Origin of the sequence: Magnetovibrio sp. PR-2 (genome assembly GCF_036689815.1) — a bacterium.
Lineage (GTDB): Bacteria > Pseudomonadota > Alphaproteobacteria > Rhodospirillales > Magnetovibrionaceae > Magnetovibrio.
This window is the reverse complement of sequence record NZ_JBAHUR010000003.1, coordinates 342,392-388,568: the sequence shown is the minus strand read 5'-3', so window position 1 is coordinate 388,568 and position 46,177 is coordinate 342,392. Positions and strand designations below refer to the sequence as shown.

Here is a 46,177-nt window from a genome sequence, read left to right as displayed (position 1 = left end):
AGCTGTCCATCGGCGTGCTCCTCATCGTCACCGGCATCGCCATATTCACAGGTTCCTTAGCCGAAGTCTCAAACTGGATCTTGGAAACATTCCCCGCTTTTGGTGAAGTGGGATGATTCGTACTACTTAAGGGTTACGAGGTTTGGATTAATTACTTCTTTTGAACCGTTCAATATACCTTTGCCCGAGAGCTAATTTGTGACGTTTGGGTTACAGTTAAAGAGTAGCCAAGATATTTCGCCCCCTAACGAGTCTTGGCTGCACGTTCCACCCTTGGAACGCAAACACTAAGCTCAAGGTGTATAAAAACAAAAAGACCATCTCGGACGCTTTCTCCGCCCCCTAATGGATAAGCGTCACAAGAATTGAAGCGGAGTTCCCTTTGCCCCCCACTTGGAACTCCGCTTTTTTCTGTTTTAGGGCTTACATCAAATGCTTGTTGAAAAACGCCGTGGTGCGCTCCCACGCGAGCTTCGCGTCGGCTTCGTCATAGCGTGACCCGGTGGGGTTCGCGAACGCGTGATTGGCGTCGTACCAGTGCACGGTGAGGTCCGTTTTGCCGGCATCGGCCATGGCTTTTTCAAAGCCGCCGACCATTTCAGCGTTGATGCTTTTGTCCAGTGTGCCGAAATGCCCCAAAACAGGAGAAGTAAGCGTTTTCAGATCACTAGCCGACTTGTTGCAGCGACCATAGTAGATAATCGTCGCGTCTACAGGTGTCGCGATGGAGGTATTGAGGGACCAACCGCCACCGAAACACCAACCGATGGTGCCGACTTTGCCGGTGCTGTCTTTGTGGGTCTTCAACCAATCCACCCAGCTCACCAATTGTTCGGTTCCGTCCACCGGGTCCATGGCTTTCATGAGCTTCATGGCACTTTGGCGATCTGATCCGTATTCACCCCGGTACATATCGACGGCCACGGCGATGTAGCCCATATGGGCCAACTCAGCCGCGACGGATTTGATCTGGTCGTTCAGCCCCCACCATTCGTGGATCAAGACGACGGTCGGCGCCGGAAGCTTTTTCGGCATGGCGATATGACCCATGGCCTTTTTGCCATTGGGCATGTCGATGGAAATGGGCTTGGTGGCATTGTGACCTGCGGCCTTGGCAAGGTCTGGGTAGGCCAAGACGGTCGCCAGCGGCAACGCGGCAAGGCCTTTTAAAAAGGCGCGACGCTGATCGTCGCTGACTTCAGGTAGCGGTTTGTCGGATGGTGTATATCCACAGCTAATCTCGTCACACATATTTAGCTCTCCTAGTGTGATGATGGTCTGTTAGTGTTAAAGGTCTTTAGGAAGATCTTTGGGTAGATCGTCAGCGTACAATTCGTAGTGCACCCCCTTCTCTTCCAGCTTTTCGGCGATACCGCCCAACCAACGTTGGAAGCTGGGCTCTTCAGCGTATCCGCCGGTTTTGGCGTAGTGCAGCAAGAAGTAGAAATGAAATGGCTTGAAGTAGCCTGGGATGCGCACGACTTCGGCGTCAACGCCTGCTTTTCCGCCAATTTCTGAGGCTTTGGCCGGGAAGAATTGCATGGTGGGTGTGAACATCACCCGCCATTTGTTGGCGAGCTCTTTTTCCTTGAGCACTTCACCGTCAAAATCCGTGACTTCGCGGTCGCCCCACAAATTCAGCTGTAGGACCATGAAGTCCTGTTCCAGGCTTTCCACAACACGCGGAATGCGCAGGTTCACTTCGTGCATACGTTTACAGTACGGGCAGCCGCGCTGCTCCCACACGATCATCAGACGTTTGCCGTCCGCTTCGGCTTCGGCCAAATCTTCGTTTAAATCCAAGAAGCTGTCGTGAATCCACGGTTGGACATACAGTCCGTCTTCGCCCAGTTCGGCCATGGGCAACAGATGCCCGTCTGCCTGGGCTGAAGTGCCGAAAAACAGAAGAAAACAAGCGCTGACTGCGCCCATGACTTTAGATTTTAAGCTCATGTACGGTCTCCCCGAAAGCTTCTCGTTTCCCCTGTATGTCGGGGTGTGCTGTCTGGAATTCAAGGGTTTAGGGCTTTAAATCGACCCAGCCCTGCAAGCGGCGTTCGATTACCTCTTGCAGGCCTGCACGCGCCCAGCCGACCCCGTCAATGGTGTCTTCGCGGGTTTTGTGAATCCCATCGAGCGTGTTGCCGCAGGCGACGAATTCGACTTCGTAAATCATCATGCTTTCAATGCGTTTGCGCACCGGCGAATCCTTCAACACCGACCAAATCCCAGGACCATAAGCAACCAACACAAGCTGGACGTTATCCGGGCCATAAGCCTTTTGGATGTTCATGACGTTGTTCAAGACCGTATTGACCCGCTTTTCATCCTTTTCGTTTAAAGAAATGAGCACTTTGCGGGGGTTGTCAAAGTCGGGTTCGGGCTCCGCCATTACCGTTTGAGCCTGAACACTGAACGTGTGGGCAAAAAAGACCAAGGCAAACGCGAGAAGATATCGGGGCATTGAGGGTCCTCGTTTAATGGATTAATCCGAGCTTAGCCTGTAACGCGTTAAACTTTAAGCACCTTTCAAACTGAGCGGTATAAATTCAATGTTGCGGCGCAGCATCATCATTTGATTTCCCCCAGTTTGATCCTTGACATTTTACTAATATAAGATGTATCTAATTGAGTTAATAAGAATATGAGGATGACCCCGTCGTGGAAATGAAACTCGAAAAAATGGAAGGCAATGCTCAAGCGGCCAGCGAACTGCTGAAGGCTATGAGCAACCAAACACGCCTGATGATCCTGTGCCAGTTGCTGCACGGTGAGAAAACAGCCGGTGAATTGGACGCCTTGACCAACTTGAGCCAATCGGCCTTGTCCCAACACTTGGCCGTTCTGCGTGACCACGGCCTGGTCGTCACACGCCGCGAATCGCAAAACATCTTCTATTCCATTGACGGTGATAAGCCCAAAGCGATCATTGAAGTGTTGTATCAGCTGTTCAACAACGGCGACCAACCCAGCTGCGCTTAAGACGACTTTTCAACAGATCCGAACGACAAAGGCCCGGAGCTATGCTCCAGGCCTTTATTGCTTGCGGGATAAAGTTTGATCTAACGCACGATCATGACGGAGTTGTGGGCCCCTTGGATCACTTTCTGCGCAACAGAGCCGACGAAGAAGCGCTCTAACCCTGATTTCCCACCGTCTGCGACCACAAGAAGCGAATATTCCGGTCCGGCTTCGATGATTTCGTCGATGGGGTCGCCAATCCGCACGAGCCTGTCTTTCACATGCACATGATATTGATCCAAGTGATCAACGGCTTCGGCCAGGACCTTTTCCCCCTTAGCCTTGCTTTCCACGTCGGAAACCACGGTGATCAAGCTCACCGGGCATTCGCACAGCGACGCAATGTAGGCTTCTTTGGTGAGCAACTCTGTTGAAAGCTCTGAGCCATCGGTGCAGACCAAATGCCCGTGTCCGATTTCCAGATCACGTGCGAGCAAGACAGAACATGGCGCATGCGTGGCGATTTTTTCAGCAACTGCAGGGTCGAAGAAGCCGCGAATGGCACGCCCGGCACTTCTTTTGTCCCACCGCGCAGAAGCCCCCATGATGATCAGGTCGTAATGGCCCAGTTCCCACTGTTCCAATATGCCATTGACGATGTCGTTGGCAACTTTGAGCTTCAAGACGACTTTTTTGCCGGAGCGTCCGGTGTATTCGATCTTGTTGTCGCCCAGAGACGTTCCGGCGACGTCGGTGTGGAAGGATTGCTCTTCCCAGTGATCTTTCAGATTGCCCAGTTCCATGAGCAATTTACGGCCTTTTTTGAGGTACTTGATACCCGGAAGCTCCAGCCCCCAGTCTAAGATATTGCCCCGTGCAACATCCATTTGCAGACCACCCGTACGCAGGCCTTGGTCTACGGGGCGCACATAGCACATGACGATATCGACGTCGTGTCCTGTGGCGATTTTGGCGGCGTAGCGCAAGCCCCGATAGGATTCGTCCGACCCATCAATACAGACAAGAATGCGAAAGCGTCCATGATGCGGTCGTTCCGGATCGTTGAAGTCTTGGTCTTCAACATCATCAGTCATACGCTCTTTCCCCTGACCGTTTACGAAATCCTCATGCAATACGTTAGACTCCTAAGAACGGCCAGTAAAGATATGCTGCAACCAACATGAGGATGGTCGACATCACGGCCATCTTCCAACCAACCGTCAGGAAGTCCGTTGTTTTGAGATATCCAGAGGCATAAACGATGGTACACGCAGGCGTGCCGACCACTGTCAGGTAGGCAAACGCAGACGAAACCGCCGTTATAAAGCCAAGAATAATGGGGCTTTCCTGGGCAGCAACGGCCAATTTCAACACAATCGGCCCAAGCACAGCCACGGCCGCACCATTGGACATGGTGTTGGTCACGGCCGTTGTCAGCACAGACACGGCCGCCCAAAGTCCAATGCCTTCATCCATGCCAAATGGCGCCAAAATATCGAGAAAGCTGTTGGCGACCCAGGCGGCTGCACCCGTGTCTTTCATCTGCACACCCAGCGAGATGGCCGCAGCGTAGAGCAACACCACCCCCCAGTTCACGCCAGAGTTCACGTCCGGCCAAGCCACCAGTCCCGCCACCAAGAACGCTGCCGCGCCCAAAATGGCAATGGTGCCCATGCCGTATTCGGCAGAGCCAAAGATCCAGCCCAAAAGAACCAAGAAAAAGATGATAATGGCAATGAAATCGGAAGGCTTCATCGGGCCCTGTTTTTCGACCTTGGTCCGCAATTTAACAACGGCGCGCGACAGGTCTTTGTATTCCGGCTTGAACGTCCACAACAAGATGGCCGTGACAAAGGGCAATTGCAGCAAGAACATGGGATACGCAAAGACCATCCACTTCACGTAGTCGATGAGAAACTTAAACGTTTCGGGATTGGTCGGGTCGTAAAAAAATTCCTTCCAATAGCCGATCATAATGGCGTTACGCGCCCCGCCCGACGGTGTGCCGATGCCCGCCACCGAACAGCCGTAGGAAATCGAAAACAGCAATACGGCTGCAAGATTGCGGACCTTTTTGGGATCGTCAGATGTCAGTTGGATCAAAGTAATGCCCACCGGGAGCATCATCGCGGCCACCGTATGTTCACCCACAAATGACGCTAAAACGCCAGAGACAACGGCGATGCCAAAAGCAATGCGAGACGTCTTGGTTCCCGTCATCTTCACCAAAAGCCAGGCAATGCGGGTGTCGAGCTTTTGTTTGACCACGGCGACGGCCAACATCAGCGAGCCCATAATAAATAGCACGCTATCGCTCATCAAGGATTTGGCGACAACCTTCGAATCGATGCCCATCAACATGACTTGGCCGATGACGATCAGCAACGCCACGGTGGGCAACGGAACGGGTTCAGTGACGAATAAGATGGTGGCGACCACGCTCATGGTCAGAATGATCATGCCCGATTGGGTCAGACCTTCAGGAATCGGCATATAGAGCAGGCCTGCACCGACGGCCATGGCGATGAAAAACCATCGCTTTTCCCAAAAATAAAGATAATTGCTGCGCTTTCGCAAGCCGACAATCGGCTTGACGAGCTTGAGCGCTCGGCGGGCACGGAATCCTTTTCTGGGCTGATTGGCGGCCCCTGCTTCTCCATCTGACATGACAGCTTGCCTGCTTTCGGTGAATCCGACGGCAAATGAAGTCCTAAGATGAAATCGTTCCCCGATAGATTCTGGAATGAATCGCTTTTATATATTCTTTCGTTTATAAGCGAAAACCCACGTAAAAACAATAAAATAGAGGCTTTGCTGGATATATTGTTGTGTGAACAATTGAAAACCATGTTTATTATATGGTAATTCCCTAATATGAGATGTAATTTGTGCATCCCTATTGAACGATCAAAAAATTAGACCTCCCCTCAGACCGTTATTTTTGCTGCGTCTCGCTGCGGCCACATACACTGTTGAACAAGGTAGATTGAGTAATGTCGTATTTTGGCAATTTGTCTTTGAAGAAAATCATAGCCGCCGCTGTGTTTCTCGCGTTTGGCCTTTACATTTCCACCGTTGTGCCGACTGTTTCCATTGCCTGGGTGAGCGGCATCTTGCTGTTGACCATCTATCTGTTCGCCTTTGAAATCGTCGATGTCGACGTCGCCGCGATCAGCATCATGGTGCTGTTGGGATTGTCGTCGATCCTCGCACCTCACATGGGGCTGGATCAGGGCTTGGTCTCGACGGATGCGTTGTTTAACGGTTTTGCGTCCAACGCTGTGATGTCGATTATTGCTGTGATGATCATTGGTGCGGGCTTGGACAAAACCGGGATTATGACCAAGGTTGCGGCCTTTATTCTCAAAGTCGGCGGCACCACCGAAGGCCGGATTATTCCGATTATCTCCAGTACCGTGGGGGTGATTTCTTCGTTCATGCAAAACGTCGGGGCTGCGGCTTTGTTTTTACCGGTTGTGTCGCGCATTTCGGCGCGCACGGGGTTGCCGTTGTCCCGCTTGCTCATGCCCATGGGCTTTTGCGCCATTTTGGGTGGTACCATGACCATGGTGGGCTCTAGCCCTCTCATTTTGCTCAACGATTTGATTTTGACGTCCAACAAAGTTTTGCCAGCCGAACAACAGATGGAAACGTGGTCGTTGTTTTCTGTGACACCTGTCGGCTTGGCTTTGGTCAGCACAGGGATTTTGTATTTTGTGATTGCCGGGCGCTTTGTTCTGCCGGCGACGAAGGGGGAAGAGACCGACACCGTGGATGAGCACGAGTACCTCGATAGCACCTACGGCATCGACTACAACCTCTATGAAATCAACGTCACGGCGGACAGCCGATTGGTCGGCAAAAACATGGATCAAGTTGAAGCCGATCACCCTTTCCGCGTTGTTGCGGTGCGTGGTGACGACGGGTTTCGCATTGGCGCGCTTGGCGTCGACCGTGACGTGGTGGTTAAAGAAGGCGACGTTCTGGCCGCCGTCATTGGCACGGACGTGTTTGATTTTGTCCGCACAGCGGCGCGTGCGAAAATCCACTCCTCGCTCAGAATTTTCAGCGAACGCATGGCCTCGACCAAGGCTGGCATTGCCGAAATCGTCATTCCGCCGGGCTCCAACCTGATCGGCAAGTCCGCACGCGATATCTGGATGCGCAAAACCACGGGGTTGTCCCTGCTGGCCATCAACCGTGGCGGCGAGACCATTGCACGAGAAGGCGGCGGCGTGCGTGACGTTCCGTTTATGTCTGGCGATGCCTTGGTGGTTCACACCTTGTGGGCGGATTTGGCGCACTTGCAGCGCAATCCCAACTTCTTGATCATGACCACGGAATTCCCGCATGAAGAAGAACGCCCGAACAAAGTGGGCCCTGCCCTCGTGTTTTTCTTGATTGCCCTGTCCATGATCCTGTTCACCGACCTGCGTCTGTCGGTCGCCTTGATGACGGGTGCCATGGGCATGGTCTTGTCGCGGGTTTTGAGCATCGACGAAGCCTACCGGGCTGTCAGTTGGAAAACCGTGTTTTTGTTGGCGAGCCTCATTCCGTTGGGCCTCGCCGTGGAAACCAGTGGCACAGCCGCTTACATCGCAGATCAGACCCTGAATTTGTTGGGTGGCATGCCCACCTGGGGCTTGCAAGCTGCCGTGGCCATCTTGGCAACCTTCTTTACCCTGGTGATGTCCAACGTGGGCGCCACGGTTCTGTTGGTCCCTCTCGCGGTCAACATCGCGCTTGGGGCTGGGGCTGATCCCGCACTGTTTGCGCTGACGGTGGCGATTGCGACGTCCAACTCGTTCTTAATCCCGACACACCAAGTCAACGCCTTGATCATGGGCCCCGGCGGCTACCGCGTGCCTGACTTCATGCGTGCTGGTGGAATTATGACGGTGTTGTTCTTGGTGGTGTCGTTGTCGGTGTTGAATTTGGTTTTCTAAGCACCCTGACGCTCCAAAAGGCGCATGACCTTTTGCAGACTGGGCCGTATGAGAAGTGCTAAGCGATATCCGCCTTCCAGCATGATGGTGATCGGCCAAATGCGCAGTATGCAGCCGAACAAGCGGAGCTTTGGTAACGTTGTCCAAAGCATAGAGAACGCATCACCACCGGAGTGAACCTGCCCGTCCGGCGCTTTTACGGTGAAGCGTTTGAGCGCCTCTTCACGGTCTAAACCCGCCAGAACCTCCCCGGGTGGCATCTCGCGCAAATCTTTCCAATGAATAGCGTCCCCTCCTCGCATGAACTTGTACATGGCAATTTCGCGCGAACACAGGGGGCATGCGCCGTCGTAATAAACAGTCAGTTTGTGCTGAGATCGCGTATTGGTCATGGTATCACTACGATTGACTGTAGCGATTGGATCAACAAAAAAGCCGCTGGGTTCGTTCCCAACGGCTTTTATATGTTTGAATGTTTTGCGCGTGTTACCCGCCATACGAATCCTTAATCGCTTTAATGGTCGCCACGTAGTCGTCGCCCTTAAACACCGCAGAACCGGCCACCAGACACGTTGCACCGGCGTCCACAACGGACTTCGCTGTGTCTTTGTTGACGCCGCCGTCCACTTGGATGTCGATGTCCATGTCGCCGATCATGTCTTTGACGGCGCGGATTTTGTTCAGGGCTGCCGGGATAAAGCTTTGGCCGCCGAAGCCCGGGTTGACGCTCATAATCAAGACCATGTCCAGCTGATCGATGACGTTTTCCAACACATTGACGGGCGTGTGCGGGTTCAGCGAAACGCCTGCTTTTTTGCCCAAGCCTTTGATGACTTGAATGGAGCGATCCAGGTGCTTGTCGGCCTCGGCGTGCACAACGATTTGGTCGGCGCCGGCTTTGGCGTAGTCTTCCAAGAACGGCTGGGCCGGGTCGATCATCAGGTGCACGTCGAAGAACTTTTCCGTCCACGGGCGGATGCATTGAATGACCGGCGGGCCGAAGGTCAGGTTGGGCACAAAGTGGCCGTCCATCACGTCAATGTGAATCCAATCCGCCCCGGCCTCATCAACGGCTTTGACTTCTTCGCCCAAACGAGCGAAATCTGCGGAAAGAATGCTGGGAGCGATTTTGACGTTTGCGGTCATGTGTATGCCTCCGGTATGCCCTGTGCTGTTCTGCCCTATGAATGGGCCTTAAAATTAGAAAGCCCCCGTCAATGACAAAAGTCAATGTCGGGGGCCTTCCGGGTGGTTCCAGGATAGGTGCGAGCGGACCTCCCCAGGTTTACTCGTCGCCCAGAACCTCCGCGACTGAATTTCTAACGCAAAATCGAGGTCATTTTTGTGACGTTTAAGCGCCCTACCCAGTTGGATAATGTGCTCCGATTTGCTTGTATATTAGTATTCTCTTTATCCCCGAAAGTCAATTTCTAAAACGCAAAAAATCCAAGTTTTTAAGGGGTTTCGGCGGTTTTTCCAACCCATTGGGGTAGCCACCCACTGCCCATTTAAATGGTCTTTACTTGGTTAGGGCCATGAACAGTTGCGGCAGTTTTTCCGGAAGCCTGGAAACATTGTCGATGACGGTGTACTGATTCCCAAAAATATCGCGTACATACTCGTCGGCTTTTCTGTCCAAGTTGATACAATAGGTGTAAACCCCGTTCTGATCGAGCTCTTGAACCGCCTTGTGCGCGTCTTCGTGCAGATGGCGATCATCGTCGACATCGATGTCCGCAGGCTCGCCGTCGGTCAGCACCAACAACAGCTTTTTGTCGGATTTTCGGTGCGCCAAGGTATCGCCCGCGTGGCGCAAAGCGGCGCCCATGCGGGTGGAATATCCGGCTTCGATGGCGCCCAAACGGCCTTTGACTTCATCGTCCCAGGATTCGGTATAGCCTTTGATGTGTTGGTAGCGCACTTCATGGCGGGTGTTGGACGAAAACCCGGCAATCGCCAGCTCGTCGCCTAAGCGGTCTACCGCCCAGCCCAACAGGGACACGGCTTCTTGGCTCAACTCCAAAATTGTTTGGCTGCAACCGTCCGGAATTTCGTTCACGGATTGGGACAGATCCAACAACATCATCACCGACACATCGCGGCCGTCGTGTTTGTGGCTCATGTTGATGCGCGGATCCGGCTGGGCCCCTGCCCTGAAATCGATCAAGGAACGGATTGCCACATCCAAATCCAGTTCGGAGCCTTCTTCTTGATAGCGGATGCGCACGTATTGTTGCGGTTTCAACAGATCCAACACCTGTTTCAAGCGCTTCGCTAACATGGCGTTTTTGTCCAGCAACGCATTGATTTTTGCTGCGCCGCCGCCCGGGTGCAGGTTTTCGTATAAGCTCACCCAGTCCGGACGATAGCTATTGGCCAAGTAATCCCATTCCGGATAGTGGCGCGGCGGAAGCTTGCCGTCTTCTTCGTCCTCTTCCGTTTTGGTTTTCTTGACGTCTTCGAACATTTCTTCGTCGTCACTTTGTTCGTGGTAGAGCCACATGTGACGGTTGTCGTCGCGGTAGTCGACTTCGGTGTCGGCGAAATAGACTTTGGCGGACTGGTCTTCTTGACGTCGGGTGCGCGCAATGAAGCTGGACGCCAACATGGAAACCTCTTGGGTCGTGCTTTGTTTACCGTCCGCCATCAGGTCGTGGAATTTGTCGACAAACTCCAGCAATATCTCGTTCGTGTAGGGATGGTCCGGATCCAACACGGCGTAGGAAAACATCGCCAAGCGATGACGGATGCACGATTCCACTAACGGGTCACAATCGTCTTCGCCAGGTTTGGGGTGCAAGGCTTGGAACAACAAGCGCAGGCCCGGGTATTCGCGCATGGCCAGACATTCCACACGGGAATCTTCGAAGATTTCCGTTGCTACCCGCTGAAACGGGCTGAAGTTGTCCGCAAAAATCGGCGTGGTCCAGCGCCTGTGCGCTGCCATATGTGCCAACAAAGCGCGGTAGCGGTCGGTGGCTTTGACGCGAATGCCGATGCTTTCGTGTTCGTATTCGTCATAGACGTCGGGAACGCGCAGGCCGATGTGATCGTAGTACGGAATAGGCTTGCGCAGCTCGTCATAGCCCAGCGAAAACGGCACAAACTGGGCGTCGTGTTCTTGCCACAAGCCTTTTAAGTACATGGACATCTTGCGTTCCACGTCTGCGAACAAAGTTCCGTGGCGTTCGCGCTGCAAGATTGCTTTGGAATCTGCCGTTTGCAGGCTGAAGTAATCTTTCTGGCGTTCGGGGTGGGTTTGGTAGTGCTTGGCCCCGTAGTCCATCCAATTGCGAATGCCTTCCAGCGGCAATTGATGCATCAAATACGGCATTTGGGTCAGCATGTCCGGCAGGCCCGCACTGGGAATGGTTTGGTGAAACCCGTGGGTGGAACGCGTGGTTTTTTCCATCATCTCAAAGATCAAGGCGATGTACCCCGTGAACAGCTCGCTTGACCGCAGCCGCCGCGCGGCCTCACCCAAGGTTTGCAAAAATCCTGGGATCGCTTTGCCATTGGGGGTGCGCGACATTTCCCAGACGGCGTCTTTGACTTCCGTCAAAGTGTGCTCACCTAAACGTTCTGCGATTTCCGGCATTTCTTCCAGATAGATGTGCACGGGTTCGTAGCCGCGCCCCAATTTACAGATCAAGGCCCCACCGTCGAGCAGATCCTTAACGCCCTTCTGCGACAAGCGACGCAGAGCGTCTTCCATGATCGCTTCGAACGCGGTGTCCAATTGCTCGAACCCGCACGACAGCATGTCGCGGAAAATTTTCAGGTCTTCTTCAGAGAGAGACATGACGGTGACCCCGTTCCCAATCCCTCACACTTAACCGAAAACAGCGTCGATGGAATGCTTCAGCGTCGCCGAAATGTCGGTGTCGTCGGTCAGTGGTGCAACCAAAGCCATACGACAGGCTTGGTTGGGGTTGATGCCTTGTTTGATCAATCGGGCGGCGTAGACCAGCAAACGGGTGGAAATCCCCTCGTCCAGGCCATGGCCCTTGAGGTTACGTGCCGTTTCGCCGATTTTCACCAAGCTGGTTGCTATGTCTTCCTCGCAGCCGGTTTCTTTGGCGACGATGCCCGCTTCGACCTTTGCCGCGGCGTAGTCGAAGTTAAGCCCTGTAAAGCGTTGTTTGGTGGACTGTTTTAAGTCCTTCATCAGGCTTTGATAGCCCGGGTTGTAGCTGATCACCAATTGGAAATCGGCGTGGGCGTTGACCAGCTCACCTTTTTTGTCGAGCGGCAGCGTGCGGCGGTGATCGGTCAGCGGGTGTATGACGACGGTGGTGTCTTGGCGGGCCTCGACGACTTCGTCCAAATAACAAATCGCGCCAATACGCGCAGCCACGGTCAAAGGACCGTCCAGCCAACGGGTGCCGTCGGCGTCCAATAGATAGCGTCCTATCAAGTCCGACGCGGTCATGTCTTCATTGCACGCCACCGTAATCAAGGGCTTTTTCAGCTTCCACGCCATGTATTCAATGAACCGCGATTTACCGCACCCCGTGGGGCCTTTGACCATGACGGGCAAACGCTCGGCATAGGCGGCTTCGTAGAGTTCCACTTCGTTGGCGACAGATTGATAAAACGGTTCTTCAGCGACCAAATATTGCTGCGTGTCGGACATAACGTTAATCCTTCAAAAAATAGTGCCAAGAGACAAAAATAGCCGGGAGCAGTATAAACCACTCCCGGCCATCTTGTTTAGGCGTAGCCGGGGTGCTTATTTGTGCACGCCCAATTTTTCGCGCCAGCCCGGGAACAATGCGTCTGCGTCGTGCTCGAAGCTTTCGAAGGCACGGGCGAACTCTTTGTGTTCTTTCGCCCATTCGATGGGATCGGCGCCAGCTTGCCAGCATTCGTAGGCTTGGCGCAGAGAAATTGCACCAGCTGCCGGGCTGTCGATGTGACCGTAAGAACCACCACCAGAGGTGTTGATGATGTTGCCGTGGCCCAAGTTTTCGAAGAAGCCCGGCAAACGCAGAGCGTTCATGCCGCCCGAGATGATCGGGGTGGTCGGCTTCATGCCCAACCATTCTTGGTGGTAGAACGGACCGTCGGCGCTGTCGCGTTCGATCATGTACGCGATGTTTTTGTCTTTCGCGTCGCCTTCCATTTTGCCGTAGCCCATGGTGCCCACGTGGATACCGGAAGCACCTTGCAGACGGGACATTTTCGCCAGAACGAACGCGGTGTAACCCCGTTTCGCGGACGGAGACGTCACAGCGCCGTGACCGGCACGGTGATAGTGCAGATATTGGTTCGGGAAGTAACGACGTGCCGTCGTCACCATGCCCGGGCCACCCACGTAACCGTCAACCAAGAAAGCCACTTTGTCGGCATCCGCGCCGAAAGCTTCCAAGATGAACTCACCGCGAGCGATCATTTCAGCGTGGTCGTCAGCCGTAATGTTGGCGGAGAAGATTTTGGCTTGGCCGGTTTCGTCCATGGCGCGTTTCATGGCGTCATAAACCAACGGGTACACGTCTTTCGCCGGGCAGAACACTTGGTTGCCTTGCGGTTCGTCGTTTTTGATGAAGTCGCCACCCAGCCAGAACTGGTATGCAGCGTTTGCGAACGGTTCCGGACGCAGGCCCAATTTCGGCTTGATGATGGTACCGGCAATGTAACCGCCATCGACGACCGGACGGTCCAAGATGCGCCACAAGTCGGAAATGTCTTTGGACGGACCGTCGAACAGACGCAAGTATGCAGGCGGGACGTAGAAGTCATGCATTTTTGCATGCGCAACGTCACCCATGCCTTGGTTGTTACCAATGGCCAGCGTCAGGAAGGAAACCAGCATCGCGCGGCCGTCGATCATGTTGCGATCGAACAGTTCCAGCGGATATGCGATTTTCATGATTTCGTTTGCTTCATCGACTTCGTACACCAGAGCGTCAACGCCCTTGGTGAATTCGTCGGTCGTGCAAACTTCAACGTTCGTACCTGTGGAGCTCTCAGCGGCGAAGTGGCCGGCAACTTCCAGGTAGCCGTAGCCTTCGGCCGGCTTCATGGTGTAAGCGACAAGAACGTGCTTGCCGTCTTTGATGAGCTGATCTTCTTCGAGGTCCAGCGCAACGTAACGGCTGGTTTGGTCCAACAATGCCATTTTGAATACTCCCTGTATCTCTTAATTGGCGTTGCGATTATGGGCGAGGGTCTGAAGGCCCTCGGTCCTAATCGTTTGATTTTTCATTTGGAAATAAGCCCCAACCACAGGTCCCTTTCCGTTGAGAAAACCCTACTGTTTTTGCAGGTATAAAAAAACTCATTTATTTTGATGATGAACATAAGCTATATTTATGCATGCCTTATAGCCCCTTGAAAGCATGATTATATCAGCATTTTGTGAAGGTTTCTCGCCATGCATGTGACGATCCGACAGTTGGAAGCCTTCACGGCCGTTGCGCGTAACCTCAGTTTCACCCGCGCAGCCGAAGAACTCAACCTCACCCAACCTGCCGTTTCCATGCAGATTAAGCAGTTGGAAAGCCAGGTTGGCCAATCCCTGTTCGAACATATGGGCAAGAAGATCTTTTTGACCGAAGCAGGTCGCGAGGTGCGCCAGTACGCGCGCAAGATCCTCCAGCAAGTCGACGACATGGAAGCGGGTCTCGACAGCCTCAAGGGGCTCGAGCGGGGCACGCTGAGCATCTCTGTGGCGACCACGGCGCACTATTTTGCGCCGAAGCTACTGTCGATCTTTTGTGAGCGTTATTCCGGTGTGGATGTGAAATTGGATGTGACGAATCGCGAATCTCTCGTTTCCCAGCTGGAAAACAACACCGTCGACTTGGTCATCATGGGCCGCCCTCCCGAAACCGTGGATGTGGAAGCCGGGACGTTCATGGAGAACCCCTTGGTGCTCATCGCGCCTGCGGACCACCCCTTCACCCGTGAACGTTCCATTCAATTAAAACGTTTGGAAGACGAAGTCTTCTTGGTCCGCGAAAAGGGTTCGGGCACGCGCAAAGCCATGGAAATGTTCTTCGACCAACATGGCATTACAATGACCACGGGCATGGAAGTCAGTTCCGACGAAGCCATCAAACGAAGCGTGCAAGCGGGCCTGGGCCTGGGCATTATGAGCCGTGACGCGGTTCAGAACGAACTTCAACTAAACCATCTAAGTGTACCGGATGTATTGCATTTTCCCATTATGCGTCATTGGTTCGTGATGTATCGCAAAGGCAAACGCTTGTCGCCCATAGCAGAAGCGTTCCACACCTTTTTGTTGGATGAAGCCGCTTTGATTCTGAACAAAGACAGCGGAAAGCGTGATCCTGTGCCGGCCCCGACGAGCACAGTTCAAGCTGTCATAAAAGACCCGACAGATCAGCAATCTGTTGATGGGACAGACTTCTCCCCTTCAAAACCGAAGACGGTCCTCATGGGCGCAGACGGCAAGCCTATACCTCCAGCACCTCGCAAACAGAGCTAACCACTTGTCCTTAACGGGACAGATACGAAAGGTTTATTGCGTGGTTCAGAGTGCTGATCCATAGTTATAAATTATAAAAATCATTGAGGCACCCCGAAGTCCTCAATTATAAGTGGATTGCGGCCCCATGAATACACAAACGATGACGTCTCCCGTTCTGATCCTGCCTGGATTGGGCGGATCAAGCCAATCGCACTGGCAAAGTCATTGGTGTTCCAAACGTTCACAATGTCGTCTTGTTGAGCAAGACAACTGGAACATCCCCGAACCCAGCTCTTGGATCAACGCGTTGCAGTCAGCTGTGGTCAGCTGTGCGGCCCCTCCTTTGCTGGTCGCACACAGTTTGTCTTGCGCGCTGGTTGCCCATTGGGCACAACGACATCACGACACCCCAATACGAGGCGCACTTTTGGTTGCCCCGTCTGATGTAGAATCTGAAGATCACACGCCAATGGAGGTGCGTTGTTTTGCGCCGATCCCCATGGCGCAACTCCCCTTCCCGTCCACGGTTATCGCCAGCTCCAACGACCCTTATGTCGATATAATCCGTGCTCAGTTGTTTGCGACGGCTTGGGGCTCTTCATTCGTCAATATTGGGGAATGCGGCCATATCAACGCCGATTCCCATCTTGGAGAATGGCATGAGGGTTGGGGCCTTTTGCAAGATCTTGAAGAAGCTCAGGGACTGAGCTGCCGCGCATAACTCAGGTCCAAACCGTTCGGTATTCATTTGAATTCTCTTAATTTTCGGGGTGTTTTATGAAAACAAGTACCATATTGGCCGTTGGCGCTCTCGCCTTCGTGACGGCCGGTATTGTCGGTTTGTTTGCGTTCGATCAATTTGTGCGCATTAAATTTGACACCACAATCGCAAATCTTGAATCCAGCACACCGACAATCGCTTCGATCTCTTATGAGGACCTGGAGCTGGATTACGTCGGTGATGCACTCACGGTTCACAATTCAACCATTACCTATGAAATTGATCAGGCCTTGAGCGATCAAGATCGCCAAGACGGCAAAACCCTTTCGGGAACGGGCTCTTTAAAGCAAGATGTCATCACAGTACACGGTTTGTGGGGCTTGATTTTTGGGAATAAGGCCATTCCTCTCCTGCGTGTTGATGCAGGCGAGGTGAACTTTGACATGACAACCTCGACTCCCAAAACGGTCGAAGTCGACGGGGTATCCCAGGTCATGACGTTTAACGAACACATGCAGCTTTCGTTGACGTTTGGCGATACGCGGGTCGAAGACTTAAGCTGGGCTGAAACGTTTAAGGACCCGAGCGTCAATCCGCTTGGCATGAAAGCCAAATATTTGGAAGCCAAGGATTACGCCCTTCAAACGAACATAACGACCAAAGGGGTTGGCCCGGCGGCCCAAGATCTCATGGATGAGGTCTCTGTCGGCTTAGACGTCAAATTAGCACGCGTTGTCGGTCACAATTTTGAACCCGAACAGGTCAAAATGTTGCGCTATGAAGGCCTGGATATAACCGTGTCTCCTGCGGGAGCGGACGCCAAGCCACTTCAGGTTTCTATCGATGCTATGGGCTTTTCCGACCTGGTGTTTGATGGCGAACTGCCTGTAAAAATGAGCTCTTACGTTGATGGGTTTTTGCTAGACCCCAACATTGTGACCGATCCCAAGGCCATACAGTTCATGGAAATGTTCGGCATTGATGAGCTCAAATTTAATGTCCAAGTGGCCTATGAGTTTGATGAAGAAACGCAGTCATTGTCCGTCGCCCCCTTCTCTTTCGGGGCCCGAAAAGTTGGGCAGGTCGAGCTTGGATTTAACCTCCACAGCCTACCTTGGCGCGCGTATTTGGATGATGTGAAAAAACTCGGCACCATGAAAAACGACCCGACCCTCGATCCTGTGGTGGTTCAGGAACATGCCGAAGCGGTGCTTGAAAAGCACTTCAATGACATTGCCATCTCGTCACTTTCGCTGGGATACGCCGATGACGGACTGTTGAAAAAGTATTTGGCGATGCAGGCAAGCGAAACCAATGCAGATCCTGCAAAAATGGCGCGCGGCTTGTCTACCCAAGCCTACATGCTTGTATCGCAATCCCACGGTCCGCAAAGCGCCCAAGTTGCACAAAATGAACTGGGGCGCTTTTTGCTTGATCCGACCTCCATCACTGTCCAGCTCAGTTCCGACCAACCCCTCAAAGTTAAGGAATTGGTTGAAGGCTTCGCTGTCCGCGGTCCGCAAGTGCTCAACCAATTTGAGCTCTCCGTCCAAGCGGGTGGTGACTTGTAGGTTTTCCGACTGATTGGCTCCATGCCACTTAAAATAATGGCTCAACTTGACGGTTGGGCCTTTTTTTAATTGCAAGACACTCCTAATAAGAGAGTATTGTTATTCATACATGTAATAATTGAACATAAGCTAAATTGCCGTCATCCTGAGGAGGTCTAAATGTCTGAACTGATATCTAAATTTGATAACGCCAAGCAATTGTTGGCCGGTGTCCCCGAAGCCAAAGACAATATCCAAACCGTGCTTGAATATCTCAAAGCGTGTGAAACCGAACTGATCAATACGTTCAATCATTTGGAAGCCAACGATGGCAGTCCCGAAGGCTTGCAATTGGGCGATGAAATTGAGCTGGAGTTCGGCGCTTTTTTGTATCACTTGTTCAATCCTGCGGCGGAGCACAAAGCCCTATTGGCGGGTGAGCACGTGTTTGGCGTGGTTTCAGACGCCGTGTTGTCCGTCGCCGAAGACTTGGGCATCGCGCCTGCGTTGACACAAGATTTGCTCGACAAAATGATGGCCAGCAAATGGCTTGTGTTGCCGGGCGGCGAAATCTTGTCCATCACTAAATACAATCAGTTGGATCCCATGTGGACGATCACGGGGATCTATTACGTTATCAACACCATTGATCCGAAACTCTATTACGGGCCCTACCCCGAACCGCAAGACGCTTACGTGGGCACGGTGGATGCGTCCCAAGAAACCCTCAACATGGCCGTGATCGGCGATTGGGGCACGGGTGTGTATGGGGACTTTTACGACAACCAAGGCCCCGCTGTAGCCGTCATGAACGCTGTGCGTGACCTAGGCCCCGATATGGCGGTGCACTTGGGCGATGTCTATTATGCGGGCACAGATGACCGCCTGCCGCTCCATGAAGAAAAACGCTTCTTGCTCGATCAATGGAAAACCGGACTGACCGCTGCGGGCACCAACTTCGCCATTAACTCCAACCATGAAATGTATGGTGCCGTGCAAGGTTTGATGGGCGTGGCCTTAGCGCCAGACACGGTGTTCGGCCACCAAAACCGTGCCCCCTACTTCGCCGTCAATTATGGCAAATGGGTCATTATCGGTTTGGACAGCGCGCGCTTCGATCCCTCCACGTTCTATATGCAAGGTGCCCTGGGCGATGCTGAGAACACCCAGCAAAAACGTTTTGTCGCGTCTTTGGGGGATTTGAGCGACAAGAAAGTCCTGGTCATGACCCACCACAACCCCATCGACTACAAAGGGGAAACCCTGGTGCAAAACAAAAAGGCCGGCCAGCCTTTATGGGACGGCATGAAAGAGGTCATCGGTCGCACGCCTGACGTTTGGTACTGGGGTCACCTGCACTTAGGCGTGGCTTACAATTCCAAAACTGTTGTGGGGTCGGACGGCACCCTTTGCCGCTGCGTCGGCCACAGCGCCATCCCCTACGCCAACGCCTATGGCATCAACACCAACAATGTCGATTACTACGCGCACACGTCTTTGGCAGATGGCACCAACCAAGTGCAAAACGGCTTCGCCATGCTGAGCCTGCATGCGGATGGAACATTCGACGAAACGTTCTACGAATGCACAAACGAAGGTGGCCGCACGGCGGCTTGGACGAAGTCTCACTAAGGCAACAAAAAGGACGGCTCGTGTTGAGCCGCCCTAATTTAACTTTGCTTAGCTTGCAAATGTTACGCAGGCTGATTGTCTGCACCCAATTCCCATGGCCGCCGGTTTGCGTAACTGGTCGGAAACGCACAGAGCAAAAAAATGAGGGCATAACCGAGCGGATAGAGAAGAGCTAGGCCGACAATGGCCAAATAAGCCCATTTGGGAGAATGCTTTGTATCGTTTAAGCGTCGAACCACTAAGATTGAAGACACAATTGTCAGCCCCATGGCAAAGGCTGGCAGAAGTATGGCAACATATACGCCGGACTGTGAGATGCCGTAGCCCAGAACGAGTGAGATTGCGTAGGTAAATAGGCCGTATTGAAAGAACGTTTTGCGTGTTAGGAAATTCCGCATTTCTTTCTTCAGTTCAAGCGAAACTGTGACAAACATGCACATCAAAATCAAACCGATGACGATACCGACAAAAAGAAGTGAAAAACCAAACATAGCTATCCATCAAAAAACATATTTGAGCATGCCACAACCATAACAATTCACCAAACAACTGAACACAACAAAAAGGGCGGCCCGATTGGACCGCCCTTTTCATTTCGATTGTAAGCGTCAGCCTTAGTTGACTTTTGCGTCCAATTCGCCAGCTTCGTATTTCTCGAACATGACTTCGAGAGACTGGGGCTTGATCTTGTCGGCTTGACCGGCGGAGCCGAAAGCTTCGTAACGGTTTTTGCAGATGTCGGTCATGCCTTTGGTGGCTTCGGCCAGGAACTTGCGCGGGTCGAAGTTGGACTTGTTTTCGTCCAAGTGACGACGGATGGAACCCGTAGACGCCATGCGAAGATCCGTGTCGATGTTGACTTTACGCACACCGGATTTGATGCCTTCGACAACTTCGTCAACCGGAACACCGTAGGTTTGCGCCATGTCACCGCCGAAGTCGTTGATGATCTTCAGCCAGTCTTGCGGCACAGCAGAAGAGCCATGCATGACCAGGTGCACGGACGGGATGCGTTCGTGGATTTCTTTCACGCGGTCGATGCGCAGCACTTTGCCGGTGGGCTCTGCGGTGAATTTGTAAGCACCGTGGGACGTGCCGATAGCGATAGCAAGCGCGTCCACGTTGGTTTTCTTCACAAAATCGGCCGCTTCGTCCGGATCGGTCAGCATTTGATCCATTTCCAGCTTACCTTCAGCGCCGATGCCGTCTTCTTCGCCAGCTTCGCCGGTTTCGAGCGAGCCCAAGCAACCCAGTTCGCCTTCGACGGACACGCCACAGGCGTGGGCCATGTCGACAACAGCTTTGGTTGTATCGACGTTGTAGTCGTAGGACGCCGGGGTTTTGCCGTCGGACATCAAAGAGCCGTCCATCATCACCGAGCTGAAGCCCGATTGGATGGAGCGTTGGCACACAGCCGGAGACGTCCCATGATCTTGGTGCATGCAGATCGGAATGTGCGGATAAGCTTCGATGGCGCCCAAGATGAGGTGGCGCAAGAACGGCTCACCTGCATATTTGCGGGCACCTGCGGAACCTTGCAAAATCACCGGGCTGTTCACGGCGTCGGCCGCTTCCATGATGGCTTTGACTTGTTCCATGTTGTTGACGTTAAACGCAGGCAGGCCGTAGCCGTTTTCTGCTGCGTGGTCGAGAAGCTGGCGCATAGATACGAGGGCCATAAATCTCTACTCCCTTTTTATGTTTCGTTACGTATGGATTACAGGCGCGCTTTGGCTTCTGCAACCACATTCTCGGCGGTGATGCCGAAGTGTTTGTACAATTCGCCTGCCGGGGCCGAAGCACCGAAGGAATTCATGCCGACAAAGCCGCCGTCGGATCCGGTGTATTGGTCCCAACCAAAGCGCATGGCAGCTTCAACACCGACTTTCGCGGTGCCTTCACCCAATACGCTGGCTTTGTAAGCATCGTCTTGTGCGTCGAACAGTTCCCAGCACGGCATGGACACGACTGCCGTCGGAATGCCTTCGCCTTGCAGCATATCGCGTGCGTTCATGGCGATTTCAACTTCCGAACCGGTGGCCATCAGCGTGACCTTACGATCGCCGCCTTCTGCGTCAGCTAAAACGTATGCACCTTTGGCAGACAGGTTTTCGTCCGTGTGGGTGGTGCGCAGCGTCGGCAGACCTTGACGGGTCAAGACCAAACCGGACGGCGTTTTTTCAGACGCCAGGGCAATCGCCCAGCATTCCGCCGTTTCCACGACGTCCGCCGGACGCATGGTGTTGAAGTTCGGAACCGAGCGCAACATCGCCAGCGTTTCAACCGGCTGGTGGGTCGGGCCGTCTTCGCCCAGACCGATGGAATCGTGGGTCAGAACGTAAGCTACACGGATTTCCATCAATGCGGACAAGCGCATCGCCGGGATCATGTAGTTGGCAAACACGGCGAACGTGCCACCGTAAGGAATGAACCCACCGTGCAGGCTCATGCCGTTCATGACGGCGCCCATGGCGTGCTCACGCACACCGTAGTGGATGTAGCGGCCAGAGAAGTCGGTGTTCAAAACGGAAGCCGTGGACGGCGTTTTGGTCAGAACGGACCCGGTCAAGTCAGCCGAGCCACCGATCATTTCCGGAACGGCTTCGGTGAGAACTTCCAAAGCCATGCCGGATGCTTTACGCGTGGCGACTTTCGGAGCGTCTTCGGACAGCTTCTTTTTGTAAGCGTTGAAGGCATCTTCCCAACCGCCCGGCAAGGTGCCGGCTTCGGTGCGGGTGAACTCAGCTTTGGTGGCGTCGTCCAGGGCGTTCAAACGGCCTTCCCAGCTTTCGCGGGCGGCTGAGTTTTTCGCCAAGGCAGAGCGCCAAGCTTCCAAAACGTTTTGTGGAATTTCGAACTCACCGTGGTGCCAGCCCAAACCTTCGCGCATGCCTTTGATTTCTTCGTCGCCCAGCGGAGCACCGTGGGTGTCGTGGGTACCGGCTTTGGTCGGTGCGCCATAACCGATGGTGGTTTTGCACGCGATCAAGGACGGCTTGTCGGAGGCTTTGGCTTTTTCGATGGCCGCTTCGATGGCCGCTGCATCGTGACCGTCGATTTTTTGCGTATCCCAACCGGACGCTTCGAAACGTGCGCACTGGTCGTCGGACGTGGTCAGGTTGGTGTTACCGTCGATGCAGATTTCGTTATCGTCCCACATCAAGATCAGCTTGTTCAGCTTCAAGTGACCCGCCATGGAGATGGCTTCTTGGGAAATACCTTCCATCAAGCAACCGTCACCGGCGATGGAGTACGTGTAGTGATCAACAATGTCGTCGCCGTAGCGTGCAGCTTGCATTTTTTCAGCGAGCGCCATGCCGACAGCGGTGGTGATGCCTTGGCCCAGCGGACCCGTGGTGGTTTCAACGCCGTCCACGTGGCCGTATTCCGGGTGACCTGCGGTTTTGGACCCCATTTGGCGGAAGTTCTTGATGTCGTCGATGGAAACGTCGTCAACGCCTGCCAAGTACAACAAAGAATACATCAGCATGGAGCCGTGGCCTGCCGACAGAACAAAACGGTCACGGTCGGCCCACTTGGTGGCTTTCGGATCCCATTTCATGAACTTGGTGTACAAGACGGTTGCCACATCCGCCATGCCCATGGGCATGCCGGGGTGGCCGGAATTGGCTTTCTGCACCGCGTCGACGGACAGAAAACGGATGGCATTGGCCATTTCGTTGTGGGTTGCGGTCATGGTTCTCACTCCTCCCGTAAGGGTTTTTTGGTCTTAACTTAAATTGCGTGGTGGCCAAGGGCAGCCTTGACCATGTGGTATGTGATCAGCAGCTCAGACAACGCCAAAGGATGGCTGAGTGCGGTATGGTTTTGTGAATCGCGGAACTGTCCAACGTTTTCGCGCAGGTGCTGCGCTTCGGGGATCAAGTTCCACAACAAATCTTCAACGGCCTTGGCACGTTTGTCAGACAGATCGCCATGGATGTCCAAAACGTCCACGGGCTTGCCGTCAATGTCACGCGCAAGCTCGAGACGGAAGCCCTTCTTCGCGGCGTCCAGAACCGGCGTCAAATCCGGGTGTGGCAAGGTCGGGCGAAGCGTGTGACGCACGTTCAAATGCGCCCCCGTTTCGTCGTGATTGGTTTCCGGCGGATAGAACGACACCACCATGTCCGCAAATGTGCGTTGCGGCAGGATGTAGTTCAGACTGTCGTCAACGCGCTTGTCCAAGATTTCGTAGACGCGCTCTTCGCTGTAGCCGCGCACCTGGGTGTCGCGTTGCATCTTCCATTTGACGCGCAGGGCTTCTTCGGGCTCGGAAAAGATTTTGACGTCATAGCAATCGCGCATGGCGCGGGTTGCATAGCCCATCAGACCTTCCAAGATGATGTATTCTTTGGGCTCGACGTGCTGGCACGGGCCGAAGGTGCCGCTGCCGTGGTTGTACGTCGGCTTCAAGATGGGCTGGCCTTCACGCAGCAAGCCGATGTGTTGTTCCAAAATATCGATGTGATTGGCTTCGGGGTTCAGCGCCGTGATGCCGCGTTCCTGACGCTCAGCCCGGTTGAATTTGTGGTAGTCGTCGGTGCAAATGCTGACCACACGATCATGGCCGAGGATTTCGGCGATGCCTTGGGCAATGGTGCTTTTGCCGGATGCACTGTCACCGACAATGCCCAAGATGATCGGACGTGTGATTGTTTTGAACGGCATTGGGAGGTCTCTCTTAAGATTGGTCATGTCGCTCGTGCCAGCTGGTGAGCATTTGACGGCGTGCGGCCTGGTCCGGTTGGCTGGAGCCGCTGATCAGCAAAGATTGCGTGCTCTCAAGGTTGCCTTTGCGCTCGACCCCTTCAAACAACAGCCCCGTTGTGATGCCCGTTGCGGTGAAATGGACGTTTTCAGATTTCACCAGTTCATCCACGCCCATCCATTTGGTGGTGTCCAAGCCAGCTTTGGCGACAGCGGCTTTTTCCGTAGTGAGCTGCGGGTCAATGCGCATCATGAATTCACCGCCCAAGGCACGCACGGCAACAGCGGACAACATGCCTTCGCGCGCACCACCCGTGCCCATCAAGGCGTCAATGCCACTGTCGGGCAGTGACGCCATCAGACCGCCGGCAACGTCGCCAGCGGGATACAGCGCGACACGTGCGCCAGCGTTGTGGATTTGGTGGACCAGTTCACGGTGACGGGGCTTTTCCAAAACAAAAACCGTCAGCTCCGACACAGGTTTGTTCAGGACGGACGACAACTGCCCCAGTTTGACCTGCGTCGGCGCACCGGGATCGATTTTACCCCGTGCGGCTGCGGGGGCAGCAAATTTTTCCATGTAAAAGGCTGGGCCCGGGTCGAACAGCGAACCTTCAGGTGCCAAAGCCATAACGGCCATGGCATTGGTCATGCCGCGCGCCAAATAAGACGTTCCTTCGACAGGGTCGACCACGATGTCGAAATTGGGCCCGTCCCCTGCGGCCAATTCCAATCCTGTGGGCAGACCGCCCTCTTCGCCACCCTCTTCGCCGACAACCACACGGCCCGATAGGCCAAGCAGTCCCAGTTCATTGCGCATCGCCGAGACCGCGGTTTCATTGTTGGGGCCACGGTTGCCGCGCCCGGCTTCCTCAGCCGCCGCGCGCGCAGCCGCTTCGGTTACGCGGGCAAGCGCGTAAACAAACAACTGATCATCGCAGCCGGATACGGCTAAGGTCATATTCAATCCGATCTAAATCTTGGGGGGAGCGTTCCGTCCCATGTGGCGCTTAAAGGTTCGTCCCCACCCATTCGGGTTTTACGTTTCACCATGAAACCCTGTGAAAAGGATTTCGCAAACACCCGGGTGGGGGGCGGACCCATGTCTTATGGGTGGCTTGAGCCCTACCCCCTTGGACGGGGGATTTAAAGGACCCTCTAAATTAGAGAAGTATAGTATTGAAAACGCACGCTTTTATGCATTGCCACTGGCATTGAGGTAACACGCCACGGCTTGAGCACGATTTTTAACGTCAAGCTTTCCGTAAAGGTTTTTCAAGTGAAATTTGACGGTGTTGAGCGAAATGGTGAGATCGCCGGCAATCTGTTGATTTGTGCGGCCGCGCGCCAAGGACGCCAGCAGCTCTTGCTCGCGTGCCGTGAGACCTGAAAACGGATCGGAGCCCGAACGCGACAAGTCCATGAACGGGAACACCATGCGTCCCTCTGACACAGCCAACACGGTTTCCGCCAAAACGGACGACGGATCACACTTTGAACAGAACCCGGCACCACCAAATCGCATCACTTGGCGGGGAATGTCCGGAGCCGTATTGCCGGTAAACACAATTGTGCGCGGCGGTGTTTCGGTCTTTTGCAAGGCCTGCAAGACCCCTTGGCCATTCAGATAAGGCATATTCCAACCAATGATGCCGACATCAAACGACAAGCGGCTCACCGCTTCCATAAATCGTTCGCCATCCGCAGCGGTCGCCACCAAATTAAAGCGATCGTCTTGGTCGAACATTTGCACAAGCCCATTGAGAATCAGCGGCGACTTATCGCACACCACGACATCAATAGGATAACGGTCTTCGTTGTTTTCTTCGCTCACGATACGGTCCTCATCTTGAGATGAAGCATGCTGCCTGCCCCTCACATTTTATTGTTTTGTCCCCAGGGCACGCCCGAACGGGTAGTGTTGGTTCGATTATCCTGAACCGTTCGAAATTGTAAAGCCCAATACCTACCCGCAGTGCAGCAATTCGTATAAGTAACTGTATCTAATAAACTTATAAATCAGTAAAACGTAATATAAAGGCTACCCATTTGAGTATTGCTGCAATGCAGCAACTAAATTTTGGTTTGCATGAGGGTTAACCTACCCGAGTTATGTGGACGATTCCGGCTCAAAAGGACGTGGGTAGGTTACTCCCCACCCTTCTTATGCATAGCCCATAAAAAAAGGCCCTGCCGAGCTGCTTTCACAACTGGCAGGGACCTCCCCCTCGCAGGCCTTGCGGCCTTGCTTATGCGTTTGCCCTTACTTACGGGTGGGCAGCGTTTGCAGTTTCGACAGAACGTCCTTGATCTTGGCTGGCGACATGGTCGCTTGCCATGCAGGCATTTCGTCGCCCGGGTGACCGTGCAGCGTTTGGTGCAGGGCTTGCCACGGTTTTTCCGTCGCCACGCGGCCCAAGGGCGGCATGGTGCGAATGGCGCGACCGTTGTCGCCGTGACAGGTTGCACACAGGGTCAGATAGTACTGCGTGGCATTGTCCGCCTTGCCGCGTGCTTCTTTAGAGCGCGCGTCGATATATTCGTTCATATCGATTTGACCTTGGCTGACGAAGACCGCCAGATCATAAAAGTCAGAATAGTGCAGACGGCCATCTAAGTTGTGAACGTCGTTCTTTAAGACTTTGATGATGGTCTTGGGATGGGCACCGATCATATTGCGGATGCCGCGAATACCTTTGTCGCCTTTGTAATCCCAACCGTGACATTCCACACAGCGCCAGGTGCTTGATCCAGACAGGAGCTCGCTTTCTTTGCCTTTGGGAAAGGCAGTGTGGCTGTATTTGGGATAGGTGGTTTTCAACTCTTCAGCCCAGTCGTCATACAGTTTGCCACCCCGCGCAATGGAATAGAGTGTGTCCCGGGACGGCAGGCTTTGAACATAAGCCAAAGTTGACAACGTTGTAGCGACTTCAAAAGCCCGCAAGGCCGGCATATCGTCGCCCGGGTGACCGTTGAGCATTTTGTGCAATGCTTGCCAAGGGTCGGCACGTGCTGCATCGCCCAAAGGTGGGATGGTGTCCATCATACGTCCGTCGGCACCATGGCAGTTCACGCAGATGGTCGAGAAATACGGTGAGCTGGGAGGAGCCGATGCGATGGCCCGCGCGGAGGTGCGATCGATCACCCGATCCATGGGCACCAAACCCTTGGTGACGAAGTTTGCAATATCGTCCATGGCTTGGTCATCAAACACATCTAAATACGCGTGCATCGGTTCTTTTAGCTTGGCTTTCACGTCTGTCGGCTTCGCACCGATCATACCGGCGATGCCCTTGATCCCGGTGAATTTGTCACCTTTGGCAAAGGCGCCCTTGTCGCCTAAGTAGTCCCAACCATGGCACGTTACACAGCGCCAGGTTTCAGCAGGCTTTTTCGCCATTGGCCCGTCTTCAGGATACAGCGGATGAATTTTCTTCGGCGCACGTTCGGCAAGTTCACGCACCCAGTTGTCATACATGCGTCCACCGGCCGCAACCGAGGCAACCATTTTTTGGTCTTCTTGGCTGCGCACTTGGGTGTCTTGTTGCGCAATAGATTGAGAGGTCGCACCCAAGACCAAAACAGCGGCCCCAATCATTGCGGTGCGGGAAATCATTTTGAAGTTCGTTAAGGCTTTGATCATAACGGCCTCTTATCGAATATGTTTTCGGGATTTTTCAACCAAAGGCGAACGGACTTAGTAGTCTGCGCCCTTCGGCATTTCGTGCACAACGCCTTTGTGACACTGAATGCAGTGACCACCGTCTTTTTGGGCTTCTTGGTGTTTGCGACGCGCACGACGGCCTTGGTCATCGAAAATCATGTTGTCGAAGTCGTGACAGTTGCGGCATTCGCGCGATTCTCGTTTTTCCATCTTGGCCCAGACGGCTTGCGCCATGCCCAGACGATGGTCTTCGAATTTTTCTTTGGTCTCGATGGTGCCCAGGATTTCATGCATCACGTCTTTGTAGGCCAGAACCTTCGCGATCAGCTTGTCAGGATAGTTGCTGGGAACGTGGCAGTCCGGGCAGCCGGCTCGAATGCCGACAGAGTTTTTGAAGTGATAGCTCTTTTTGTACTCTTCATACGGATACGTCATGGAGTGACAGCTGACGCAGAAGTCCATGGTGTTGGTAAACGCAATCGCTTCAACAAAAACGACCAAAAAAACGGCCGTACCGACAACGCCACCAAGCACTCCGCTCCACAAGGTCACGGGCTTCTTCAACAGGTTGAGTATTTTCTTCACGTTCTAGGCTCCCTGGATAAACGTGCCATCGGCCCTGTCGATGGCGCCTCACATTGCTGATTTCATTTGTATTTTTATTATTGCCGAACGGCTCCACTCAAAGCGGTTCGGAAGATCCTCAGGCTTATTGTACCTGTTGGATGTGTATTTAAGCACATTCGCATATTAGAATATATGGAAAAAGGCCCTCGTCCCTTTTTTTAGGAGCGAGGGCCTCAATCAATGTCTGAAAAGACCTATTGAGCTAGGTTTAGCCCCAGGTGTCTTTGCAGATGTTGTTGTACCAGCTGTAGGCAAACTCGACTTCGCGACGGCGCATCTCTGCAGATGCATCGCCCGGGGTCAAGCCACCAGCGCCTTTGACGCCAGCGATGATGTCTTTCTCAGCGTTGTACTTGTAAACAGCAGCAACGGAGAAGCCATAATCGTCACCCGCAATGGAGTAGCAGGTGTTGACGTAGGACGGCGTGCCAACTTCTTTACCAGCCATCAAAGCAACGATGGCTGCTGCGCAAACTTTACCTTGCGAGTTGGCTGCATAACCGGATTTCGGCATTTTGGTTGCGACAGAAGCGTCACCCAAAACGTGAACACCCGCATGCATTTTGGATTCAAAGGTGGTTTTATCCACCGGGCACCAGCCTTTAGCGTCGGTCAAACCGGCGGTAGCAGCAATGTTACCCGCTTTTTGAGCCGGGATGTAGTTGATGACGTCGAACTTCTCTTTGCCATTGGCAAGAGTTTCAACGGTCATGTCTTTTGCACTGATGGAATCGATGCCACCGGTGGAAGCAGCCGAACGCCATTCGATGATGGATTTATCGGTGCCATAACCGTACAGGTTCTTCCATGCGCCCGTGAACAGACCCATTTTGGAGAACTTGTCTTTGCGGTCAATGATGACCACTTTGGACTTCGGTTTGTGGTGCATGAAGTAGTTCGCAACCAAGCTGGCGCGTTCGTACGGCCCGGGAGGGCAGCGGAACGGGTTCGGCGGAGCCACGATACAGAAGGTACCGCCGTCCGGCATGGCTTCGAGTTGCTTGCGCAGCGTAGCCGTTTGCGGGCCAGCTTTCCAAGCGTGCGTGATCATGGAGAAATCACCAACGTCAGCAAAACCGTCAACTTTGAAGTCGATACCCGGTGCAACGACACAGCGGTCATAGCCGAAGGTGCTTCCACCAGCGGTCATAACTTTTTTGCCTTTTGCATCGATGGACTTCACAGAGTCTTTGACGACTTTAACACCCATGGACTTCAAGCCATCGTAGGACTGTTCGATTTGAGACAGTTTACGAGAACCTTCCAAAACTTCATTGGACATGAAGCAAGTGTGGTAGCTGGCTTTCGGTTCGATCAGCGTAACGTCGAGCTCGGCATTACCGATTTTCAGGTAACGAGCCGTGGTTGCACCAGCAACACCGCCACCAACGATGACGATTTTACCGTGCTTGCCACCGTGGCTGCCAGCATTGGCAAGCGACGGAGCTGCGAGGACGGCACCAGTTGCGGCGCCTGCTTTCAGGAAATTACGACGATTCATTTTAGACATTCTCTATTCCCCCCTTATTTACGGCTTGCGTAGAAGTTGAGAACAGCAGCCATACCATCATCGCCATGTTTGGCCATCAGGTCTTCCAAAGCGCGTTTTTTCTTACGCTTTTCTTTGTCTGACATGTTCGGGTTGTTATCGATGCTGCGATCGCCGGATTTGAAATCCATCAGGTTGTTTTTCAGATACGGCATCATTTGTCCGGCCAAAACCGGATAATCTTCGGCAGCATAGCCTTCTTTTTCGTGACAGCTTTCGCAGAGATCCTTAGCAATGGCTTGGCCTTTGGAGGCTGCGCCTGCGTCGGTGTTCTGCATGGCTACACGACCGAATTTTTTCGCGGAGAAGTAACCAGCGATGGCTTCCACTTCGCTATCGGTATAACCCTTGGCGATCCGTTGCATGATGCTCGATTTGCGGTTGGTGCCCGCTTTGTAAGCCTTCATGGATTCGACAAGATAGAATTTATTCATACCTGCAATGGTCGGTGCAGCCGGACCTTGGCTTACGCCGTCCGGACCGTGACAACCGTTACAGGTGTCTGCCAGCATGCTGGCTGATGCATCCGCCGCTTGAGCACTGGACAGGCTAACAAAGCCCATCAGTGCACCTGCAGCGAGTGCATAGGTCATTGATTTACGCACAATGGATCCTCCCACTCGTTAAATTTATGACTTTGGTGATAACACACCTGTATGTTCAGTCAAAAGGAAAAAAACGAACCATATCAATATCCTGTACATTGAGCGTGTGTTCAATTGGACCAGCAAAAACTGATATATGTGGGATATTTATATTATCACACCTATATAAGGTGTTATTTATATTGCAGCACACCAATATAAGAATTTGAATATGTTAGAGGTCACTCATTTGCATTATATCGACACGAAAATTAGGGATATTTTGCAGTGCACACTTCGTCCTTTGGGGGTTGCAATCGGACGGACTTTGCCTGAAAGTTGTTAAATCTGATCAGGCATAAAATATTTGTGACGATAGTTTTTTTTGAGATTGTTCAAAAGTTGGAGACATCATGCGCTTAATTCTCGCAATTCTCGTTCCGTGGCTGCAGTTTTTCACCATCGGCCGCCCGATCGCCGGGATCATCTGTCTGATTCTGCAGATTTCCTTGGTCGGTTGGATTCCTGCTGCCATTTGGTCCGTTTATGCACTCAGCCAGTACAAAACGGACAAAAAGATCAAAGACGCCATGAGCGGCTAGGTTCTAAACCCAAACAATTTGCTGATTTATTGACTGAGAATCCTCATGGCTTCTAGCTCTCCTCGCATACCCGTTCTCAAGCTGCTGATTTGGTGCCTGGTTATCGGTTTACTGTTGTCCTTTTTCAACGCAACGCCCGAAGGCGTTTACGCGTGGGCGGGAGATACCGGTAAGGCTGTCTTTGAATGGTTCTGGGAATTCGGCCAAAACATCGGCCCCTACATCGTTATGGGCGCCATGTTAGTGCTCCCGATTTGGGGTGTGCTATACCTGTGGAAGCTCTTTAAAGGCCGCTGACAGCGTATTGTTTTTTATAGTTATTGTGTGAAGGCACCTGTGCCCGTCGCCAAGCCGCGAATTGATCGCGAATGTGCTTGGCGAGTTCCGCTGCGGCCGTGTTTGTTTCGCTCGCCGATGTGTACAGGTTGATAAAAAACTCCGGCAATTCCGGCATACCTTCATCCGTGCCCAACACCTGGACGGTTGGCGGCATGGTCGATTCCAACAAGGCGGTAATGCCCAAATCCGCACTTAACATAGCCAAAGTCGCATCCATGTTGCGTGTTGCGCTGTGATCTTTCCAGGATTTTCCGGCGGCTTCGAGTGCACGGCGCATGGGCGCGCGAAACATACAGGTTTCATTGATGGTGATCAGCGGCACAGGATCGCGCATATGTGCCGTTCCCCCGATCCCTCCGGTCCACACCAACGCATCGCGCACCAAAAGCTCTGCCCCTGGTGGGGTGTGGGTTTCGGTCGTCAGGGTTAAATCCAAGTCCCCGCGCGCCAACGCTTTTTTGAGTTCATCGGACGGATCGAGAAAGAGCTCCACATTGACATTGGGATAAGCCCCCGAGAAGCTTTTCAAAATGGGCCCTATAAAGGGAAAGACAATGTCATAAGGCACCCCAAACCGAACAACACCGGAAAATTGCGGCGCCGTCATGAGAGCGAAGACTTCATCGTTCATGGCCACGAGTTTCTGTGCGGGCTGAGAGAGCATTTCCCCATCTGGGGTGAGATACAAACGTGCGCCTGTACGATTGAACAAAGGCTTGTCGAGCAGCTCTTCCAAACGTTTGATGCGCTGGCTGACCGCACCTTGTGTGACATTCAAACGCTTGGCAGCCACAGTCATCGAGCCATTTTCCGCAACGGCGATAAACGCTCGCAGTAAAGCGACGTCGATGTCTCTGGTCAGGAGTATTTTGCTATTAGCATTCATAATGAGATCTATTATGAACATTCGCTGTGCTAATGGCAAGCTTTGCAGCATATTGGCTTCATCGAAACAAATCAAACAACCTCCAGACTGGGAGAAACAACATGAACACCGCAGTATCCAATGCATGTTTCCATCATGTAGAAACCGCCCCGGTTTGGCAGAAGACCGCCCAGGCCGCGCACAAAGGCCTCGGCAAGACTTTGCAAAAACTGGGAAGCTGGGCCCTTTTCGCGATCAAGGTTTCGCGCCAACGCCAAGAACTGAAATGCCTGCCGGCTGAACAGTTAATGGACATCGGCCTGACCAAAGCTCAAGCCCAAGCCGAAGCCAAGCGCCCGTTTTGGGACTTGCCGAACTAAGTCGGTCTGAACGACACCCCAAGCGCTCCCCTCCTCCTCCGAGAGCGCACAAAAAAAGCCGCCGGATGAACTCCGGCGGCTTTTTTGATGCTTGAAGCTTAAGGCTTAGACGCCTTGGGCCATCATTTCGCGCAAGATCGGGGTCAAGATGAGCTCCATGGCGAAGCCCATTTTACCGCCCGGCACCACGATGGTGTTGCGCCGAGACATGAACGAGTGCGGAATCATCTGCAGCAAATATGGGAAATCCACTTCACCGGGAATGGCTTCAGGCTTGCGGAAGCGAATCACGACAACGCTTTCGTCCGGCGTCGGGATGTCGCGTGCGATGATGGGGTCAGACGTGTCAACCACAGGCACGCGTTGGAAGTTGATGTCCGAATATTGGAACTGCGGCACGATGTAGTGAACATAGTCGTGCATGCGGCGCATGATGGTGTCCATCACGGCTTCAGACGAATAGCCACGCTGCGACGTGTCCCGGTGGATTTTTTGAATCCATTCCAAGTTGATCACCGGAACCACACCGATGTTCAGATCAACATGTGCGGGCATGTTGACTTCGTCATTTTTGACGGCACCGTGCAGGCCTTCATAAAACAGCAGGTCCGTGCCGGTAGGGATGTCTTCCCAAGGCGTGAATTGACCTGGAGTTAAGCCGTCATAGGGCTCGGCCTCTTCGGCGGAGTGCAGATACAAGCGACGCTTGCCGCCACCCGTTTTGCCGTAGGCCTGAAACAGTTCTTCCAGCTTTTTAAATTCATTGGCTTCGGGGCCGAAGTGGCTGAAGCTATTGTTGCCGTTCGCTTCATGCTCAGCGACCTTGGCTTTCATAGCCGCGCGGTCATAACGGTGGAAACTGTCGCCTTCAATAACGGCAGGTGTCAGGCCTTCGCGGCGGAACATGTGCTCGAAAGCGTCCTTAACCGTTGAGGTCCCGGCGCCGGAAGAGCCGGTAACAGCAATAATCGGGTGTTTAATCGACACGGTCGGAATCCTTCCCTGTTGGATCTCAATTTGTTGTTCAGCGCTTTTGATGCGCTTTTAAAAACTGCCGCCGAAAAACATCGGGAAAACCCGATGTTCAAGAAGACAAGATCAAATTGTCAGATCAAACCGAACGCATCACCACAGGCGAATTTCAAGCGCTAGGTCCAGTCTGGGGGAGGTCACTGGAGTGCCGTAAGGCGAGAAATGGACGAACCATTTCGCTGTAAAAAAGCTGAAATATCAATGATTTCATCAATTAAACAACAACAATTTTGTAGTGGTTTTTCATGTGTGAGTCAATGCTTCCATTAGAACTTTTCGATATACCGCAGTGCATACAAGACAAACCCTAAGGTTTGAGAACCTCGTTCAGTATTATGCTGCACTGCACGCTTATCTTTCACGCCCATGGACGTTCGGTTGATGTTGGCCTTAAACTGAGACTCTGATCACTTCATGCTTGGGAACGCCATGGCCGAACAAAAAAAATGCCCCGAATGCGGTGAGACATTCACCTGCGATCCCGAAGGCGATTGCTGGTGTAAGTCTTACCCTGTCTTAGACATCCCCGTGAACCTGCGCTCCGGTGAATGTCTGTGCCGCTGTGTGTTGGATAAACTGAAAGAACAGCAAGGCAAATAGCCTCCACTTCACCAACCCAGGTCCAGCTGGCGCTCGTCCTCGCCTTCATGATGTTCGTCAGTTTGAAGGGGGGCCAGCAGTGCCGTCGGAAACTCTTCCATCTCTTTGACAACGCGCTGAACGGCTGAAACGCCGCAGCCGACTTTACGTGCAATTTTTAAGATGCCAATGCCCTCTTCTCTGAGGATTTTGATCTGCATTTCTTTGACTTTGCTGATGGTCGGCCGGCCGACATTGAGGCCTTCAGCCTTACGCCGCGCCAGCCCCGCCCTCACCCGGTCCTGAGCCTGTTTTTTGTCTATATCGGCAAGAATGGCGACCATGTCGAGCATACTGCGGCCACGGGCCGTTGACGTGTCAATGTCTTCGCGGATGAACACGAGGCAAACACCACCCCGATGGATGGCGTCCATATTTTTCATCATCTGAGGAACCGCAACGCCTAAGGCTTCAATGCTGTGAAAAACCGCAACATCGAATAACTTGCTTTTCGCGTCTTTGATCATTTGCTTAAACGCGGGAAAACTCTTGGCGCCAGTCGCCCCCTTTTTGCCCACATCCTGATAAGTCTCTGAAACCTCTAACCCATGAGAACTGCAGAAAGTTTCCAAAACGAGGGTTTGTTTGGCCAAGGATTGATCTTGTGCAGAGGGGTGGACGTATATGGCTGCTCGATTGCCCATAGGGTTCTCCATGGCTGAATTGGGATGTACCAAAACCTTATACCCAAAGCGATACCGTAACTCTATACGCCAAACCATACGGTTATCCACATACTGTTAACGGCATACGGAAACCATATACAGGAATCCCCATACAGGTAACCCATACGGATTGAGACGCAAATTCAAGGCAACACACGTCACGGCCCAAAGCCACAGAAGACTTAGGCAAAGAATGAGTACGGATTGAGACGCAAATTCAAGGCAACACACGTCACGGCCCAAAGCCACAGAAGACTTAGGCAAAGAATGAGTATGGAAATATGGAGGGGGAAATGGGGTGGCTGATGGGATTTGAACCCACGGCCTCCGGCATCACAAGCCGGCGCTCTAACCAACTGAGCTACAGCCACCATAGTTCCGGGCAACGCCCGAAGCCGCCCTTATCTAGACGTATCGTTTCCCCACGTCAAGCCGACTTTTCAATCTCTTGTGCGCGATGCCCCAAAGCGGACGATAACCGTGGTTCCGTCCCCCGGTTTGCTTTGGATGTCCATGGTCCCGTCGTGCATTTTGATAAGCTCATGGGTCAACGGAAGGCCCAGGCCTGTCCCCTGGGTATCTTGGGCCAACTCAGATTCTGTGCGCCCAAACGGTTCCATGGCCGATTCAATACCCGCTTTGTCCATACCGATCCCCGTGTCGGACACGCGAAACACCAATTCACGGCCTAACTGTTCAACCATCAACGTCACCGATCCCCCCCGTGGCGTATACTTAATGCCATTGGTCAACAGGTTCAGCAGGATCTGGACAATGCGCCGACGGTCGGCATAGAGCTTCAACAAGCCGTCCGGTACAACCGATTTCAGGGCAATGCCTTCGTCCGAGGCAAACTGGTTGACTTGAGTGATGCACAGGTCCGTAATTTCTTCAACGTGCAGGTCTTTGTTGTGCAGCTCCAGCTTGCCCGCTTCAATCGCAGAGAGGTCCAAGATGTCGTTGATCAGCTCCAACAGGTGCGTGCCGGCTCCATGGATGTTGGTGATGTAGTCTCTGTAGCCTTCATTACCGATGGGGCCCAAGATTTCGTGCTTGATGCTATCGGAAAAGCCGATAATCGCGTTCAAGGGCGTGCGCAGTTCGTGGGACATATGCGCCAAGAAGTCTGACTTGGCTTGGTTGGCGACGTCAGCCTGTTCCTTGGCTTTGACAAAGTCAGAGGTACGCTGCGTAACTTCTTGTTCCAGCTTTTGGCGTTCTTGGTCGAGTTCCTCTTGGACCTTGCGCCGTTCTTGAATTTCGTATTCCAGCTGCTGGTTTTTGACCTCAAGCTCCGCACTGCGGTCCAAAGAAAGGCTTTCCAACGTTTTGAGTTGGGTGACCATGGCATTGGCGGAGTTGGCCAAGTCCACCAACTCTCCATAGGTCATGAGACCGGCATCAATTTTGACGTTGGCGCGGGCGGCATCATTGAAAAACTTTGTCACCATAGAAAAATTGTCTTGCAGCGCGGTCGAGACTTTGCGGGCATAGATGAAAAACGCGGCCACCAACAGGGCCAAAACCAACAAAGTCCTCAATACATTGCTGACAATATTTGAGAACGATTCGGCACTGCGTTTTTGGATTTGGGCTTCCAGGTCGTCGAGCATGACACCTGCGCCGACATACCATCCATAGCTATCAATACCCGTAACGTAGCTGAGTTTGGGGCGCGGAGGACCACCTGAGAACCCCGGGATATGATACGTCACATACCCCCCACCGGCTTGGGCTGTTGAGATCAACTCCTGAACGATTTTTTTGCCGTTTACATCGGTGATGTCGATCATGTTCTTGCCTTTAGCCGGCCCGGCGAGGGAAATCCCATCATATTGACCGGCAAAAAGATAATTGCCGACCCCGGCTGTTGACGTTTCTATACGCCCCTGCAATTCAGCCTTCGTCACGCGTTTGATATCAGATACCAGCTTGCCGACACCGACAATCCAATCGAAGGATTTGATGTGGCGGATGTGCGAGATCTTTTCCAGCATTTGCCCAGGGTTGTTTGCATCCGGCCAGGTGTAGTGGTTCTCCCCTTCCCCTTTGGTTTTCGCAATTTCTATGACCTTTGCGGTGGTCTCACGTATGGGCGGGCTTGCATCCACCAAGACATTGGTGCCTTCGAACTCAGGGCCATGGCTCGACATCAACAGCAAGCCGTCCATGTCGATGATAAAATAATCGCGGTGCTCCACTTCAGTGGTGATGGGACGCAAGGCTTCTATAACTGCATTTTGGAGTTGTTTGGGCGACATCTCCGCCGCCAAATGTTCTGACATGTGACGCGCGATATCATCGAACTTCTGCGTCTCTTGGGTCAGGCGCTCCATCGAAGCGCTCAGAGATTGATTGCGCGTCGAGGTGATCAATTCAGCCATAGCCGTAATCACGGACTTCAAAAAAACTTTTTGGTCGCTGATATGAGTTTTGCGAAAGTTTTCGTTCTCGCGCACAAACGAACGATAGTCCTGATACCCCCACAGGCCACCAATAAAAACAATGGCGACGCAGGCCATGATGGCCATGCGTAATGGTATGGTCGTCGCAATGTGCGGCTTGTGGTTCAAGGTCGTGATCTCAGTGTCTAGTGAATTTATGGCCCGGCTTGAATTCAATCCTGATCTGCCCTGTGTTTCAAGTTAGAGTTTCTTTTCACATACATTTTTAAGGCTAAAGCGTTCGCCCTCACCATCCACTTGATGAATATAAATGCACTTGCACATTTTTTCATCAGCGCAGGTTGTCGACTTTCCTCCATCTGTTCATGGGGTTAGCTTCTTAGCAATTGTTTTTACTATCAGAATTTTCCACAATGCACTTTGGCACGACATATGCTAAATAGGCTCCAAGCCAAGACCGAATATATAAATAAGCTTGGCCAGAGGAGACAGTGGTCCGTTCCGTCCTGGGATGCGATCAAGCGGAGTAAAAAGCGCGATGAAAAAAATCGAAGCCATCATCAAACCTTTTAAGCTAGACGAAGTGAAGGACGCTCTTCACGAGGTGGGCCTGCAAGGCATTACCGTCGTCGAAGCCAAAGGTTTTGGGCGTCAAAAAGGCCATACAGAGCTTTATCGCGGTGCTGAATACGTTGTGGACTTCCTGCCGAAAGTCAAACTTGAGGTCGTTTTGGAAGACTCGCTCGTTGAACGTGCCGTGGAAGCCATTCAGCAAGCTGCCCACACGGGTCGCATTGGTGATGGCAAAATCTTTATCCTGCCCGTAGAAGAAGCAATCCGAGTTCGCACTGGCGAAACGGGTGCGGAAGCTATTTAACGGGGATAAACCGAATTCCGGTCTTGTCCGCCGATCTTGTCCGACTGGGGAATACCAAGACTGGCTTAACCTTCAAACCACCATCCATCGAGGAAAACAAATATGTCTTTGGATCTCAAAACCGCCGATGACGTCATCAAATACGTCACTGACGAAAACATCGACTACATCGACCTGCGCTTCACCGACCCGCGCGGCAAATGGCAGCACTTGACCATGTGCTCCGAATTCGTCGACAACGACGCCTTTGAAGACGGCATCATGTTCGACGGTTCTTCCATCGAAGGTTGGAAAGCCATTAACGAATCAGATATGTGTCTGATCCCTGACGCAACCACGGCTGTTATGGATCCGTTTGCTGCGCAACCGCAGTTGATCTTGTTCTGCTCCATCCAAGAGCCCTCCACCGGTCAAGGCTACAACCGTGACCCGCGTTCTGTTGCAGAACGTGCAGAAGCCTACTTGAAATCCACCGGCATCGGCGACACCGCTTACTTCGGTCCGGAACCGGAATTCTTCGTCTTTGACGATGTGCGCTTCGAAGTTGAAATGAACCGTTGCTTCTACGAATTCGATTCCGATGAAGGTCCGTATGTCACGGGCAAAATCATGGAAGAAAGCAACATGGGTCACCGTCCGGGCATCAAGGGCGGCTACTTCCCTGTTCCTCCCGTTGACAGCTCTCACGATCTGCGTGCCGAAATGGTCACCGTGATGAAGGAAATGGGCCTCGAGATGGACAAGCACCATCACGAAGTTGCTCCGTCCCAGCACGAATTGGGCATGACCTTCTCCACGCTGGTTCGCACCGCTGATAACGTGCAAATCAACAAGTACTGCACGCATATGACCGCGCACACCTACGGCAAATCGGCGACCTTCATGCCGAAACCCGTTGCAGGTGATAACGGCTCTGGCATGCACACGCACCAATCCATCTGGAAAGACGGCAAGCCCTTGTTTGCGGGTAATGGCTACGCTGACCTGTCTGACGAAGCGCTGTACTACATCGGCGGCATCATCAAACATGCCAAAGCCATCAACGCTTTCACCAACGCTTCCACCAACTCTTACAAGCGTTTGATCCCGGGTTTCGAAGCTCCGGTTCTGTTGGCCTACTCGGCTCGCAACCGTTCCGCTTCTTGCCGCATCCCGTTCTCTCCGTCTCCGAAAGGCAAGCGCGTTGAAATCCGTTTCCCGGATCCGACCGCGAACCCGTACTTGGCCTTCACCGCTATGATGATGGCTGGCTTGGACGGCATCGAAAACAAAATCCACCCGGGCGATGCCATGGACAAGAACCTCTACGACCTTCCGCCGGAAGAGTTGGCAGAAGTTCCGACCGTTGCCGGTTCTTTGCGCGAAGCTCTGGAAGCTCTCGACGCAGACCGCGACTTCTTGAAGAAGGGCGGCGTGATGGACGACGACATGATCGACGGTTACATCGAACTGAAGTGGGAAGAAGTCTACAACTTCGAACACACCCCGCACCCGGTCGAATTCAAAATGTACTACAGCTGCTAATCAGCTCACGTCATTTAAACACATTAAAGCCCCGCAGTTTTCTGCGGGGCTTTTTTTGCGTCCACACACGACCAATGGTAGAGCCTAAAATCGCGTTGCGCGCATTCCACATTGTTTTGTACGCAAAAAGGCCTACTACCTTTAATTTCTTTGTTTTTTCATTTGCGTCCTATGATAAATGCTGCACAAAATTAGTCATGAGGGAAGTGGATTGACGCTCTCTATTTTTGCGGGCCACCGGTTGAATTGAAAAAAACCGAATTATGTGATTAGAGGCGCACATCCAGTTTGGGGCAAATTTTATAATATTTGAGGAGTGTTCATCTAATGAAACACACGAAGTCTTTGAAAGTACTCAGCGCAGGTCTTGTCGGCTTGGGTGTTGCCGTACTCGCCGATGCAAATGTCAACGAAGCCCACGCCACATGTGTGCCCGAACCTTATTTGGGTTCGGTCTGTATCACCGCAGGCGTGTATTGCCCGCGCGATTATGTTGAGCTCAACGGCGGCACCTTGAACATTTCCAACTACCAGGCGCTGTTCGCTGTCATTGGCACATCCTTTGGCGGCAACGGCATGACAACCATGGGCGTTCCCGATCTGCGCGGTCGTTCCGCCGTTCACCATGGTACCGGACCGGGATTGGCACCAGCCATCTTCGGCACTACCCGAGGTGTCCAATCCGTCACAGCTGATCTCAACACCTTGGCGGAACACAGCCACGCCGCCACCTTCACGCCCAGCGGCGGAGGTTCTGGGGTCACTGTATCGCTGAAGGCAGCAACGGATAGCAACCCGGATTTGGTTACCCCGGCGAACGGCAGCTACATTGCGCAAGCGGGCACTGGCTTCAGCGCTGCACCGTCGTTTGTTTCCGCACCGACCGGCACGGTCGAACTGGGCGGCGTCACCGTCTCCGGCAGTGGTTCGGGTGGCGGCACGGTCACCGTGGCCAATACAGGTGAGAGCTTATCGGCCACGAACATTCCCCCGCAATTGACCATGCGCTTTTGCATGGCGATCGAAGGGCTGTACCCACCGCGCACATAATTCTGTGAAGTCTGAGCCCCCTTCCCTGGGTGCAGGGGGCTCATTCACATGAAGGCCGTGAGGGGCGTCTTTGTTATGACGGGGTGAGCCTCATCTCGTTGCTATTCCTTATTTGTCGAATCACATTGTCTAGAGGGACTTAAAATGGCTACCACCAAAATGATCAAAAGTGTTTCCATCGGCCTGGGCGTTATGGTCTTGGGTATGATGGGCGACGTAACAACCAACAAAGCCCACGCCACGTGCGTGCCGGAACCCTATCTGGGCTCGGTCTGCATCACGGCCGGTGTGTACTGCCCGCGCGATTACGTGGAACTCAACGGTGGTTTTTTAGCGATCTCCAACTACCAAGCTCTTTATGCCGTCGTCGGAACATCTTTTGGTGGTAATGGCATCACCACCATGGGCGTTCCCGATCTGCGGGGCCGTTCGCCCATTCACTACGGTACGGGTCCGGGGTTGTCGCCCGCATTTTTCGGGTTCGCACGGGGTGATGAAACCGTGACGCAAGACCTGTCCACCTTGGCCCAGCACGCCCACACGGCCGTTTTCACGCCGGATGGCGGCGGCGGGGGTGTCACTGTGTCGCTTGACGCTGCGACGGATACCAATCCGACTGTGACGACGCCGACGACCGGCAGCTACATTGCTCAAGCGGGCTCCGGCTTTAGCGCTGCACCGTCGTTTGTTTCCGCACCGACCGGCACGGTCGAACTGGGCGGCGTCACCGTCTCCGGCAGTGGTTCTGGTGGCGGCACCGTCACGGTTCTGAACACGGGTGCCAGTGACCCGGAAACGAACATCCCCCCGCAATTGACCATGCGCTATTGCATGGCCATTGAAGGCCTGTTCCCGCCGCGCACCTAATCGGCAACATGAAAAGCCCCTGCAGCATTGGTTGCGGGGGCTTTTTTATACCCCCATGAGTTGATGTTTACCAAAGCCTGTGCTTATCTATTTCACACTATAAATACGTGTTCTAAGAAGTGATCAATTCCAACTTGTTGAGGGACAACTGATGAAATCAACTCACACCTTTAAAACCCTTTCAATTGGCCTGGGCGTGCTGACCTTGGCCTTGATCGGTGATGTTCAAACCAACCAAGCACACGCGACGTGCGCTACAGATCCTTATATCGGTTCCGTTTGCGCCACGGCAGCCAATTATTGCCCGCGCGGGTACATCCCGTTGCACGGTCAACTGATGACCATCAGCAGTGACACCACGCTGTTTTCACTCTTAGGCACCACCTTTGGCGGTGACGGGCGCACGACTTTTGGGGTGCCGGATATGCGTGGGCGTTCCATGGTCGGCTCGGGTGAAGGTCCGGGGTTGAGCATGGCTCTATTGGGACAGAGACGCGGGTATGAACGTGTTACCCCGTCGGAGCTGACTATGGCCACCCATAGCCACTCAGCAACCTTTGTCCCCTCGTCATCGGGCGGAAGCGATGTCGAAGTCACACTCAATGCGGCAACGAACACCAACCCGGATGTGAAGACCCCGACGACCGGCAGCTTCATTGCTCAGGCGGGCACTGGGTTTAGCGCAGCAGAGTCATTTGTCTCCTCACCGACCGGTACCGTTGAATTGGGCGGTGTTGAAGTGAGCGGTGGTGGCAGCAGCGGCGGTGCCGTTGTCGTTGACGAAAACGGTGGTGGACAATCGACCATCAATGTCCCGCCGCAGTTAGTGCTTACATTCTGCATGGCTGCGCAGGGCACTTACCCACCCCGCAATTAACCACCACACCGTATTTCAAGCCTGACTTGAACCGGTGATTATGAAAAGCCCCTGCACCGATGTGCAGGAGCTTTTTTCACGCTTTGAGACATACCACTGTCTGTACTTATGTATTGAACACAATAATTGCGTGTTCAATCGTGTTTATCCTTTCCAACACTCAGAGGGGCATATGATGAACATCACCTACACCTTTAAAACCATTTCCGCAGGCCTTGGCGTCATGGCTTTGGCCTTGATCGGCGATGCTCAAACCAATCCAGCACATGCGTCCTGCACACCGGCCCCTTACCTCGGAACCGTTTGCCTCACGGCGGCAAATTTTTGTCCCGTTGGCTATATGCGGGCTGATGGAGCGCTGATCAAGATCAGCGAGAACCCGGGACTTTTTAGTCTCCTCGGCACAACATATGGCGGGGATGGGCGTGTTGATTTTGGCTTACCAGATTTGCGCGGACGCTCAGTTCTTCATGAGGGTAAAGGAAGAGATTTGTCCCCCTTCAAGAGGGGCGATAGGGTGGGAAAGCAATTCACAAATCCCTCCGTAGAGAGCATGGCCCTACACACCCATAACACTGTAGTAAACATATCTGAATACAATCATATACCTAACGTCAAGCTTTATGCGGCAACGGGTGAACCTTCCGATCTCGTAAAGCCGAGCAAAGGCGCGTATATTGGTATTACAGGTGACGGTTTCAGCAAGATGAAATCTTTCGTGACCTATGAAAAAGCCAGAGATCTAGTTGAGCTGGGTGGTATTGAAGTCACTTCAAAAGGACCGCTAGTGGCTGAAGCGGTTGGCGCACCTGCTGGTGGATCGCGGCCCTTCTCCAACCGCCCGCCACAGCTGGTGATGCTCTATTGCGTCGCGACCAGGGGGGAGTTCCCGCAAAGACCTTAACCCGCATGTTCCGGGCCCTGATCTCACTTGGTCAGGGCCCGGACTTTGTTTGACATTAAGCGACAACACGCAAGCGATTATCGTCCAGTGTGAAGTTGTCTTCGATGTGGTCCAGCAGTTTGTGTACGGACTGTTCGATATCCAGCTCACCCGTATTCAAAACCAATTCAGCCTTTTTGGGCGCTTCGTAGGGTGCGGAGATGCCCGTGAATTCCGGAATCTCCCCTGCCCGCGCACGTTTGTAGAGCCCCTTAGGATCGCGGCTTTCGCACACGTCCAAGCTGGCGTCGACGTGGATTTCGTGAAAGCCTTCGCCGATGACCTCACGGGCCAAGTCGCGGTCTTCTTGGTAAGGCGAAATAAAGGCCGTCACGACCAAGGTACCGGACTGCGCGAACAAGGCCGCAACCTCGGCGATGCGGCGGATGTTTTCGCTGCGATCTTGGGGTGAAAAGCCCAAGTCCTTGTTCAGACCCGCACGCACGTTGTCGCCATCCAACACATATGCTTGATAGCCCAATTGGTGCAGGGCTTGTTCAAGGCCAAGTCCAACGGTGCTTTTGCCGGAGCCAGAAAGCCCCGTCAGCCACAACACGCCGCCTTTGTGCCCGGTGCGTTGCCATTGGTCTTTGGAATCAACGCGGTGGTCAACGATGTAGATGTTGCGCGCCAAGGCTTCTTGAGCGCGTTCAGATTTGATGTTGTTTTGGCTCATTGGCCGTACTCCGTAAGTTCGAATTGATAACTGTCATTGGCCCCAGTGGCCCCAGTGTCGTTCATAGACATGTGCAGGCCGCATTCTGTTTTGTTCTGCCCAGCCCACCGGCCTGCTCGGGGGGCTTCATGGCTACTAGTTCGACGCGTACACGTCTCACAACCGATAGAAAGAAAGCCTTCGGCCACCAAAGGATGGCGCGGCAAGCCCTTCGCTTCAAAGTGAGCCTCAATTTGATCCTGGCTCCACGTCGCAAGCGGATTGATCTTGATGTGCTGACCTTCAACATTGGCCGTTGGCAACGCAGCCCGGCCACCACCATGGTGGCGTTTACGCCCGGTGATTAAGATGTCGTAGTTCGCCGCCGCAAGGGCATGGGGCATGACTTTGCGCACCTGGCAGCACAGGTCCGGGTTGGAGAGATGAAGATCCCCATCCGGGTCAGAGCTGTTCACAAATCCAGACGGACTGGTTTCGATTTGAACGTTCGTTAGCCCTAAGTGGTCCACCAACTCTTCACGATATCTTAACGTTTCAACAAACAACTTTCCGGTATCGACAGTGAGAATCGGTGTTGAGGGATCGATTTCGGCCACCAAACTCAGCAAAACCGCCGACTCTGCGCCGAATGAGGATGACACCGCGACACCAGCGTTGGCCTCATTGTTCAAGACAGCATACAAAACGTCTTTACCGTCAAGCTTGCGCCAGTCTTGGATCTGGCTGTTCAACAGGTCCCGTTTCATTGTGCAGCTCCCGCTAAAAAGCCCGGAATGGCGCTCAATATGCGCTCGACCTCGTGGTCGACGGCTTTGGCCCACCCCCTGAGCGTGGAACTGGCCGTAGCCGGTTCCTTGCCCTGCTGTGCAGCGTCTTTGGCGCTTATAGCTTCGTTCAAAGCTGAGAGTAAGCCTTCGTCATGGGACCATTGGTCCCGAATGTGGGCGATCAACGCGTCCAAGGTCTGGTCTTCATTTCCGCCGGATATGACCAACAAACGTTGCGCGGGCAACTTCAAGGCTTCATCCACATGGATCAAGGCTTGTTCCCGGTTACCAACCTGTTCGGCACGCACAATGTCTTGGCGCGCCACACGGGCGAGATCGGACAAATGTTCCGCGACGACCGCGCCTGCTGCGCATTCTCCCGTAGCTGTGGCTGGCGGAACAAAGATTTTGTCGTCACCGATGTCAAAGCGCAATTGTTCTGCTTTAGCCTCTAGGTTGGTCAGGACCGGAGCCAATAAGCGTTCGATGCCTTCTTTGCCCAAGCGTTCTGCCCAAGCGCGTACCGTTTCGTTGTCCATCCGTCCCACTTTGTAGCCTTCCAAAAGCAAGCGAATAGCCTTTTTGGCATGAGCAGCGGGGAACACGGGACCTAAGATGCCGTGTTGTTCCGCCGTACCGCCCAAGTGGACTTGGTAGTGCGGCGCCGGTTTGCCGGAAATTTTCTTCGCCACACCATGCAAACCAATGTCGGCAATATGGTGATGACCGCAAGAGTTATGGCAGCCGGAGATGCGCAGCTTCACAGCCGGCAAACCGGCAAATTCGGGTTCCGCATCCAGCAAGCTTTCAGCCAGGGAATGGCTGTCGGTAATGCCGATGGCGCAGGTATAGGTGCCGGGGCAGGACACCAGATTGTCCATGGCATGTTTGCGCCCACTGGCATCCAAACCAATGTTTTTAACGTTATCGATGAAGGGCTCAACGGCGGCTTTGTCTAGACCCACAACGACAATGTTTTGATCGCGTGTGAGGCGCAGTTCATCGGCTCCGGCCTTTTCTGCCAAGTCGGCCAATTGTTCCAACTGACCCGACGTCAGCCAGCCTAAGGGCACTTCAACACCGACGGCAACGCCGCCGTTGGGCTGGTCGATGGCCCCGCGCAAGCGCAAATCACCCGCGTCTCGCGCTTGTGACCAATCCAGCTCTGCCCATTGGCGACGTTCAAAATCGCGAATGGCGTTGAACTGCTCTTTGACCAAGCGAACGAATTCCTCCGCGCCAAAGCGTTTGACCAAGAACTTGGTGCGGGCCTTGTTTTTGTTGATCCGG

Annotated in this window: 43 protein-coding genes and 1 tRNA gene (1 of these 44 only partly in view); 16 read left to right on the top strand and 28 right to left on the bottom strand. The window is 53.3% G+C overall.

The window, feature by feature from the left end; genetic code table 11:
- Positions 1 to 423: 423 nt before the first annotated feature.
- From V5T82_RS06740 to V5T82_RS06730, 3 genes are all read right to left on the bottom strand, one after another.
- Positions 424 to 1,251: a dienelactone hydrolase family protein gene (locus V5T82_RS06740; RefSeq protein ID WP_332894843.1), complete on the bottom strand. Its 828-nt coding sequence runs from the start codon at positions 1,249 to 1,251 to the stop codon at positions 424 to 426.
- A gap of 36 nt (positions 1,252 to 1,287) precedes the next feature.
- Positions 1,288 to 1,953, bottom strand: a complete 666-nt coding sequence (locus V5T82_RS06735) for a thioredoxin family protein (RefSeq protein ID WP_332894842.1) — start codon at positions 1,951 to 1,953, stop codon at positions 1,288 to 1,290.
- A gap of 67 nt (positions 1,954 to 2,020) precedes the next feature.
- A complete protein-coding gene (locus V5T82_RS06730) occupies positions 2,021 to 2,464 on the bottom strand; it encodes a DsrE family protein (RefSeq protein WP_332894841.1) in 444 nt (147 codons plus the stop codon).
- A 203-nt stretch (positions 2,465 to 2,667) separates the two neighbouring features.
- On the opposite strand from V5T82_RS06730, the gene V5T82_RS06725 reads away from it, so the two are divergent.
- Positions 2,668 to 2,982, top strand: coding sequence for an ArsR/SmtB family transcription factor (locus tag V5T82_RS06725; RefSeq protein WP_332894846.1), 315 nt, complete (start codon positions 2,668 to 2,670; stop codon positions 2,980 to 2,982).
- Between the two features lie 80 nt (positions 2,983 to 3,062).
- Here the strand turns inward: V5T82_RS06725 and V5T82_RS06720 are convergent, their stop codons facing one another.
- A complete protein-coding gene (locus V5T82_RS06720) occupies positions 3,063 to 4,055 on the bottom strand; it encodes a universal stress protein (RefSeq protein ID WP_332894840.1) in 993 nt (330 codons plus the stop codon).
- 43 nt (positions 4,056 to 4,098) lie between these two features.
- The gene (locus tag V5T82_RS06715; protein ID WP_332894839.1) at positions 4,099 to 5,628 is read right to left on the bottom strand and encodes an SLC13 family permease; all 1,530 of its coding nucleotides are present in this window, start codon (positions 5,626 to 5,628) and stop codon (positions 4,099 to 4,101) included.
- A 326-nt stretch (positions 5,629 to 5,954) separates the two neighbouring features.
- Here V5T82_RS06715 and V5T82_RS06710 point away from each other — a divergent pair, with 326 nt between their 5' ends.
- Positions 5,955 to 7,907, top strand: a complete 1,953-nt coding sequence (locus V5T82_RS06710) for an SLC13 family permease (RefSeq protein ID WP_332894838.1) — start codon at positions 5,955 to 5,957, stop codon at positions 7,905 to 7,907.
- On the opposite strand, the gene V5T82_RS06705 is transcribed toward V5T82_RS06710, so the two are convergent.
- The 5 genes from V5T82_RS06705 to V5T82_RS06685 all read right to left on the bottom strand — a co-directional run bounded on the left by V5T82_RS06705 (position 7,904) and on the right by V5T82_RS06685 (position 14,019).
- Positions 7,904 to 8,299 carry a thiol-disulfide oxidoreductase DCC family protein gene (locus tag V5T82_RS06705; protein ID WP_332894837.1) on the bottom strand — a complete coding sequence of 132 codons (396 nt, stop codon included), beginning with the start codon at positions 8,297 to 8,299 and terminating at the stop codon, positions 7,904 to 7,906. The two genes, V5T82_RS06710 and V5T82_RS06705, sit on opposite strands and share 4 nt — an antisense overlap.
- Positions 8,300 to 8,393: 94 nt before the next feature.
- The gene (gene rpe / locus V5T82_RS06700; protein ID WP_332894836.1) at positions 8,394 to 9,053 is read right to left on the bottom strand and encodes a ribulose-phosphate 3-epimerase; all 660 of its coding nucleotides are present in this window, start codon (positions 9,051 to 9,053) and stop codon (positions 8,394 to 8,396) included.
- A gap of 373 nt (positions 9,054 to 9,426) precedes the next feature.
- Positions 9,427 to 11,709 (bottom strand): nitric oxide reductase activation protein NorD, encoded by a 2,283-nt coding sequence (locus tag V5T82_RS06695; RefSeq protein ID WP_332894835.1) that lies wholly within the window; start codon positions 11,707 to 11,709, stop codon positions 9,427 to 9,429.
- 30 nt (positions 11,710 to 11,739) lie between these two features.
- Complete coding sequence (locus V5T82_RS06690) at positions 11,740 to 12,543, bottom strand: CbbQ/NirQ/NorQ/GpvN family protein (RefSeq protein ID WP_332894834.1); 804 nt, start codon at positions 12,541 to 12,543, stop codon at positions 11,740 to 11,742.
- Positions 12,544 to 12,639: 96 nt separating this feature from the next.
- Positions 12,640 to 14,019 carry a ribulose-bisphosphate carboxylase gene (locus tag V5T82_RS06685; RefSeq protein WP_332894845.1) on the bottom strand — a complete coding sequence of 460 codons (1,380 nt, stop codon included), beginning with the start codon at positions 14,017 to 14,019 and terminating at the stop codon, positions 12,640 to 12,642.
- A 264-nt stretch (positions 14,020 to 14,283) separates the two neighbouring features.
- On the opposite strand from V5T82_RS06685, the gene V5T82_RS06680 reads away from it, so the two are divergent.
- The 4 genes from V5T82_RS06680 to V5T82_RS06665 all read left to right on the top strand — a co-directional run bounded on the left by V5T82_RS06680 (position 14,284) and on the right by V5T82_RS06665 (position 19,245).
- Positions 14,284 to 15,360 (top strand): LysR family transcriptional regulator, encoded by a 1,077-nt coding sequence (locus V5T82_RS06680; RefSeq protein WP_332894833.1) that lies wholly within the window; start codon positions 14,284 to 14,286, stop codon positions 15,358 to 15,360.
- A gap of 127 nt (positions 15,361 to 15,487) precedes the next feature.
- A complete protein-coding gene (locus tag V5T82_RS06675; protein WP_332894832.1) occupies positions 15,488 to 16,063 on the top strand; it encodes an RBBP9/YdeN family alpha/beta hydrolase in 576 nt (191 codons plus the stop codon).
- 56 nt (positions 16,064 to 16,119) lie between these two features.
- Entirely contained in the window at positions 16,120 to 17,634 is a 1,515-nt protein-coding gene (locus tag V5T82_RS06670) for an aq_1923 C-terminal domain (protein ID WP_332894831.1), read from the top strand.
- Between the two features lie 159 nt (positions 17,635 to 17,793).
- The gene (locus tag V5T82_RS06665) at positions 17,794 to 19,245 is read left to right on the top strand and encodes a metallophosphoesterase family protein (protein ID WP_332894830.1); all 1,452 of its coding nucleotides are present in this window, start codon (positions 17,794 to 17,796) and stop codon (positions 19,243 to 19,245) included.
- A 62-nt stretch (positions 19,246 to 19,307) separates the two neighbouring features.
- Here V5T82_RS06665 and V5T82_RS06660 read toward each other — a convergent pair whose 3' ends face one another.
- The 10 genes from V5T82_RS06660 to V5T82_RS06615 all read right to left on the bottom strand — a co-directional run bounded on the left by V5T82_RS06660 (position 19,308) and on the right by V5T82_RS06615 (position 30,400).
- Positions 19,308 to 19,736 carry a DUF805 domain-containing protein gene (locus tag V5T82_RS06660; protein ID WP_332894829.1) on the bottom strand — a complete coding sequence of 143 codons (429 nt, stop codon included), beginning with the start codon at positions 19,734 to 19,736 and terminating at the stop codon, positions 19,308 to 19,310.
- A gap of 123 nt (positions 19,737 to 19,859) precedes the next feature.
- The gene (gene fba / locus V5T82_RS06655) at positions 19,860 to 20,924 is read right to left on the bottom strand and encodes a class II fructose-bisphosphate aldolase (RefSeq protein WP_332894828.1); all 1,065 of its coding nucleotides are present in this window, start codon (positions 20,922 to 20,924) and stop codon (positions 19,860 to 19,862) included.
- A gap of 38 nt (positions 20,925 to 20,962) precedes the next feature.
- On the bottom strand, positions 20,963 to 22,942 hold the full coding sequence (gene tkt, locus V5T82_RS06650) for a transketolase (protein ID WP_332894827.1): 1,980 nt from the start codon (positions 22,940 to 22,942) through the stop codon (positions 20,963 to 20,965).
- Between the two features lie 38 nt (positions 22,943 to 22,980).
- Positions 22,981 to 23,916: a phosphoribulokinase gene (locus V5T82_RS06645; protein ID WP_332894826.1), complete on the bottom strand. Its 936-nt coding sequence runs from the start codon at positions 23,914 to 23,916 to the stop codon at positions 22,981 to 22,983.
- A gap of 13 nt (positions 23,917 to 23,929) precedes the next feature.
- Entirely contained in the window at positions 23,930 to 24,916 is a 987-nt protein-coding gene (locus V5T82_RS06640) for a class II fructose-bisphosphatase family protein (protein WP_332894825.1), read from the bottom strand.
- 234 nt (positions 24,917 to 25,150) lie between these two features.
- Positions 25,151 to 25,789 (bottom strand): LuxR C-terminal-related transcriptional regulator, encoded by a 639-nt coding sequence (locus V5T82_RS06635; protein WP_332894824.1) that lies wholly within the window; start codon positions 25,787 to 25,789, stop codon positions 25,151 to 25,153.
- 429 nt (positions 25,790 to 26,218) lie between these two features.
- Complete coding sequence (locus V5T82_RS06630; RefSeq protein ID WP_332894823.1) at positions 26,219 to 27,598, bottom strand: c-type cytochrome; 1,380 nt, start codon at positions 27,596 to 27,598, stop codon at positions 26,219 to 26,221.
- A gap of 54 nt (positions 27,599 to 27,652) precedes the next feature.
- Complete coding sequence (locus tag V5T82_RS06625) at positions 27,653 to 28,204, bottom strand: NapC/NirT family cytochrome c (RefSeq protein WP_332894822.1); 552 nt, start codon at positions 28,202 to 28,204, stop codon at positions 27,653 to 27,655.
- A 250-nt stretch (positions 28,205 to 28,454) separates the two neighbouring features.
- On the bottom strand, positions 28,455 to 29,756 hold the full coding sequence (locus tag V5T82_RS06620) for an FCSD flavin-binding domain-containing protein (protein WP_332894821.1): 1,302 nt from the start codon (positions 29,754 to 29,756) through the stop codon (positions 28,455 to 28,457).
- Between the two features lie 14 nt (positions 29,757 to 29,770).
- A complete protein-coding gene (locus V5T82_RS06615) occupies positions 29,771 to 30,400 on the bottom strand; it encodes a c-type cytochrome (RefSeq protein ID WP_332894820.1) in 630 nt (209 codons plus the stop codon).
- A 392-nt stretch (positions 30,401 to 30,792) separates the two neighbouring features.
- Between V5T82_RS06615 and V5T82_RS06610 the strand changes: the two genes are divergently transcribed.
- On the top strand, positions 30,793 to 30,981 hold the full coding sequence (locus V5T82_RS06610) for a YqaE/Pmp3 family membrane protein (RefSeq protein WP_332894819.1): 189 nt from the start codon (positions 30,793 to 30,795) through the stop codon (positions 30,979 to 30,981).
- Between the two features lie 45 nt (positions 30,982 to 31,026).
- The gene (locus tag V5T82_RS06605; RefSeq protein ID WP_332894818.1) at positions 31,027 to 31,278 is read left to right on the top strand and encodes a DUF6460 domain-containing protein; all 252 of its coding nucleotides are present in this window, start codon (positions 31,027 to 31,029) and stop codon (positions 31,276 to 31,278) included.
- Here the strand turns inward: V5T82_RS06605 and V5T82_RS06600 are convergent.
- Complete coding sequence (locus V5T82_RS06600) at positions 31,265 to 32,206, bottom strand: LysR family transcriptional regulator (protein ID WP_332894817.1); 942 nt, start codon at positions 32,204 to 32,206, stop codon at positions 31,265 to 31,267. The genes V5T82_RS06605 and V5T82_RS06600 overlap by 14 nt on opposite strands.
- 101 nt (positions 32,207 to 32,307) lie before the next feature.
- On the opposite strand from V5T82_RS06600, the gene V5T82_RS06595 reads away from it, so the two are divergent.
- Positions 32,308 to 32,565, top strand: a complete 258-nt coding sequence (locus V5T82_RS06595; protein ID WP_332894816.1) for a DUF1127 domain-containing protein — start codon at positions 32,308 to 32,310, stop codon at positions 32,563 to 32,565.
- 105 nt (positions 32,566 to 32,670) lie between these two features.
- Here V5T82_RS06595 and V5T82_RS06590 read toward each other — a convergent pair whose 3' ends face one another.
- A complete protein-coding gene (locus V5T82_RS06590) occupies positions 32,671 to 33,552 on the bottom strand; it encodes a phosphoribulokinase (RefSeq protein WP_332894815.1) in 882 nt (293 codons plus the stop codon).
- Between the two features lie 474 nt (positions 33,553 to 34,026).
- On the opposite strand from V5T82_RS06590, the gene V5T82_RS06585 reads away from it, so the two are divergent.
- Positions 34,027 to 34,197 (top strand): hypothetical protein, encoded by a 171-nt coding sequence (locus V5T82_RS06585; protein WP_332894814.1) that lies wholly within the window; start codon positions 34,027 to 34,029, stop codon positions 34,195 to 34,197.
- 8 nt (positions 34,198 to 34,205) lie between these two features.
- Here the strand turns inward: V5T82_RS06585 and V5T82_RS06580 are convergent, their stop codons facing one another.
- From V5T82_RS06580 to V5T82_RS06570, 3 genes are all read right to left on the bottom strand, one after another.
- Positions 34,206 to 34,880: a recombinase family protein gene (locus V5T82_RS06580; protein ID WP_332894813.1), complete on the bottom strand. Its 675-nt coding sequence runs from the start codon at positions 34,878 to 34,880 to the stop codon at positions 34,206 to 34,208.
- A 315-nt stretch (positions 34,881 to 35,195) separates the two neighbouring features.
- Positions 35,196 to 35,272: transfer RNA gene (locus tag V5T82_RS06575), tRNA-His, on the bottom strand.
- A gap of 69 nt (positions 35,273 to 35,341) precedes the next feature.
- Positions 35,342 to 37,474 carry a cache domain-containing protein gene (locus V5T82_RS06570; protein ID WP_332894812.1) on the bottom strand — a complete coding sequence of 711 codons (2,133 nt, stop codon included), beginning with the start codon at positions 37,472 to 37,474 and terminating at the stop codon, positions 35,342 to 35,344.
- Positions 37,475 to 37,844: 370 nt separating this feature from the next.
- Between V5T82_RS06570 and V5T82_RS06565 the strand changes: the two genes are divergently transcribed.
- From V5T82_RS06565 to V5T82_RS06540, 6 genes are all read left to right on the top strand, one after another.
- Positions 37,845 to 38,183, top strand: coding sequence for a P-II family nitrogen regulator (locus V5T82_RS06565; RefSeq protein ID WP_332894811.1), 339 nt, complete (start codon positions 37,845 to 37,847; stop codon positions 38,181 to 38,183).
- A 102-nt stretch (positions 38,184 to 38,285) separates the two neighbouring features.
- On the top strand, positions 38,286 to 39,707 hold the full coding sequence (gene glnA / locus V5T82_RS06560) for a type I glutamate--ammonia ligase (protein ID WP_332894810.1): 1,422 nt from the start codon (positions 38,286 to 38,288) through the stop codon (positions 39,705 to 39,707).
- A gap of 327 nt (positions 39,708 to 40,034) precedes the next feature.
- Positions 40,035 to 40,757 carry a phage tail protein gene (locus tag V5T82_RS06555; RefSeq protein WP_332894809.1) on the top strand — a complete coding sequence of 241 codons (723 nt, stop codon included), beginning with the start codon at positions 40,035 to 40,037 and terminating at the stop codon, positions 40,755 to 40,757.
- 144 nt (positions 40,758 to 40,901) lie between these two features.
- A complete protein-coding gene (locus V5T82_RS06550) occupies positions 40,902 to 41,624 on the top strand; it encodes a phage tail protein (RefSeq protein WP_332894808.1) in 723 nt (240 codons plus the stop codon).
- 151 nt (positions 41,625 to 41,775) lie between these two features.
- Positions 41,776 to 42,501, top strand: a complete 726-nt coding sequence (locus tag V5T82_RS06545; RefSeq protein WP_332894807.1) for a phage tail protein — start codon at positions 41,776 to 41,778, stop codon at positions 42,499 to 42,501.
- Between the two features lie 172 nt (positions 42,502 to 42,673).
- A complete protein-coding gene (locus V5T82_RS06540) occupies positions 42,674 to 43,405 on the top strand; it encodes a phage tail protein (RefSeq protein WP_332894806.1) in 732 nt (243 codons plus the stop codon).
- 55 nt (positions 43,406 to 43,460) lie between these two features.
- Here V5T82_RS06540 and cysC read toward each other — a convergent pair whose 3' ends face one another.
- The 3 genes in view from cysC to V5T82_RS06525 are tightly spaced (each overlapping or abutting the next) and all read right to left on the bottom strand, a layout consistent with a single transcriptional unit that may run on beyond the window.
- Positions 43,461 to 44,120, bottom strand: a complete 660-nt coding sequence (gene cysC / locus V5T82_RS06535; protein ID WP_442917339.1) for an adenylyl-sulfate kinase — start codon at positions 44,118 to 44,120, stop codon at positions 43,461 to 43,463.
- Positions 44,117 to 44,866 carry a phosphoadenylyl-sulfate reductase gene (locus V5T82_RS06530; RefSeq protein ID WP_332894805.1) on the bottom strand — a complete coding sequence of 250 codons (750 nt, stop codon included), beginning with the start codon at positions 44,864 to 44,866 and terminating at the stop codon, positions 44,117 to 44,119. The genes cysC and V5T82_RS06530 overlap by 4 nt, the downstream gene beginning before the upstream one ends.
- On the bottom strand, positions 44,863 to 46,177 hold the 3' portion of the coding sequence (locus V5T82_RS06525; protein WP_332894804.1) for a nitrite/sulfite reductase. The gene runs 764 nt beyond the window's last position; only the last 1,315 of its 2,079 coding nucleotides appear in the window; its start codon lies off the right edge, out of view; the stop codon is at positions 44,863 to 44,865. Before V5T82_RS06525 ends, V5T82_RS06530 begins: the two co-directional genes overlap by 4 nt.

Bases quoted from the DNA above. Each gene is read 5' to 3' on its own strand.
- V5T82_RS06580 (WP_332894813.1), bottom strand. From the start codon at position 34,880: ATGGGCAATCGAGCAGCCATATACGTCCACCCCTCTGCACAAGATCAA.
- V5T82_RS06610 (WP_332894819.1), top strand. From the start codon at position 30,793: ATGCGCTTAATTCTCGCAATTCTCGTTCCGTGGCTGCAGTTTTTCACC.
- V5T82_RS06705 (WP_332894837.1), bottom strand. From the start codon at position 8,299: ATGACCAATACGCGATCTCAGCACAAACTGACTGTTTATTACGACGGC.
- V5T82_RS06630 (WP_332894823.1), bottom strand. From the start codon at position 27,598: ATGATCAAAGCCTTAACGAACTTCAAAATGATTTCCCGCACCGCAATG.
- V5T82_RS06605 (WP_332894818.1), top strand. From the start codon at position 31,027: ATGGCTTCTAGCTCTCCTCGCATACCCGTTCTCAAGCTGCTGATTTGG.
- V5T82_RS06595 (WP_332894816.1), top strand. From the start codon at position 32,308: ATGAACACCGCAGTATCCAATGCATGTTTCCATCATGTAGAAACCGCC.
- cysC (WP_442917339.1), bottom strand. From the start codon at position 44,120: ATGAGCCAAAACAACATCAAATCTGAACGCGCTCAAGAAGCCTTGGCG.
- V5T82_RS06640 (WP_332894825.1), bottom strand. From the start codon at position 24,916: ATGACCTTAGCCGTATCCGGCTGCGATGATCAGTTGTTTGTTTACGCG.
- V5T82_RS06680 (WP_332894833.1), top strand. From the start codon at position 14,284: ATGCATGTGACGATCCGACAGTTGGAAGCCTTCACGGCCGTTGCGCGT.
- V5T82_RS06600 (WP_332894817.1), bottom strand. From the start codon at position 32,206: ATGAATGCTAATAGCAAAATACTCCTGACCAGAGACATCGACGTCGCT.
- V5T82_RS06565 (WP_332894811.1), top strand. From the start codon at position 37,845: ATGAAAAAAATCGAAGCCATCATCAAACCTTTTAAGCTAGACGAAGTG.
- fba (WP_332894828.1), bottom strand. From the start codon at position 20,924: ATGGCCCTCGTATCTATGCGCCAGCTTCTCGACCACGCAGCAGAAAAC.
- V5T82_RS06585 (WP_332894814.1), top strand. From the start codon at position 34,027: ATGGCCGAACAAAAAAAATGCCCCGAATGCGGTGAGACATTCACCTGC.
- V5T82_RS06720 (WP_332894840.1), bottom strand. From the start codon at position 4,055: ATGACTGATGATGTTGAAGACCAAGACTTCAACGATCCGGAACGACCG.
- V5T82_RS06555 (WP_332894809.1), top strand. From the start codon at position 40,035: ATGAAACACACGAAGTCTTTGAAAGTACTCAGCGCAGGTCTTGTCGGC.
- glnA (WP_332894810.1), top strand. From the start codon at position 38,286: ATGTCTTTGGATCTCAAAACCGCCGATGACGTCATCAAATACGTCACT.
- V5T82_RS06670 (WP_332894831.1), top strand. From the start codon at position 16,120: ATGAAAACAAGTACCATATTGGCCGTTGGCGCTCTCGCCTTCGTGACG.
- V5T82_RS06550 (WP_332894808.1), top strand. From the start codon at position 40,902: ATGGCTACCACCAAAATGATCAAAAGTGTTTCCATCGGCCTGGGCGTT.
- V5T82_RS06665 (WP_332894830.1), top strand. From the start codon at position 17,794: ATGTCTGAACTGATATCTAAATTTGATAACGCCAAGCAATTGTTGGCC.
- V5T82_RS06660 (WP_332894829.1), bottom strand. From the start codon at position 19,736: ATGTTTGGTTTTTCACTTCTTTTTGTCGGTATCGTCATCGGTTTGATT.
- V5T82_RS06620 (WP_332894821.1), bottom strand. From the start codon at position 29,756: ATGTCTAAAATGAATCGTCGTAATTTCCTGAAAGCAGGCGCCGCAACT.
- V5T82_RS06715 (WP_332894839.1), bottom strand. From the start codon at position 5,628: ATGTCAGATGGAGAAGCAGGGGCCGCCAATCAGCCCAGAAAAGGATTC.
- V5T82_RS06540 (WP_332894806.1), top strand. From the start codon at position 42,674: ATGATGAACATCACCTACACCTTTAAAACCATTTCCGCAGGCCTTGGC.
- V5T82_RS06675 (WP_332894832.1), top strand. From the start codon at position 15,488: ATGAATACACAAACGATGACGTCTCCCGTTCTGATCCTGCCTGGATTG.
- V5T82_RS06690 (WP_332894834.1), bottom strand. From the start codon at position 12,543: ATGTCCGACACGCAGCAATATTTGGTCGCTGAAGAACCGTTTTATCAA.
- rpe (WP_332894836.1), bottom strand. From the start codon at position 9,053: ATGACCGCAAACGTCAAAATCGCTCCCAGCATTCTTTCCGCAGATTTC.
- tkt (WP_332894827.1), bottom strand. From the start codon at position 22,942: ATGACCGCAACCCACAACGAAATGGCCAATGCCATCCGTTTTCTGTCC.
- V5T82_RS06735 (WP_332894842.1), bottom strand. From the start codon at position 1,953: ATGAGCTTAAAATCTAAAGTCATGGGCGCAGTCAGCGCTTGTTTTCTT.
- V5T82_RS06725 (WP_332894846.1), top strand. From the start codon at position 2,668: ATGAAACTCGAAAAAATGGAAGGCAATGCTCAAGCGGCCAGCGAACTG.
- V5T82_RS06545 (WP_332894807.1), top strand. From the start codon at position 41,776: ATGAAATCAACTCACACCTTTAAAACCCTTTCAATTGGCCTGGGCGTG.
- V5T82_RS06730 (WP_332894841.1), bottom strand. From the start codon at position 2,464: ATGCCCCGATATCTTCTCGCGTTTGCCTTGGTCTTTTTTGCCCACACG.
- V5T82_RS06740 (WP_332894843.1), bottom strand. From the start codon at position 1,251: ATGTGTGACGAGATTAGCTGTGGATATACACCATCCGACAAACCGCTA.
- V5T82_RS06530 (WP_332894805.1), bottom strand. From the start codon at position 44,866: ATGAAACGGGACCTGTTGAACAGCCAGATCCAAGACTGGCGCAAGCTT.
- V5T82_RS06695 (WP_332894835.1), bottom strand. From the start codon at position 11,709: ATGTCTCTCTCTGAAGAAGACCTGAAAATTTTCCGCGACATGCTGTCG.
- V5T82_RS06645 (WP_332894826.1), bottom strand. From the start codon at position 23,916: ATGCCGTTCAAAACAATCACACGTCCGATCATCTTGGGCATTGTCGGT.
- V5T82_RS06710 (WP_332894838.1), top strand. From the start codon at position 5,955: ATGTCGTATTTTGGCAATTTGTCTTTGAAGAAAATCATAGCCGCCGCT.